At 71.7% G+C, this 54,429-nt stretch carries 58 protein-coding genes and 2 pseudogenes (1 of these 60 cut by a window edge); 27 read left to right on the top strand and 33 right to left on the bottom strand.

From position 1 onward, the window contains the following. Positions 1-113 precede the first annotated feature (113 nt). The 3 genes from SVTN_RS38725 to SVTN_RS38715 are packed head-to-tail and all read left to right on the top strand — an operon-like array spanning position 114 to position 3,323. The gene (locus tag SVTN_RS38725; RefSeq protein ID WP_041133244.1) at positions 114-995 is read left to right on the top strand and encodes an alkaline phosphatase family protein; all 882 of its coding nucleotides are present in this window, start codon (positions 114-116) and stop codon (positions 993-995) included. Position 996: 1 nt separating this feature from the next. Beyond that, the gene (locus tag SVTN_RS38720) at positions 997-2,301 is read left to right on the top strand and encodes an MFS transporter (protein WP_063782314.1); all 1,305 of its coding nucleotides are present in this window, start codon (positions 997-999) and stop codon (positions 2,299-2,301) included. Further along, on the top strand, positions 2,298-3,323 hold the full coding sequence (locus tag SVTN_RS38715; protein WP_041133243.1) for a TolB-like translocation protein: 1,026 nt from the start codon (positions 2,298-2,300) through the stop codon (positions 3,321-3,323). Before SVTN_RS38720 ends, SVTN_RS38715 begins: the two co-directional genes overlap by 4 nt. 93 nt (positions 3,324-3,416) lie before the next feature. On the opposite strand, the gene SVTN_RS38710 is transcribed toward SVTN_RS38715, so the two are convergent. Both SVTN_RS38710 and SVTN_RS38705 read right to left on the bottom strand, forming a co-directional pair. After that, the gene (locus tag SVTN_RS38710) at positions 3,417-3,845 is read right to left on the bottom strand and encodes a hypothetical protein (protein WP_218922737.1); all 429 of its coding nucleotides are present in this window, start codon (positions 3,843-3,845) and stop codon (positions 3,417-3,419) included. 140 nt (positions 3,846-3,985) lie between these two features. Continuing rightward, positions 3,986-5,215 carry a saccharopine dehydrogenase family protein gene (locus tag SVTN_RS38705; protein ID WP_041133242.1) on the bottom strand — a complete coding sequence of 410 codons (1,230 nt, stop codon included), beginning with the start codon at positions 5,213-5,215 and terminating at the stop codon, positions 3,986-3,988. A 127-nt stretch (positions 5,216-5,342) separates the two neighbouring features. Between SVTN_RS38705 and SVTN_RS38700 the strand changes: the two genes are divergently transcribed. After that, positions 5,343-6,050 carry a TetR/AcrR family transcriptional regulator gene (locus tag SVTN_RS38700; protein ID WP_041133241.1) on the top strand — a complete coding sequence of 236 codons (708 nt, stop codon included), beginning with the start codon at positions 5,343-5,345 and terminating at the stop codon, positions 6,048-6,050. A gap of 29 nt (positions 6,051-6,079) precedes the next feature. Here the strand turns inward: SVTN_RS38700 and SVTN_RS38695 are convergent, their stop codons facing one another. Further along, complete coding sequence (locus SVTN_RS38695) at positions 6,080-6,628, bottom strand: GNAT family N-acetyltransferase (RefSeq protein ID WP_041133240.1); 549 nt, start codon at positions 6,626-6,628, stop codon at positions 6,080-6,082. A 116-nt stretch (positions 6,629-6,744) separates the two neighbouring features. Then, positions 6,745-9,072: an LPXTG cell wall anchor domain-containing protein gene (locus tag SVTN_RS38690; protein WP_041133239.1), complete on the bottom strand. Its 2,328-nt coding sequence runs from the start codon at positions 9,070-9,072 to the stop codon at positions 6,745-6,747. Between the two features lie 201 nt (positions 9,073-9,273). On the opposite strand from SVTN_RS38690, the gene SVTN_RS38685 reads away from it, so the two are divergent. Further along, complete coding sequence (locus SVTN_RS38685) at positions 9,274-9,831, top strand: hypothetical protein (protein ID WP_245727816.1); 558 nt, start codon at positions 9,274-9,276, stop codon at positions 9,829-9,831. A 47-nt stretch (positions 9,832-9,878) separates the two neighbouring features. On the opposite strand, the gene SVTN_RS38680 is transcribed toward SVTN_RS38685, so the two are convergent. Genes SVTN_RS38680 through SVTN_RS38620 form a run of 13 tightly spaced genes read right to left on the bottom strand, consistent with a single transcriptional unit; the run spans position 9,879 to position 22,084 of the window. Then, a complete protein-coding gene (locus SVTN_RS38680) occupies positions 9,879-10,712 on the bottom strand; it encodes a hypothetical protein (protein ID WP_041133237.1) in 834 nt (277 codons plus the stop codon). A 50-nt stretch (positions 10,713-10,762) separates the two neighbouring features. Beyond that, positions 10,763-11,305, bottom strand: a complete 543-nt coding sequence (locus tag SVTN_RS38675; RefSeq protein WP_041133236.1) for a hypothetical protein — start codon at positions 11,303-11,305, stop codon at positions 10,763-10,765. 26 nt (positions 11,306-11,331) lie between these two features. Continuing rightward, complete coding sequence (locus tag SVTN_RS45975; RefSeq protein ID WP_041133235.1) at positions 11,332-12,084, bottom strand: hypothetical protein; 753 nt, start codon at positions 12,082-12,084, stop codon at positions 11,332-11,334. After that, positions 12,081-12,593 carry a hypothetical protein gene (locus tag SVTN_RS38665; RefSeq protein ID WP_041133234.1) on the bottom strand — a complete coding sequence of 171 codons (513 nt, stop codon included), beginning with the start codon at positions 12,591-12,593 and terminating at the stop codon, positions 12,081-12,083. The genes SVTN_RS45975 and SVTN_RS38665 overlap by 4 nt, the downstream gene beginning before the upstream one ends. Next, on the bottom strand, positions 12,590-13,864 hold the full coding sequence (locus SVTN_RS38660; RefSeq protein WP_041133233.1) for an MCE family protein: 1,275 nt from the start codon (positions 13,862-13,864) through the stop codon (positions 12,590-12,592). Before SVTN_RS38660 ends, SVTN_RS38665 begins: the two co-directional genes overlap by 4 nt. Then, complete coding sequence (locus SVTN_RS38655) at positions 13,861-15,090, bottom strand: MCE family protein (RefSeq protein WP_041133232.1); 1,230 nt, start codon at positions 15,088-15,090, stop codon at positions 13,861-13,863. The genes SVTN_RS38660 and SVTN_RS38655 overlap by 4 nt, the downstream gene beginning before the upstream one ends. After that, the gene (locus SVTN_RS38650) at positions 15,087-16,151 is read right to left on the bottom strand and encodes an MCE family protein (RefSeq protein ID WP_041133231.1); all 1,065 of its coding nucleotides are present in this window, start codon (positions 16,149-16,151) and stop codon (positions 15,087-15,089) included. The genes SVTN_RS38655 and SVTN_RS38650 overlap by 4 nt, the downstream gene beginning before the upstream one ends. Next, complete coding sequence (locus SVTN_RS38645) at positions 16,148-17,197, bottom strand: MCE family protein (protein ID WP_041133230.1); 1,050 nt, start codon at positions 17,195-17,197, stop codon at positions 16,148-16,150. Before SVTN_RS38645 ends, SVTN_RS38650 begins: the two co-directional genes overlap by 4 nt. Beyond that, positions 17,194-18,249 carry an MCE family protein gene (locus tag SVTN_RS38640; RefSeq protein WP_041133229.1) on the bottom strand — a complete coding sequence of 352 codons (1,056 nt, stop codon included), beginning with the start codon at positions 18,247-18,249 and terminating at the stop codon, positions 17,194-17,196. The genes SVTN_RS38645 and SVTN_RS38640 overlap by 4 nt, the downstream gene beginning before the upstream one ends. Next, on the bottom strand, positions 18,246-19,499 hold the full coding sequence (locus SVTN_RS38635) for an MCE family protein (protein WP_041133228.1): 1,254 nt from the start codon (positions 19,497-19,499) through the stop codon (positions 18,246-18,248). The genes SVTN_RS38640 and SVTN_RS38635 overlap by 4 nt, the downstream gene beginning before the upstream one ends. A gap of 1 nt (position 19,500) precedes the next feature. Further along, the gene (locus SVTN_RS38630; RefSeq protein WP_041133227.1) at positions 19,501-20,307 is read right to left on the bottom strand and encodes an MlaE family ABC transporter permease; all 807 of its coding nucleotides are present in this window, start codon (positions 20,305-20,307) and stop codon (positions 19,501-19,503) included. Positions 20,308-20,312: 5 nt separating this feature from the next. Beyond that, positions 20,313-21,077 (bottom strand): MlaE family ABC transporter permease, encoded by a 765-nt coding sequence (locus SVTN_RS38625; RefSeq protein ID WP_030212814.1) that lies wholly within the window; start codon positions 21,075-21,077, stop codon positions 20,313-20,315. Continuing rightward, entirely contained in the window at positions 21,074-22,084 is a 1,011-nt protein-coding gene (locus tag SVTN_RS38620; protein ID WP_041133226.1) for an ABC transporter ATP-binding protein, read from the bottom strand. Before SVTN_RS38620 ends, SVTN_RS38625 begins: the two co-directional genes overlap by 4 nt. 616 nt (positions 22,085-22,700) lie before the next feature. Between SVTN_RS38620 and SVTN_RS38615 the strand changes: the two genes are divergently transcribed. From SVTN_RS38615 to SVTN_RS38600, 4 genes are all read left to right on the top strand, one after another. Further along, on the top strand, positions 22,701-23,324 hold the full coding sequence (locus SVTN_RS38615; protein WP_041133225.1) for a hypothetical protein: 624 nt from the start codon (positions 22,701-22,703) through the stop codon (positions 23,322-23,324). Between the two features lie 159 nt (positions 23,325-23,483). Continuing rightward, a complete protein-coding gene (locus tag SVTN_RS38610) occupies positions 23,484-25,067 on the top strand; it encodes a DUF6801 domain-containing protein (RefSeq protein WP_342669702.1) in 1,584 nt (527 codons plus the stop codon). Between the two features lie 47 nt (positions 25,068-25,114). After that, the gene (locus SVTN_RS38605; RefSeq protein ID WP_041133223.1) at positions 25,115-26,056 is read left to right on the top strand and encodes a hypothetical protein; all 942 of its coding nucleotides are present in this window, start codon (positions 25,115-25,117) and stop codon (positions 26,054-26,056) included. A gap of 217 nt (positions 26,057-26,273) precedes the next feature. Continuing rightward, complete coding sequence (locus SVTN_RS38600) at positions 26,274-27,485, top strand: PucR-like N-terminal domain-containing protein (RefSeq protein ID WP_041133222.1); 1,212 nt, start codon at positions 26,274-26,276, stop codon at positions 27,483-27,485. A 59-nt stretch (positions 27,486-27,544) separates the two neighbouring features. Here SVTN_RS38600 and SVTN_RS38595 read toward each other — a convergent pair whose 3' ends face one another. Next, on the bottom strand, positions 27,545-28,027 hold the full coding sequence (locus SVTN_RS38595) for a winged helix-turn-helix transcriptional regulator (protein WP_041133221.1): 483 nt from the start codon (positions 28,025-28,027) through the stop codon (positions 27,545-27,547). Between the two features lie 99 nt (positions 28,028-28,126). On the opposite strand from SVTN_RS38595, the gene SVTN_RS38590 reads away from it, so the two are divergent. Further along, positions 28,127-28,552: a tautomerase family protein gene (locus SVTN_RS38590; protein ID WP_041133220.1), complete on the top strand. Its 426-nt coding sequence runs from the start codon at positions 28,127-28,129 to the stop codon at positions 28,550-28,552. Between the two features lie 48 nt (positions 28,553-28,600). Here SVTN_RS38590 and SVTN_RS38585 read toward each other — a convergent pair whose 3' ends face one another. Then, positions 28,601-30,088: a long-chain-fatty-acid--CoA ligase gene (locus tag SVTN_RS38585; RefSeq protein WP_041133219.1), complete on the bottom strand. Its 1,488-nt coding sequence runs from the start codon at positions 30,086-30,088 to the stop codon at positions 28,601-28,603. Positions 30,089-30,248: 160 nt separating this feature from the next. On the opposite strand from SVTN_RS38585, the gene SVTN_RS38580 reads away from it, so the two are divergent. Next, a complete protein-coding gene (locus SVTN_RS38580; RefSeq protein WP_099055347.1) occupies positions 30,249-31,400 on the top strand; it encodes a PucR family transcriptional regulator in 1,152 nt (383 codons plus the stop codon). 14 nt (positions 31,401-31,414) lie between these two features. Here SVTN_RS38580 and SVTN_RS38575 read toward each other — a convergent pair whose 3' ends face one another. The 4 genes from SVTN_RS38575 to SVTN_RS38565 all read right to left on the bottom strand — a co-directional run bounded on the left by SVTN_RS38575 (position 31,415) and on the right by SVTN_RS38565 (position 34,322). Next, a complete protein-coding gene (locus tag SVTN_RS38575) occupies positions 31,415-31,867 on the bottom strand; it encodes a DUF5709 domain-containing protein (protein WP_041133217.1) in 453 nt (150 codons plus the stop codon). Between the two features lie 67 nt (positions 31,868-31,934). Continuing rightward, positions 31,935-32,102: a hypothetical protein gene (locus SVTN_RS44920; RefSeq protein ID WP_167352228.1), complete on the bottom strand. Its 168-nt coding sequence runs from the start codon at positions 32,100-32,102 to the stop codon at positions 31,935-31,937. Between the two features lie 311 nt (positions 32,103-32,413). Next, positions 32,414-32,941, bottom strand: a complete 528-nt coding sequence (locus SVTN_RS38570; protein ID WP_041133216.1) for a hypothetical protein — start codon at positions 32,939-32,941, stop codon at positions 32,414-32,416. A gap of 112 nt (positions 32,942-33,053) precedes the next feature. Beyond that, positions 33,054-34,322 carry an NADH:flavin oxidoreductase/NADH oxidase family protein gene (locus tag SVTN_RS38565; RefSeq protein WP_041133215.1) on the bottom strand — a complete coding sequence of 423 codons (1,269 nt, stop codon included), beginning with the start codon at positions 34,320-34,322 and terminating at the stop codon, positions 33,054-33,056. A gap of 96 nt (positions 34,323-34,418) precedes the next feature. Between SVTN_RS38565 and SVTN_RS38560 the strand changes: the two genes are divergently transcribed. From SVTN_RS38560 to SVTN_RS38535, 6 genes are all read left to right on the top strand, one after another. Then, on the top strand, positions 34,419-35,027 hold the full coding sequence (locus SVTN_RS38560; protein WP_041133214.1) for a TetR/AcrR family transcriptional regulator: 609 nt from the start codon (positions 34,419-34,421) through the stop codon (positions 35,025-35,027). A gap of 40 nt (positions 35,028-35,067) precedes the next feature. Next, positions 35,068-36,180 carry an ABC transporter substrate-binding protein gene (locus tag SVTN_RS38555; protein WP_041134734.1) on the top strand — a complete coding sequence of 371 codons (1,113 nt, stop codon included), beginning with the start codon at positions 35,068-35,070 and terminating at the stop codon, positions 36,178-36,180. Between the two features lie 147 nt (positions 36,181-36,327). Further along, a complete protein-coding gene (locus SVTN_RS38550) occupies positions 36,328-37,200 on the top strand; it encodes a DUF2382 domain-containing protein (protein WP_041133213.1) in 873 nt (290 codons plus the stop codon). A 486-nt stretch (positions 37,201-37,686) separates the two neighbouring features. Further along, entirely contained in the window at positions 37,687-39,180 is a 1,494-nt protein-coding gene (locus tag SVTN_RS38545; protein ID WP_041133212.1) for an IMP dehydrogenase, read from the top strand. Positions 39,181-39,256: 76 nt separating this feature from the next. Beyond that, positions 39,257-39,832 (top strand): GNAT family N-acetyltransferase, encoded by a 576-nt coding sequence (locus tag SVTN_RS38540; protein ID WP_041134733.1) that lies wholly within the window; start codon positions 39,257-39,259, stop codon positions 39,830-39,832. A gap of 179 nt (positions 39,833-40,011) precedes the next feature. Then, positions 40,012-40,605 (top strand): hypothetical protein, encoded by a 594-nt coding sequence (locus tag SVTN_RS38535; protein WP_159026567.1) that lies wholly within the window; start codon positions 40,012-40,014, stop codon positions 40,603-40,605. Between the two features lie 67 nt (positions 40,606-40,672). On the opposite strand, the gene SVTN_RS38530 is transcribed toward SVTN_RS38535, so the two are convergent. Further along, a complete protein-coding gene (locus SVTN_RS38530) occupies positions 40,673-41,650 on the bottom strand; it encodes a quinone oxidoreductase family protein (protein ID WP_041133211.1) in 978 nt (325 codons plus the stop codon). Between the two features lie 104 nt (positions 41,651-41,754). On the opposite strand from SVTN_RS38530, the gene SVTN_RS38525 reads away from it, so the two are divergent. Then, positions 41,755-42,099: an ArsR/SmtB family transcription factor gene (locus tag SVTN_RS38525; protein WP_041133210.1), complete on the top strand. Its 345-nt coding sequence runs from the start codon at positions 41,755-41,757 to the stop codon at positions 42,097-42,099. Here SVTN_RS38525 and SVTN_RS46730 read toward each other — a convergent pair. Both SVTN_RS46730 and SVTN_RS38520 read right to left on the bottom strand, forming a co-directional pair. Beyond that, a pseudogene (locus tag SVTN_RS46730) lies at positions 42,071-42,184 on the bottom strand (GNAT family N-acetyltransferase); the annotation flags it as partial. The gene SVTN_RS38525 and the pseudogene SVTN_RS46730 sit on opposite strands and share 29 nt — an antisense overlap. A gap of 83 nt (positions 42,185-42,267) precedes the next feature. Beyond that, a complete protein-coding gene (locus tag SVTN_RS38520; RefSeq protein ID WP_041133209.1) occupies positions 42,268-42,996 on the bottom strand; it encodes a hypothetical protein in 729 nt (242 codons plus the stop codon). A 128-nt stretch (positions 42,997-43,124) separates the two neighbouring features. Here SVTN_RS38520 and SVTN_RS38515 point away from each other — a divergent pair, with 128 nt between their 5' ends. After that, a complete protein-coding gene (locus SVTN_RS38515) occupies positions 43,125-44,324 on the top strand; it encodes an MFS transporter (RefSeq protein WP_041133208.1) in 1,200 nt (399 codons plus the stop codon). Positions 44,325-44,334: 10 nt separating this feature from the next. Here SVTN_RS38515 and SVTN_RS38510 read toward each other — a convergent pair. Continuing rightward, positions 44,335-44,865: pseudogene (locus SVTN_RS38510) on the bottom strand (GNAT family N-acetyltransferase); the annotation flags it as partial. A gap of 112 nt (positions 44,866-44,977) precedes the next feature. Then, positions 44,978-45,550 (bottom strand): hypothetical protein, encoded by a 573-nt coding sequence (locus tag SVTN_RS38505; RefSeq protein ID WP_245727815.1) that lies wholly within the window; start codon positions 45,548-45,550, stop codon positions 44,978-44,980. A 163-nt stretch (positions 45,551-45,713) separates the two neighbouring features. Between SVTN_RS38505 and SVTN_RS38500 the strand changes: the two genes are divergently transcribed. From SVTN_RS38500 to SVTN_RS38485, 4 genes are all read left to right on the top strand, one after another. After that, positions 45,714-46,337, top strand: a complete 624-nt coding sequence (locus tag SVTN_RS38500) for a histidine phosphatase family protein (protein WP_041134730.1) — start codon at positions 45,714-45,716, stop codon at positions 46,335-46,337. Between the two features lie 377 nt (positions 46,338-46,714). Then, complete coding sequence (locus SVTN_RS38495; RefSeq protein ID WP_041133206.1) at positions 46,715-47,101, top strand: VOC family protein; 387 nt, start codon at positions 46,715-46,717, stop codon at positions 47,099-47,101. Positions 47,102-47,195: 94 nt separating this feature from the next. Continuing rightward, entirely contained in the window at positions 47,196-47,681 is a 486-nt protein-coding gene (locus SVTN_RS38490; protein ID WP_041133205.1) for an SRPBCC family protein, read from the top strand. 119 nt (positions 47,682-47,800) lie between these two features. Continuing rightward, a complete protein-coding gene (locus tag SVTN_RS38485) occupies positions 47,801-48,211 on the top strand; it encodes a hypothetical protein (RefSeq protein WP_063782367.1) in 411 nt (136 codons plus the stop codon). Here the strand turns inward: SVTN_RS38485 and SVTN_RS38480 are convergent. Continuing rightward, positions 48,204-48,758 carry a GNAT family N-acetyltransferase gene (locus SVTN_RS38480; RefSeq protein ID WP_041133204.1) on the bottom strand — a complete coding sequence of 185 codons (555 nt, stop codon included), beginning with the start codon at positions 48,756-48,758 and terminating at the stop codon, positions 48,204-48,206. The two genes, SVTN_RS38485 and SVTN_RS38480, sit on opposite strands and share 8 nt — an antisense overlap. A gap of 216 nt (positions 48,759-48,974) precedes the next feature. Between SVTN_RS38480 and SVTN_RS38475 the strand changes: the two genes are divergently transcribed. Then, positions 48,975-49,253 (top strand): PaaI family thioesterase, encoded by a 279-nt coding sequence (locus tag SVTN_RS38475; protein WP_041134728.1) that lies wholly within the window; start codon positions 48,975-48,977, stop codon positions 49,251-49,253. Between the two features lie 137 nt (positions 49,254-49,390). Then, complete coding sequence (locus SVTN_RS38470; protein WP_245727814.1) at positions 49,391-50,335, top strand: MBL fold metallo-hydrolase; 945 nt, start codon at positions 49,391-49,393, stop codon at positions 50,333-50,335. 18 nt (positions 50,336-50,353) lie between these two features. Here SVTN_RS38470 and SVTN_RS45970 read toward each other — a convergent pair whose 3' ends face one another. Together SVTN_RS45970 and SVTN_RS38460 are read right to left on the bottom strand one after the other, a co-directional pair. Beyond that, the gene (locus SVTN_RS45970) at positions 50,354-51,025 is read right to left on the bottom strand and encodes a hypothetical protein (protein WP_245727813.1); all 672 of its coding nucleotides are present in this window, start codon (positions 51,023-51,025) and stop codon (positions 50,354-50,356) included. A gap of 61 nt (positions 51,026-51,086) precedes the next feature. After that, the gene (locus tag SVTN_RS38460; protein WP_041133203.1) at positions 51,087-51,506 is read right to left on the bottom strand and encodes a hypothetical protein; all 420 of its coding nucleotides are present in this window, start codon (positions 51,504-51,506) and stop codon (positions 51,087-51,089) included. A gap of 179 nt (positions 51,507-51,685) precedes the next feature. On the opposite strand from SVTN_RS38460, the gene sigJ reads away from it, so the two are divergent. After that, a complete protein-coding gene (gene sigJ / locus SVTN_RS38455; protein ID WP_041133202.1) occupies positions 51,686-52,642 on the top strand; it encodes an RNA polymerase sigma factor SigJ in 957 nt (318 codons plus the stop codon). Positions 52,643-52,646: 4 nt separating this feature from the next. On the opposite strand, the gene SVTN_RS38450 is transcribed toward sigJ, so the two are convergent. Together SVTN_RS38450 and SVTN_RS38445 are read right to left on the bottom strand one after the other, a co-directional pair. Further along, entirely contained in the window at positions 52,647-53,084 is a 438-nt protein-coding gene (locus tag SVTN_RS38450; protein WP_041133201.1) for a glutaredoxin domain-containing protein, read from the bottom strand. A 60-nt stretch (positions 53,085-53,144) separates the two neighbouring features. Beyond that, on the bottom strand, positions 53,145-53,369 hold the full coding sequence (locus SVTN_RS38445; protein ID WP_041133200.1) for an ankyrin repeat domain-containing protein: 225 nt from the start codon (positions 53,367-53,369) through the stop codon (positions 53,145-53,147). 195 nt (positions 53,370-53,564) lie between these two features. Here SVTN_RS38445 and SVTN_RS38440 point away from each other — a divergent pair, with 195 nt between their 5' ends. After that, positions 53,565-54,429, top strand: partial view of a sensor histidine kinase gene (locus SVTN_RS38440; protein ID WP_041133199.1) — the 5' portion only. It continues 380 nt past the right edge of the window; the window shows 865 of its 1,245 coding nt (coding positions 1-865); it begins with the start codon at positions 53,565-53,567; its stop codon lies off the right edge, out of view.

The following is a 54,429-nucleotide window of genomic DNA, read 5'->3' as shown; positions in this document are numbered from 1 at the left end:
AACACGAGACGTTTCCCGTGTCTTCACGGGGAACACCTTCAAAGTTGACATGACCACTCCTAGCCTGCCGGTTGCACCGCTCCCGTAGCCATCACCCTCAACCGGAGGTAGTCGTGCCCGGCGCGCCCAGAAAACGCCGCACCGCCCTTCTGTCCACCCTCGGCCTCGCGGCCGCGTCGATCGGCCTGTGGGCCGGCGTCGGCGGCACGTCGCAGGCCCAGGCCGCGGCGACCGTCCCCACCCCCGACCACGTGGTCGTCGTGGTCTTCGAGAACCACGCCTACAGCCAGATCATCGGCAGCTCCAGCGCCCCGTACATCAACTCGCTGAAGGCCGGCGGCGCCAACCTCACCCAGTCGTACGGCGAGACCCACCCCAGCCAGCCCAACTACTTCGCGATGTTCTCGGGTTCCACCCAGGGCATCACGGACGACAGCTGCTACACGCCCGGCTTCTCGTCCGCGCCGAACCTGGCCTCCGAGCTGATCGCCGCGGGCAAGACCTGGAAGAGCTACAACGAGACGCTGCCCAGCCAGGGTTCGACCACGTGCAGCAGCGGCAAGTACGCGCGCAAGCACAACCCGTGGTTCGGCTTCTCGAACGTCCCGACCTCGTCGGCGTACACCATGGCGCAGTTCCCGACCGACTACACCACGCTGCCGCAGGTGTCCTTCGTGGTCCCGAACCTGTGCAGCGACATGCACGACTGTTCCGTCAGCACCGGTGACACCTGGCTGCAGAACAACCTGGGCGCCTACGCGACCTGGGCGAAGACCCACAACAGCCTGCTCGTCGTGACCTTCGACGAGGACAACCGCCTCGCCGGCAACAAGATCGCGACCGTCCTCTACGGCCAGCAGGTGGTCCCGGGCTCGACGTCCTCGACCACGTACAACCACTACAACTTGCTGCGCACGATCGAGGACATGTACGGCACCACGCACGCCGGCCAGGCCGCCAACGCCGCCCCGATCACCGGCATCTGGACGCCCTGACGTGTACGTAGCGGACAGTCGCAGCACTCCCGCGACGGCCGCGACGGCCGCCGCCCGGGACCTCGGTCCCGGGCGGCGCGCCGCCGTCGCGCCCACCGTGCTCGCGCTCGGCACGGTCAGCCTCGTCACGGACGTGTCCTCGGAGATGGTCACGGCCGTGCTGCCGCTCTACCTGGTCGCCGGGCTCGGCCTCTCGCCGCTCGGCTTCGGCCTGCTCGACGGCGTGTACAACGGCTTCAGCGCGCTCGTCCGGCTCGCCGGCGGCCATCTCGCCGACCGCGGCGGCCGGTACAAGACGGTGGCGGCGCTCGGCTACGGCCTCTCCGCGCTGTGCAAGCCCCTGCTCCTGGTGGCGGGTTCACTGCCGCTGATCGGCGCCGTGCTCGCCGCCGACCGCACCGGCAAAGGCCTGCGGACCGCGCCGCGCGACGCGCTGATCTCGCTCGCGTCGCCGGAGGAGTCGCGCGGCCGGGCCTTCGGCGTGCACCGGGCGATGGACACCGCGGGCGCCCTGATCGGCCCGCTCGTCGCCTTTCTGATCCTCCGCCAGGTGGCGGACGGCTACGACGCCGTGTTCACGGTCAGCTTCTGCGTGGCCGCGCTCGGCGTGCTCGTTCTGCTGCTGTTCGTACCCTCGCGCCCCAAGCCCCTGGCCGTGCCGTCGGAAGGCGCGCCGCGCGCTTCGCTCAAGGCCGCGCTCGCCCTGCTGCGGGTGTCCGACGTGCGCCGACTCGCCCTGTGCGCCTTCCTGTTGGGACTCGCGACGGTCAGCGACTCCTTCGTCTACCTGCTGCTGCAGCGGCGCCTCGGCGTCACCGACCGCTGGTTCGCGCTGCTGCCGATCGGCACCGCCGCCGCCTTCCTGCTGCTCGCCGTGCCGCTGGGCCGGCTCGCCGACCGGGTCGGCCGCTGGCGGGTGTTCCTCGGCGGCCACGCCGCCCTGCTGCTCGTGTACGGGGCGCTGCTCAGCGGCTGGCAGAGCCCCGCGCTCCCCTATCTGGTCCTGGCGCTGCACGGCGGTTTCTACGCGGCGACCGACGGCGTGCTGATGGCTGCGGCGGCCGGCTCCGTACCGGCCGAACTCCGGTCGTCCGGGCTCGCGTTGATCCAGACCGGGCAGGCGCTCGCCCGGTTCGGCTGCTCGATCGCGTTCGGCGCGGCCTGGACCGCGTGGGGCGACCGCTGGGCGGTCGGCGCGGCGACGGCCGTGCTCGCGGTGTGCGCGGCCGCGGCGTTCGCCCTGCGGCCCGCGGACCGGGACACCGCCTCGCCCACCCCCACCGTTCCGGAGGGAACGCCCGTATGACCCTGCGCAACAAACTGCTCGTCCTGCTCGCCGCGCTCGCCGTGCTCGGCGGTGTGGCCGCCGCGTCGCTGCTGCACGCGGCCGACCGGGCCGCCGAGAAGGACCGCCCGCAGGCGGGCGGCCCGGCGATCGGATCCGGGCGGGTCTCGCTCGCGGCCGGCGCCGACCGCCGGATCGTGTTCCGCAACATGGCCTGGGGTCCGCACCGCGACGAACTGGTCACCGTGCCGGCCGGTGCCCCTGCCGGTCCACGGACCGCTTCCGGAGTGAAGTGTCTGCGCTTCCATTCGGCCGGTGGCACCGGGATCTGCCTGCAGGCCGTGCGCGGCGCCGTGGACGACACCTACCGGGCGGTCGTCCTGGACTCGGCGCTCAAGGAGCGGGCCCACTACCCGCTGCCCGGCATCCCGACCCGTGCCCGGGTCTCGCCGTCGGGCCGGCTGGTGGCGTGGACGGTGTTCGTCGGCGGCGACTCGTACGCCAGCGCGAGCTTCTCCACCCGTACCGCCCTCCTGGACACCTCGACGGACCGGCTCACCACGTCCCTGGAGGAGTTCCGGGTGGTGAAGGACGGCAAGGAGTACCACGCCGCCGACACCAACTTCTGGGGCGTCACCTTCTCCCGCGACGACCGGCACTTCTACGCCACCATGGCGACCGCCGGCCAGACCTACCTGGTGCGCGGCGACCTGACGGCCCGTACGGTCACCACCCTCCACCGGAACGTCGAGTGCCCGTCCCTCTCCCCCGACGAGACCCGGATCGTCTACAAGAAGCGCGTCGCGGGCGCCCCCGTCGACGCGCCCTGGCACGAGTACGTCCTGGACCTGGCCACCCTGCGGGAGACCGCGCTCGCCGAGTCCCGCAGCGTCGACGACCAGGCCGTCTGGCTCGACGACCGCACGGTCTCCTACTCCCTGCCGGGCGACTACGGCGCCGACCTCTACAGCGTCCCGGCCGACGGTTCGGGCGCGCCGAAGCGCCTGCTGACGGCGGCACTGGCGCCGGCGTTCCTGAAGTGACGGGCCGGGGCCGGGACTCGCACGAGACGGTTCACGCCCCGGCCGCCGCTCTCGGCGACACCGCCTCGGTCGGCACTTCGGACAGCGCCGGTGTCAGTTGTCCCTTTCGAGGAGGCGGCCGGTGGGCTCGGTGAGGGTGCCGTGGTCGGCGATCTTCTCGCCGCGCAGCCAGGTGGAGGTGACGACGCCGTCGAGGGCGGCGAGGCGGGCGGCGGCGCCGTTGCGGGCGTGCCGGTTGGTGTAGTGGACGAGCGCCTCGTCGGGGAACCGGGCGGCGGCCCGGGCGACGATCTCCAGGAGTTCGGCGGGCGCGTCGACGTCGTCCTGGACGACGAGGTGGTGGCCGGCCCCCGGATCCGCGGCCGCCCACGCGAGCAGGGCGGTGCGGAGGGCGGAGGGCGGGCCGTCCGGGTCGGGGTCGACGACCAGGTGGTCGAGCCCCAGCCGGGCGACCAGCTCCTTCGCCTGAGCGAGGCGTACGGGGTGGGTCATGACGGCCGAACTCAGGTGTGTCGTGGTCACACTGTGCTCCGCTCCGCAGCAGGGGGTGGTCGCCGGTCATCGTCGCAGAGCAGGCCCCGACGGGCCTCGGTCCGAGGGGAGTTTGGCCGGATCAGTGGCCGTGTCGGCTCCACCTGATCCGGCGCGGGCCCTGCCCCGGGTCAGTGCCGCTGCTCCTCGCGCAGCCCCCAGGGGGAGCCGTACGCGCCCAGCAGGTCGAGGAACGGGCGGGGCGGCAGGGCCTCGGGGCCGAGGACGCCGCTCGCCTTCCACGTGCCGTCGGCGATCAGCTCCAGGGCGATCACCGGGTTGAGGGCGGTCTGCCAGACCACGGCCTGGGAACCGTACTCGCGCATCGTCCACTCGTTGTCGACGACGTGGTACAGGTACACCTCGCGCGGCGCGCCGTCCTTGGTTCCCTTGACCCAGGTGCCCGCGCAGGTCTTGCCCCTCATGCGGTCGCCCAGGGTGGCCGGGTCGGGCAGGCAGGCGGCGACCACGTCGCGCGGGGAGACCCGCACGGGCCCGTCCGCGCCGGGGACGGTGACCTTCGCCGTGGAGTCGAGGCCCAGGTCGCGGAGGGTCTTCAGCTTGGCGATGAAGTCGTCGCCGAGGCCGTACTTGAACGTCACCCGGCGCGCGTCCACCCAGCGGGGCATGAGGAGGACCTCCTCGTGCTCGACGTTCACGCACTCCACCGGGCCGATGCCCTCGGGGAAGTCGAAGACCTCCGGCTCGCTGAAGGGCGCCGTGGTGAACCAGCCGCGGTCCTTCTCGTAGACGACGGGCGGGTTGAGGCACTCCTCGATGGTGGTCCAGATGCTGAAGGAGGGCGCGAAGTCGTACCCCTCGACGGTGAGGTGCGCGCCGTCGCGGACGCCGAGCTCCTCGATCTCGTCGAAGAGTTCGTCGGCCGCGTACCGGGCGAACACGTCCGACAGGCCCGGCTCGACGCCCATGCCGACCAGGGCGAGGCGGTCGGCCTCCTCCCAGGCCTCGGCCAGGGCGAACTGCTCGTCGCCGAGCTTGACCCCGCACTGCTCGTAGGGGGCGGCCGGGTGGGGCACGGACAGTGACATCGCCATGTCGACGTAGTGCGCGCCGGCGGCGAGCGCCGCGTTGAACAGGGGCATCACGAACCTGGGGTCGGTCGCGTTGAGGAGCACGTCGCAGTTCTCCTCGGTGAGGAGACGGCGGACCGCGGCCTCGTCGGAGGCGTCCAGGCGGTGGGCGCTGAACCGGTTCTCCTGCTCGCCGAGCGCGGCGACGGCGGCCTCCGCGCGGGCCGGGTCGTAGTCGGCGACGACCATGTGGGTCAGGAAGTCACGGCGGGCCGCGATACGGGTGACGGCGGTTCCGACGCCGCCCGCACCCACGAGAAGTACACGCATGTCACACACCATTTCGTCGAGTCGGTCCGGGCGATCGCCCGGGGACGTCTCGATGGAACACGACCCCCGCGGTTAAGGTCTACGGTGTTGGCATAAGGGGCGCGAGGAGCGGCGAGGTGGTGGCGCGATGCCGAAGAAGGTGGTTCCGGAGGCGGAACGGCGCAGGCGGCGGCCGACCCGGCAGGGCACCGTGCTGTCGGAGAAGCTGATCGTGCGGACGGCGCTGCGGATGCTGCGCGAACACGGGAGCGCCGGACTGACCGCACGCCGGCTCGGTGCCGCTCTCGGCGCCGACCCGAGCACCGTGTACCGGTACTTCGCCGGCCTGGACGGCCTGACCCGGGCCATCGGCGAGGAGCTGATGGGGCGGGCCCTGGACAGCTGGACCGCCTCCGGTGAGTGGCGTGCCGACCTGCGGGCGCTGGGCCTGGCGATCCACGCCTCCTACCTCGCCCATCCCCAGGCCGCCCTGCTGACCGCCAGCCGCGTCACCGGCCGGCCCCGGGAGATCGAGGTGGACGAGACGATCCTCGGCATCCTGCGCGGCGCGGGCTTCGGCGACGCGGCCGCCGTCGGCGTGTACCACGCCTTCATCGACCTGGCCCTGGCCTTCGCCGCCCTGGACGCGGGCGCGCTGGCCGTCAAGGACGAGATCAGGGAGGCGGACGAGGAGATGTGGACCACCACCTACGCCCGGCTGCCGGCCGAGACCCATCCCCACATCGCCGCCACCGCGCACCTGCTCGCGGACCGGATGAACGACAGCGCCTATCCCGTCGTCCTGGACACGCTCCTGGTCAGGGCGGAGGCCCAGCTGGCCGCCTCGCGGCAGTAGCGCGTGGGGCGGAAGCGGCGCCGTGCGGCTCAGACCTCGGGGAGGGACGGATCGGGGGTCCAGGGGTGGGGTGCGGTGGCGGCCCAGCGTTCGTGGTCCCGCCAGTCGCCGTCGATGTAGAGGTAGGCGGGCGAGACCCCTTCGTAGCGGAAGCCGAGGCGTTGGACCAGGGCCAGGGACGCCTTGTTCCCCGGCTGGATGCTGGCCTCCAGTCGGTGGAGCCGCAGATCGGTGAAGGCGTACTGCAGGATGGCGGCGAGCCCTTCGGTCATGTACCCGTGCCCTGCGGACGGGGCGAAGGCCGCATAGCCGACGGAGGCGCCCTGGTAGCGGCCCCGGATGATCGAGTTGATGTTGACCGTGCCCGCGGCCTCGCCGGTCTCCCGGACGCGGATCAGGAAGCCCAGGTTGGTGCCGTCGTCGAAGCGGTGCATCCAGGCCTGGAAGTCCTCCGCTGTCGTGGGCAGTTGCATCCACGGCCGGTGCAGGGCGGAGCTGGCCCGCACGAGCGTGCAGAACTCCTCCTGGTCGGCGAGGGTGAGCGGGTGCAGTTCGACTCGTGACGGCATCGTGGGCATGGGCCAACGTTAGAGCAGGTCCTCCCCGCGTACGGGAAGGACCCCTCTCCTGCTCCACGGATGAGCTGTACCGGTTGAGCTGTACCGGTCGGCTCCGGGTGTTCGCCCGGCGGCGGTCAGCTCCGGGTGTTCGTCCGGCGGCGGCGCCACCAGACGAGTGCGCCGCCCGCGGCGATCGCGGCGGCCGCGATGCCGCCGATCAGGCCGACGGGGGTGCTGCTGCCGGTGTCGGCGAGGTCGCCGTCGGGGTCCTCAGGGGCGGGCGGGGTGGTGGCCCCGGGGGACTGACTCGCCGTCGGCGCCGGATCCGTCGGGGTCGGGGTCGGCGTCCCCGTGCCGGTCGGGGTCGGGGTCGGCTTCCCGGTACCGGTCGGCGTGGGGGTGGGGGTGCCGGCCTCGGAGCGTCCGGCGCTGTTGCCGCCGAACATCAGGTAGCCCTCCTTGTTCGGGTCGTCCGCGATCGTGTCGACCGCGAAGCCGACGGTGCGGGGCTTGTAGCGCTGCTCGGTGCGGAAGCGCACCGGGTTCATGTTGCGCTTGGGCTGCTTGGAGAAGTCGACCCCGCCCACGGTGTAGACGTAGACGTCCTCGCCGTTGTCCCACTTGTACTTGAAGGTGCCTTCGGTGAACGCCTTGTAGTAGCGGTCCCAGACCTGCTTGCCCGTCCAGTTCTGGTGCGGGGCGCGCAGCGGCCAGCGCTTCACGTCGTTGCTGTTGATGATCCTGCGGTACTCGGCGGGCATGTCGGCGGCGTTCTGGCGCACCCATTCGGCGGCGACGCGTGCGGTGTAGACGCGGCGCAGGTCGGCGTAGTAGTCGCCGTTGTTGACCTTCTCCGCGACCAGCGGCGTGATGTAGCGGTCGAGGACGCGGTCGGACTGCTGCGTCTCCGCCTCGGTGAGGTCGCAGCCCTTCCCGCCGGGCGGCTGCGTGTGGGTCTCCTGCGGCACCGTGGACAGCTTCAGCGGGGTGTCGAGGATGTGGATGCCGCCGTCCTGCTCCCGCACGACCGCGGTCTCCGGCTCGATCCAGTAGCGGAAGCCGGCCCAGCAGGGGAAGCCGTTGCGCTTCGGCAGGGCGTTCATGAAGTTGCGGCCGGCTTCCGTCTCCGGGTCCATGGCCTTGAAGATGTCGTGCTTCAGCTCCAGGTCCGCCTCCAGGAGCACCCGGCCGGCGTCGGTCCTGCCGAAGTCGGCGTCGATGATGCGGTTCGGCTCGTCGGGGTTGAGGTTCACCCAGAACGTGGACGGGTCCAGGGCGAGCCAGGTGAAGAACGCGTCGGAGATCAGGTTGCCCTTCTCCTGGCCGCCCCAGCCGGCCGCGTACTCGTCCTCCACGGACTTGGCGGAGAAGGCGTAGTCCAGGCCCTTGCCGCTCTTGCCCTTGCCGATGTACCGCAGGTCGAGGGTGGTGAAGTCGATGCCCCCGAGGCCGCGGTTCATCAGGGAACGCTGCCCGGTCTTCCCCAGCCGGTCGAGCTGTTCCTTGAGGGTCTGCGGGTTCGCCGGTGACTGGTTGATCACCTGGTTGCCGGAGCCGCGGGACCCGGTGGAGGTGCCGTTGCCCGGCGACATCGTCGTGCCGTTCGCGCGGTACGGGCCGTTCTCGGTGCCCTTGGGGGCCAGGCCCTTGTGGTGGGACTGGTAGTCGTAGGTCCGGACCCGGTCGCGGCCGAGCGCGTCCTTGCCCGCGGTGTCCTTCAGCTCCCGCATGAAGTTCTTGGCGTCGCGGGTCTGGTTCTCGGCGAAGACGTACGTGTACTTGTACGAGCGCCAGCCGCTGTTCTTGGCCCAGGCGCGGTCCGCGGGCTTCTCACGGCCGTCGGGGCTGCCGTTGGACTTGGCCTCCACGATCTCCCGGGTGCGCTTGTTGTACGCGTCGAGCCGGCGCTTGTGGCGGTCGCCGGTGTCGGGGTCCTTGAACCAGAACTCCTTCTCGCAGATCCAGTCCGGACCCGTCAGACCCATCTCGCGCACGACCTTGCCCATGAAGGCCTTGCCGCGGGCGTCGTAGCCCTGGTTCGGGATGTAGACCTTCGACAGGTAGTCCCGGAAGTCCTTCCACCGCTTCTGCGCGTTGAAGCGGGCGTAGATGCGGCGCGGGTCACTGTGGTCGTACTTCTTGTAGTCGGTGCCCGCGGCGTTCAGTTCGGCCTGGGTGGGGTTGAGGCCGTCGAACTGGAGGCCGGGGTTGGTGTACTCGTAGGTGTCCCAGCGGTCCACGGACCGAGAGGCGTCCCCCTGGGGCAGGCCGCCCGTGGGGACGTCCTTCACCCCGTACAGCTCGTCACAGCGCTTGCCGGGCTTCAGCTTCGGCGGCGCGGGCGCGGCTTCGGCGACGCCGGCGCCGGGCTGGCCGGTGACGGTGATGACGGTGGCGCAGGCGAGCGCGAGCAGGCTGTTCCTGAGCGCACGCCAGCGGCGTGCTATTCGTGCTGGCTTCACAGTGCTTTCCCCCGGGAGCCCCACGGGTCAGAGTCCGGCTGTGCGGCACCAGGGCCCCCGCTGCTCATGTGGGCGCCGCACAAGCGGTCCGATCCTAGGACGCCGGTTTGCCGTCGCAATGCGGTTTCGGAGGCGCGTCGTGTGTCAACTCCGTGCAGATTCCCGATGCTTACCGTCACAAGGGGTCTAGGCTTAGCTGCTGTGAGCGATGAAATCTGGGACCACGAGGACGAGGACGAGGGCGACGGCGGGGAAGAGGACGAGCACGCCGTCGCCGAGCGCATCGACAAGGAGCACGCGGACAACCCCCGCCTCACGGCCTGGCTGGACGAGCAGCGGGGCGGCTTCGAGGACTGGAGCCGTCGCCACGGCGGCGGATGGGACTTCGGCGAACGCTCCCTCGACCGCGTGGAAGCCCTCATCCGCGAGCACGTCACCTCCACCGAGAACCTGTTCGCCCACGAGCACACGCCGTTGGTCCAGGTCGCGTGCTGGTACGTCGGTGAAGTCCACAACCGCACCCGCGGCACGCAGTGGCGGATGGACCCCGACCCCTCCGACACCCACCCCTGGTCCGAACGCCCCTACGTGATCGTGCCCTTCACTCGCCTGTACGCGTACGAGGACCCCGAGGGCATCGACTACGACGCCCGCCCCCGACACCACCCCCTCAGCAGCTTCCTCACCCTCCTGCGAGGGGGCGCCACGGCCGGCCAGGGCTCGCTGCGGAGCGAACTGGACGACTACGGGCACGAGTAGGGGTGGCGCGTGCGCCGAGGGGCCCTCGGCGGAGGCGGGACCACCGCTCAGCGGCCGAAGGTGTCGATGTTCTCGACGAGCCAGCGGCCGTCGCGGTGCACGACGTCCAGGGCGAACATCGCGCCCGCGTAGACGCCCTGGTCCTGCGCCTGCTCCTTCGGCTTCTGCTTCTGCTTCCCGGAGCCCGTCTTGCCGGTGCCCGCCGTGCTGACGCTGCTCTGGTCGGCGTAGACCAGGACCCGGGCCCGGTCGCCGTCGATCCGCTCGACCGCGCTGTCGGTGACCGTCGTGGTGATCACCGTCTTCTGTCGGGCCGCCTGGGCGAGCACTCCGGCGAACAGCGTCCGGTGCTGGGCCACGGCCTTGCCGGTGAGGAGGGTCTTCCCGGCCCGTTCGAACGGGCCCGTGTCGGCGTGGTCGTACGAGAAGAGCGCGGCGACGGCCGCGGCGGTCTGGCCCTTGATCTCACTGGTACGGGCGAGGTCGGTGAGAGCCGTGTTGCCGCGCGCGGGGTCGTCCCGCAGTTCTCCGGCCCTGCTGTGCGCCCATCCGGCGAAGCCTCCGAGGAGGAGGGTCAGGAGGCAGAGGATCACCAGGGGGGCGAGGTGACGCGGCCGCGGCCCGTCCTTCGCCGTCCGGGCGGCGGCCGCCGTTCGCGGGGCGTCGGGGCGGCCGGCAGTGGCCTCTTCGCTCGGCGTTCCCGTCTTTCCTCGTGCGGGCTCCGGCGCCGGTCGCCGCCGGGGCCCCGGGTCGGACTCGGCGTCGGGCTCGGTCAGGAGGCCGACGGGCGTGTGGGACCTCGGCGCGGAGGTCGGCCGGCCGGCGAGGGCCTGGGCCTGGCGGCGGCGCCGGTGGTTGAGGTGGTGGCGGGGCGTCGGCATCGTGCGTGTCCTTTCGGGTGCTTGTGGCTCTCGCGTACGGGACGGTCCGGTCAACCGGTCGCCGTGCCGCCCACGGGGGCCTGCCCCAGTCCACTGAGCTTCCACCGGCCGTCGGCGCGGGTGAGTTCGCCCAGCATGCGGCTGTCCTTCTCCGAGCTCTTGCTGTCGGGCGTCGTGACGGTGATGCGCAGCGCGACGAGCAGTCGGGCCCGCCCCGCCCGGTCGTCGAGTTCGGTGACGGCGCCGGACAGCACCCGGGCCGTGGTCACCGTCTTCGCCGCCTTCACCTGACGGGTGAACTCCGGTCTTCCGTCGACCAGTTGCTTGTGCAGCTCGCCGGTCGTCGAGGTCTCCCAGAGGTCGAGCCCCTGGTCCACGCGCCGGTGGTCGAGCGTGTTGAGGTTCTGCACGGCCTGCTCCCCCGCCGCGAGCGCCCGGTCGCGCTGGGCGGCGTACGCTGCGGAGTCGTCGTGGGCCGCGGCGTACCAGCTCCGGCCTTCCCAGGCCGCGAAGCCCCCCGCGACCAGGGTGAGCACGAGGGCCACGGCCAGGGCCGGCCGGTTGCCCGCCGAGGCGCGGACCTGGCGTGTCATGGGGTTCTCCCGTCTCCCGCTCATCGTCAGCGGGCCTTGATGTCGATGATCAGCCACCGGTCTCCCTGGTACTTCGCGGTGACGGTGAGCTGGGCCGCGGCGGACGTGGCGGCGGCCTTGTCCCGCCGTGAGGTCTGGTCGAGGAAGACGAGGAGGCGCGCGCTGTCCCCGTCGAGTTCGATCACCCCGGTGCGGACGGCCTGGGTGGAGAGGGTGATGCGCTGCTTGTCCAGGCTCGCCCGGACCTGGGCGAGCAGCTCGCCGTACTGGCGGGCTGCGCGTCCCGCGAGGACGGTGCGGGCGGATCGTTCGGCGGCGTCGGTGTCGGCAGGTGTGTAGGAGAAGACCCGGGCGAGGCCTTCGGCGACATCGCCGCCGACGCGGGTGGTGGCCTCCGTGTCGGTGAGCGCGTGGTTGCTCGCCGACCGGGTCGAACGGAGCTGGTGGGCGGCGTGGAAGAACCCGCTCCCGCCGAGGAGGAGGACGGTGAGGGCGGCGGCGAGGGCACCCCTGCGCCACGCGGCGGCGGAACGGCGGCCGGACTTGGCCGTGGTTCCCTTGCCGTCTCCGTCCGTGGCCGTCGAGGCCTCCGCCTCCGCGAGCCCCTTGCCGTCTCCGTCCGTGGCCGTCGGCGTGCCTTCGTCCGTGGGCCCCTTGCCGTCCGTGGCCGTGACCGACGGCGCGTCCTCGTCCGTGGACTCCTCGGCCCCCTTGACGTCCTCCTCCGTCGCGCCCCGGGCCTCTCCCCCGTCGGTCGTCTCGCGCAGCAGTCGCGTCATCGGTCCCCGCCCTCCGCTCCGGCGACGGGCACCGCGCTCAGGGCCGCCACCCTCCACGTGTTCGCGCCGGTGCGGGTCAGGACGGCCTCCAGGCGTTTGCGGTCGGTGGTCGCGGTGGTGGCTCCGCGGGGGGTGACGTCGACGCGTACGGTCGCGATGAGTTTCGCCGTACCGGCTCTCGCGTCCAGTGCCGTGAGCGCCGCCTCGGTGACCGTGGCGCGTGCCGAGGCGCCCACCGTGGGCCGGGTGCGGCCCAGTTCGGTGCGGAGCGGTCCGGTGGCGGCGTCGCGCCAGGCCCGGATGCCCGCTTCGGCGTGTTCGCGGGTGGAGGCGTCGAGGGTGTTCAGGACGGTGATGCGGCTGCGGCCCTCGGCGAGCGCGGTGTCGCGTTCCCGGCCGAAGGCGAGCTCCTCGTCGGTGCGGGCCTGGGCGTAGGTCCAGGCGCCGGTCCCGCAGAAGCCGAGGGCGGCGACGAGGGCGGTGACGCCCAGGGCCTTCGCGCGCTTCATCGTGTGCTCCCGGTGTTCAGGCCGAGGAGGCCGGCCATGTCCGTCGGTCCGCCGGTCTGGCCGGGCAGCGCGAGCGCGCCGGGCAGGGGCGGCTGCGAGCCGGCCGTGGTGCGCGCGCTGCCGGAGGGCAGGGAGCCGGGCCGGGCGGGGGTGGGCACGCCGCCGCCCTCGGGGGCGTGGGCCGAGCCGCGTACGTTGACGCCGGTCGAGGCCGGGGAGGCGCAGGAGGCGCCGGTGTTGAGGGCGGGCGCGGTCCCCAGGTCGAGTCCGTTGCGGTAGCGCGTACCGCCGTATCCGGAGGTGCAGGGCAGCGGCTTGAAGAAGGTGACGGCCATGCCGACGTTCAGGTGTCCTCCGTCGACGGTGGTGGCTCCCGCCGAGACGGCCGCCGGGAACTTCACGAGGAGTTCCTCCGTGCCGCGCTGCCGGGTGACGGCGATCTCCGAGGTGGTGAGGAGGTTGGCGAGGACGACGCCGAGGCTCGGGTCGAGGTCGCGCAGGAGGCCGCTGACCTGGCCGGTCGCGTCGGGTGTGACGGCGAGGAGGCGGCGGAGGTCTGCGTCGGAGCCCTTGAGGGTGGCGGCGAGGTCGCGGGCGCCGGTGGCGAAGTCCCGGATGGCGCGGCTCTCGTCGGCCTGGGTGCGCAGGACGACCTCGCCGTCGTCGATGAGCCGGGTGGTGGCCGGCAGGGACCGGTCGGCGGCCCGGACGAACCGGCTGCCGTTGTCGAGGAGGACCTGGAGGTCGTCGCCGTGTCCCTCGAAGGCCTTGCCGAGTTCGTCGACGACCGTGCGCAGGGAGTCCAGGGGTACGGAGCGGGTGAGGTCGTTCATGCTCGCGAGGACGTCGGTGACGGGGGCCGGCACTTCGGTGTCGGACTGTTCGATGCGGGCGCCGTCGGCGAGGAAGGGGCCGCCGTCGCTCTCGGGGCGCAGGTCGATGTACTGCTCGCCGACGGCGGAGAGTCCGGCGACCACGGCGCGTGCGTCGGCGGGGATCCGGGGCGCCGACTTCTTGATGCGCAGTTCGGCGACGACTCCGTCGGCGGTGAGGTCGATGGCTCCGACGCGGCCCACGGAGACGCCCCGGTAGGTGACGTCGGAGTGGGTGAACAGGCCTCCCGTACGGGCGAGGTGGACGCGGACGGTGTAGTGGTCGGCGACGCCGGTGTAGCGGCCGAGGTCGGCGTAGCGGACGCCGACGAAGCCGAGGACGAGTACGGCGATGACGAGGAACGCGAGGTTCTTCAGCCGTACGGTGCGGGTGATCACCGGTTCTCGCCTCCGTCCTTGGGTGTGGTGGCGGACGCCGACGGGGTGCCGGTCGTGACCGGGGGCAGGGGCAGCGCCGATCGCGGGCTCTGCGCGGTGCCCTTCGTTCCCGTTCGCCGCCGGGTGGTCGGGTCCGGGGCCGGCGGGGAGGGGGTCGGGGTGGTGTCGGTCCTGGGGATCAGGGGCGGGATCACCTCGGTTCCGGGGGCGGCGGCGAGGTGCAGATAGGTGTTGAGGTAGTCGCCCTTGATGCCGCGCATCACCTCGTCGGTGAAGGGATACGTGAGGAGGACCTGGAGGGAGTCGGGCAGGTCGGCGCCGGCGTCCGCGAGTGCCGTCAGGGTCGGTGCGAGGGCCTTGAGGTCGGCGACCATGTCCTTCTTGCTCGCGTCGACGGTGGAGACGGCGACGCCGGAGAGGGTGTCCAGGGCGCGCAGCATGGTCAGGAGGGATCCTCGCTGGTTCTCCAGTGTCTTCAGGCCGGGCGAGAGGCCGGTGAGGACGGTGTCGACGTCCTTCTTGCGGCCGGCGAGGGTGGCGGAGAGCCGGTTGACGCCGTCGAGGGCGCGGGTGATGTCGCCGCGGTGCGCGTCCAGGTTCGTCACCAGGGTGTTGACGCGGTTCAGCATCGAGCGGACCTCGGGCTCGCGTCCGCCGAGCGCCGCGTCGAGTTCCCGGGTGATGGTCTTGAGCTGGTTGACGCCGCCGCCGTTGAGCAGCAGGGACAGCGCGCCGAAGACCTCCTCGACCTCCGTGTTGCGGCTGGTGCGCGCGAGCGGGATGACGCTGCCGTCGGTGAGGCGTGCGCCGCTGTCCTTCCGGGGGGCGACGAGCTGGATGTACTTCTCGCCCAGGAGGCTCGACTGTTCGAGGCGGGCGCTCGCGTCGGCGGGGAGCCGGACGTCGCCGTTGATCTTCAGGGTGACGCGGGCGGACCAGGTGCCGGTGCCCAGGTCGATGGCGGTGACGCGGCCGACGGCGACGTCGTTGACCTTGACCGCGGACTGCGGCACGAGGCTCAGTACGTCGTCGAGTTCGGCGGTGACCGTGTAGGGGTGGGAGCCGAGGTCGGCGCCGCCGGGCAGCGGGAGGTCCTCGATGCCGTCGAACCGGACGGGGTTCGCGGGGACCGCGCCGAGGACGAAGGCCAGCCCGAGGCCGAGGGCGACCGCTCCGACGGCTCCGGCCCCGACGGCCTTCCGGGAGGGCAGGCTGTCGCGGTTCACCGCTCCTCCTCTCCGGTGCTCGCCGTGGGGCCGCCGGTCCCCGGTGTTCCGGTGCCGGCCGAGGAGGAGGCGCCGGTGACCGGCAGCGGGAGCAGGGGGCCGCCCATGCTGATCTCGTTGAGGTCGGCGCGGCCGTCGAGGGTGCGGGTGTCCTTGTCGTAGGCGTTGACGACGTTGCCCGCGGCGAGCGGGGCGGCGTCGAGCGCCTCCGCGAGGGAGGCCCGCTGGTCGACGAGGGTCTGGGTGAGGGGCACGAGCCGGTCGACGTTCTTCTTCAGTTCGCCGCGGTTGTCCTTGATGAACGTCTTGACCTGGGCGAGGGCCGTGCCGAGTTCCTTGAGGGCGCCGGCGAGGTCGTTCTTGTTCTCGGCGAAGTAGCCGACGACCTCGTCGAGGCGTTCCTGTGCGGTGCGGACGTCGCCGTCCTTCTTCTTGAGCATGGTGGTGAAGGTCTGCAGCTGGCCGAGGGTGGTGAACAGGTCCTCGCTGCTGCCGTCGAGGGTCTTGGCGGCCTTGCCGAACTGTTCGATGGAGGTGCCGATGGCCGTGCCGTTGCCCTTGAGGTTCTTCGCTCCGGTGTCGAGGAGTTCGGAGAGGGCTCCGGTGGAGTTGGCGCCGTCGGGGCCGAGTGCCTTGCTCAGTTCGGTGATCGAGTCGTAGAGCTGGTCGATCTCGACGGGGGTGCGGTTGCGGGAGGCGGGCAGCTCGGCGCCGTCGGCGAGGGTGGGGCCGGTGCTGTAGGCGGGGGCGAGCTGGACGTACCGGTCGGCGACGATGCTCGGGGCGACGACGAGGGCCCGCGCGTCGGCGGGGATGCGTACGCCCTCGTCGAGGCGGAGTTCGACGCGTACGCGGGTGCCTTGCGGTTCCACGGATTCCACCTCTCCCACGCGTACGCCGAGGACGCGCAGGTCGGATCCGGCGTAGATGCCGACCGCCCGGTCGAACCAGGCGGTGACGCGGATGCCGTCGTCGTCGAGGGCGCGTACGGCGACGAGGCCGGTGGCGGCGAGCACGGCGAGGGCGAGCCCGGCGACGAGGGGCTTTCTTGGTCTGGTCATCGTTCACCGCTCCCCTTGGCCGTCGCCGTCTGCTTCGGCGGCAGGCATCCGGACGTGGGCTGCGAGGCCTCGGGCAGATAGGTGCGGGGCACCACGCCGCACAGGTAGGTGTCGAACCAGCGGCCGCTGCCGAGGGTGTTGCCGACGAGCCGGTAGTACGGGCCGACGAGGGCGAGGGTCTTGTCGAGCTGGCCGCTGTTCTTCTCCAGGACGCCGGTGACGCGGCTGAGGGCCTTCAGGGTGGGGCCGAGCTGCCGGTCGTTGTCGCCGACGAGGCCGCCGAGTTCGGTGCCCAGCTCCCGGCTTCCCTTGAGCAGGGCGCGGATGGCCTCGCGGCGCTTCTTGAGCTCCCCGAGCAGCGAGCCGCCGTCCTCGATGAGGATCTCGAAGCTGGACTTCTTGTCCTTCAGGGTCTTGGTGAACTTCTTGCTGTTCTCCAGGAGCCGGGCGAGCTCGGTGTCGCGTTTGGAGACGGACTTCGACAGTTCGGACAGGCCGGTGGCGGCGTTGCGTACGTGCGGCGGCGAGTTCTTGAAGGTGTCGGAGATCGTCCGGAAGCTCTCCGCGAGCTTCTCGGTGTCGATGGCGTCGACGGTGCCGCTGAGGTCCTGGAAGGCCTGCGTCACGTCGTACGGGGACGTGGTGCGGGACTGCGGGATGCGGGTGCCGGGGTCCTGCGGGGCGGAGCCCAGCGGGTCGAGCGCCAGGTACTTCTCGCCGAGGAGGGTCTTGATGGCGATGGCGGCGGTGGACCGGTCGCCGATCCAGGCGTCGCCGACCTCGAACGTCACCTTGACCCTGGGTCCGTCGAGGGCGACCTCGGTGACCTTGCCGACCTTGACGCCGGCGATGCGGACCTCGTCGCCGGCGTCGAGTCCGGCGGCCTCGGTGAAGTCGGCGCTGTAGGCGGTGTCGCCGCCGACGAGCGGGAGCCGTTCCACGTTGTACGCCAGGACGGCCGTCAGGGCGAGGATCAGCAGTCCGACGACGGCCACGGCGACCGGGCTGCGTTCCTTGACCGGCTTCGGCCGGGGGCGGGGGCTCATCCGCGGCACCTCGGTTCGGTGACGGTGATGCCGGTCGGCGGCTTGGAGCCGTCGGAGGTTCCCACGCCGCTCACGCGCGCCTCGCAGAGGTAGAGGTTGAACCACGATCCGTACGAGGAGAGCCGGGCCAGGGCCGTCATCTTGCCGGGGGTGTGGGCGAGGAAGGCCTCGATGGCGGGGGTGTGGTCGCCGAGGGTGCCCGAGAGGCGGCCGAGTTCGCGGATGTCCTTCTTGAGGGGGGCGCGCCCCTCCTGGAGGAGTCCGGCGGTGGTCGTGGTGAGGTCGCCGATGGCCTTGACCGCCTCGCCGAGGGGTTTGCGGTCGGTGTTGAAGCCGGTGACGAGCTTCTGGAGGGTGACGACGAGGTCCCCGAAGGCGGCCTCGCGGTTGTTGAGGGTGGTGAGGACGGTGTTGAGGTGGGTGACGACCTCGCCGATGACCTTGTCCTTGGCGGCGACGGTCCTGGTGAGGGAGCCGATGTGCCTCAGGAGGCTGTCGACGGTGCCGCTCTCGCCCTGGAGGACCTGCACGAGGGAGCCGGCGAGGTCGTTGACGTCGGCGGGCGAGAGGCCTTCGAAGAGTGGCTTGAACCCGTTGAACAGCAGGGTCAGGTCGAGTGCGGGGGTGGTGCGGTCGAGCGGGATGGTGTCTCCGGCGTTCAGGGTGCCGGTCAGGTCGCCGGTGCCGCGGCCGAGGGAGACGTACCGCTGCCCGACCATGTTGAGGTACTTCACGGCGGCGGTCGCCGACCTGGGCAGGGTGCGGTCCTCGCGGACCGTGAAGGTGACCTGGGCGGTGCGCCGCTCGACGACGCGCACGTCGGTCACCTCGCCCACCTTCACTCCGGAGATGCGCACGGAGTCGCCCTCGACGAGCCCGGTGACGTCGGTGAACAGCGCCTTGTACGAGCGGGTGGCGGAGCCGGTCCCGGTGTTGGCGATGCTGAAGCCGAGGACGGTGGTGGCGAGCGCCGTGACCAGGACGAACGCGAGGGACTTCAGCACGGTCCCGGTCAGGCCGCGGCGGCGCGTGTGGGAGGGTCTCGTCGTCATCGGAGGGTCACCTCCGCACCGCGGAACGCGGGGCCGACGAGGAGGCTGCTCCAGTCCGGCAGGTCGCCGGGTGCCTTCTTCGCGGCGGGGGCGAGGAGTTCGTTGACGAGGTCGTTCTCCTGCGGGGAGTTGGCGGGGCCGAGTTCCTGGTCGGCCGCGGCGGACGCGCGCGTGGCGGGCGCGACGGGGACGCCGAGGTAGGGCACGGGGTAGCAGTGCGGGCCGCCGCCGGAGCCGTACGAGGGCGTGTCGCGGCCGGGGACGTACGCGCCGCGCGAGGGGACGGTGGTCACCTCGACGTGCAGTCCCGGCCGGTTCGTGCCCTTGCCGAGCGCCTTGTCCATCGCGGGCACGAACTGGGCGAGGGTGCGCAGGGTGCAGGGGAAGGACGGGGAGTACTCGGCGAGGAGTTCCAGGGTGGGCCTGCCGGTGGCGCTGAGGCGGATGATGTTGTTCTTGTTCTGCCGCAGGAAGGCGGTCAGGTCCTGGGCCGTCCGGGTGGTGGCGCCGAGGGTACCGGCCAACTCGCCCTCCTTCTCGGCGAGGGTGCCGCTGGTGGTGGTGAAGTCGGTGAGCGCCGTGACGATGTCCGGGGCGGCGTCCGCGTAGAGGTGGCTGACCTTCACGAGTTCTTTCAGGTCGCGGGTGAGGGCGGGCAGGTGGGGGTTGAACTCGCGCAGGTGGGCGTCGAGTTCGGCGAGGGTCTCGCCGAGCTTGTCGCCGCGTCCTTCGAGGGCCTTGGAGACGGCGGACAGGGTCGCCGACAGCTTCTGCGGCTGGACGGCGGTGAGCAGGGGCAGGACGTTGTCGAGGACCTGCTGGAGTTCCACGGCGTTGCTCGACCGGTCCTCGGGGATGACGTCTCCGGGGCCGAGCGTCTTCGCGGAGGGGGTCGCGGGCGGTACGAGTGCCACGAACCGTTCGCCGAAGAGGGTCGTGGGCAGCATCTGCGCGCGGACGTCGGAGGGGACGTGGCGCAGGGTGCCGGGCCGCATGGCGAGGGTGAGCCGGGCTCCGCCGTCGACGGCGTCGATGGCGCGGACCTCGCCGATGACGACGCCGCGGAGCTTCACCTCGGCGCCGAGGTGCATCTCGTTGCCGACGCTGCCGGTCTCGACGGTGATCGGGTCGGAGTCGGTGAAGCGTTTGTCGTAGACGGCGACCGCGAGGGAGGCGAGGAGGGCGGGCACAAGCAGGAAGACGACGCCGGCGAACCGGCGGCGGAGGGTCTCGGCCGTTGAGTCGCTCATCTCACCCCGCCACCTTCACGGTCGTGGTCGCGCCCCAGAGGGCCAGCGACAGGAAGAAGTCGGTGACGCTGATCAGCACGATGGCGTTGCGCACGGAGCGGCCGACGGCGATGCCGACGCCGGCGGGGCCGCCGGAGGCGCGGAAGCCGTAGTAGCAGTGGGCGATGATCACCATCACGCTGAAGATCAGCACTTTCAGCACCGAGAGGATGACGTCCGTCGGTGACAGGAAGAGGTTGAAGTAGTGGTCGTAGGTGCCCTGGGACTGGCCGTTGAAGAGGACCGTGACGTAGCGGGAGGCCAGGTAGGAGGAGAGCAGGCCGATCGCGTAGAGCGGGACGATGGCGACGACGCCGGCGATGATGCGGGTGGTGACCAGGTACGGCATGGAGCGGATGCCCATGCCTTCGAGGGCGTCGACCTCTTCGTTGATGCGCATGGCGCCGAGCTGGGCGGTGAATCCGGCGCCGACGGTCGCGGAGAGGGCGAGTCCGGCGACGAGCGGGGCGATCTCGCGGGTGTTGAAGTAGGCGGACACGAATCCGGTGAACGCGGCGGTGCCGATCTGTTCGAGGGCCGCGTAGCCCTGGAGGCCGACGACGGTGCCGGTGAACAGCGTCATCGCGATCATGACGCCGATGGTGCCGCCGATGACGCCGAGGCCGCCGGAGCCGAAGGCGACCTCGGCGAGCAGCCGTTGCACCTCCTTGAGGTAGCGGCGCAGGGTACGCGGGATCCAGAGCAGGGCCCGGACGTAGAACAGGAGCTGGTCACCGGACCGGTCGAGCCAGACGAACGGGGAGGCCATCGGTCTCAGCCTCCCTTCGGCGGGACGATCTGCAGGTAGATGCCCGTCAGCACCATGTTCACGAAGAACAGCAGCATGAAGGTGATGACGACGGACTGGTTGACGGCGTCGCCGACCCCCTTGGGGCCGCCGCGGGGGTTGAGCCCCCGGTAGGCGGCGACGATGCCGGCGATGAACCCGAAGATCAGGGCCTTGAGTTCGCTGATGTAGAGGTCGGGCAGCTGGGCGAGGGCGGAGAAGCTGGAGAGGTACGCGCCGGGGGTGCCGCCCTGGAGGACGATGTTGAAGAAGTAGCCGCCCAGGGTGCCGACGACGGAGACCATGCCGTTGAGGAGGACGGCGACCGCCATGGTGGCGAGGACGCGCGGGACGACCAGTCGCTGGACGGGCGAGACGCCCATGACCTCCATCGCGTCGAGCTCCTCCCGGATCTTGCGGGAGCCGAGGTCGGCGCAGATGGCGGAGCCGCCGGCGCCGGCGATCAGGAGGGCCACGATGAGCGGGCTGGCCTGCTGGATGACGGCGAGGACGCTGGCTCCGCCGGTGAACGACTGGGCTCCCAGCTGCTGGGTGAGGGAGCCGACCTGGAGGGCGATGACGGCGCCGAACGGGATGGAGACGAGCGCGGCGGGCAGGATGGTGACGCTCGCGACGAACCAGAACTGCTCGATGAACTCCCGGAACTGGAAGGGCCGCCGGAAGACGGCCCGGCTCACCTCGGCGGCGAGGGCGAAGAGGCGGCCGGTCTGCCGCAGCGCACCGGTGATCACGAGCCGCTCCCGGGGGCCGGCATGGTCAGGGTGGGCGCGGCGGCGCTGCGCGCGTAGGTGTCGCGGATGGCGGCGCGGGCGGCGGGCGGCAGCTGGTCGAGCATGCCGAGGACGCGCTCCCGGCGCCGGGTGACGGCCGCGCGGGGCGGCAGACCGGGAGAGGGCTCCAGTTGCGGGACGATGACGCGGGGCGCCGTCGAGTGGCCGGCGGGGTCGACCGCCTCGGCGGCGAGGAGGGCGGCGTCCTTCTCCTCGGACATGCCGATGGGGCCTTCGCGGCGGCCGGCGAGGAACTGGGTCACGACCGGTTCCTCGCTGGTGAGGAGGACCTCGCGGGGCCCGAAGGTGACGAGCCTGCGCCGGAAGAACATCCCCATGTTGTCGGGGACGGTGGCGGCTATGTCGAGGTTGTGGGTGACGATCAGCATCGTCGCGTCGATCCGCGCGTTGAGGTCGATGAGGAGTTGCGACAGGTAGGCGGTGCGGACGGGGTCGAGCCCGGAGTCCGGTTCGTCGCACAGGACGATCTGCGGGTCGAGGACGAGGGCGCGGGCCAGTCCGGCGCGTTTGCGCATGCCGCCGCTGATCTCGCCCGGCAGCTTGTCCTCCGCGCCGAGCAGGCCGACGAGTTCGATCCGCTCCATGACGATGCGCCGGATCTCGGACTCGCGCTTGCGGGTGTGCTCGCGCAGCGGGAAGGCGATGTTGTCGAAGAGGCTCATGGAGCCGAACAGGGCGCCGTCCTGGAACATGAGGCCGAAGAGCTTCCGGGTCTCGTAGATGTCGCGTTCGGGGCTGCTGACCATGTCGACGCCGTTGATGAGGACACGGCCCTGCTGCGGTTTCAGCAGTCCGATGAGCGATTTCAGAAAGACCGTCTTCCCGGTGCCGGAAGGGCCGAGCATCACGCTCACCTCTCCGGCCGGCAGGGTCAGTGACACGTCCTGCCAGATGTTCTGCTTGCCGAAGGACATGGTGAGTCCCTCGACGGCTACTTCGATTCCCATCCCACCTCCAGCAGACGTGCGTGACGCGTGCGCCGCGGGCGCACGGTAGGCCGTTCTGGATCACCCGGACAATACCTGTGGCGCAAATTCATTGATCCGCTCCCGCGTTTGTCACCACGAAGACAAAGTCGGGGGATGTTTTTGTCACCGCCGCGACAGAGTGGTGCGCCGACCTGCGACTGAGCATCGACTCCGGGAACGCTACGGCCGAGTAACCTCGCGGGGCAATACCGGATCCGGAGTTTTCCCGGAACAGGGCCGGACAGCGGGTCGTTTATCAGCCGCGAGACAATTCGGCGCGAGGTTTTGTCACCGGCCGGAGGAAAGCCCGGAGTTGACCGGCCGAACCCCTTCCCGACCTCGCGTGATCGATCAGAATTGTCGACATTACGCACTCCGGAACCAAGCGGATTCCCGCCATCGCTCACCCTCTTGACAGGCAATCGGGCATCTTCAAAGAATCATGGTTCGCGGCATTGTTCGGCTAAGTTTCCCGCAAGTAACGTCAGGTTTCGCGAGGGGAGGACGGCCGGGCCGCCGGCCACGTCCGCACCCGTCGCAGCACCCCCACCGAAGCACCCTCTGCCGGTCAATCCCCAAGGAGAGTCCCAGAGCCATGAAGAAGTCGATCAGAAACCTGGCCGTCGCCGCGGGAGGCGCCTCCGCCGCCTTCGCCCTCGCCGTGAGCCCCGCCTCCGCGGTGCCCTCGACGGTCTGGACCGTCAGCCCGTCCCCGGCCAGCATCACCGCGGTCAACAGCGGGAACATCGTCCTCAGCGTCAACGGCATCGCCATGACGTGTACGAAGTCGAACGGTTCGGGCACGGGAGCGAGCACCACCGGCAACCCGGCGACCGTCGGCCAGATCACCTCCATCGCCTTCGGCGCCACCGGCGCGCCCTGCACCAGCGTGCTGGGCAACGTGACCACCGTCCCGACCACCCCGTGGACGATCGTGGCTCAGGACTACGCCGCCGGCGTCACCAAGGGCTACGTCGGCAACGTCGACGCCAAGGTGACCGTCGGCGCCTGCGTCTTCCGCGTCACGGGCAAGGCGTCCGCTTCGTACACCAACTCGACGGGCGCGCTCGCCGTCAACAGCGTCGCGGGCGAGCTCACCGTCGTCTCGTCGACCAACTGCGGTTCGGCCGTACCGGTCGGCGCCAAGCCGACCTTCAAGGGCACGTACCTCTTCAAGGCGGGCACCGCCATCCCGACGATCGTCGGCTCGAACCCGTAAGGGATCAGGAACCCGCGTCCGCCCGGCCGGCGACCCCGCCCGGGCGGACGCGGGCCTGTCCGCGTCCCCCGTACCTGCAAGGCCACCGCGTTCGCGCACGACCCGAGCGGAGCACCAATGAGAGGCCCCCGGCCCACCCCTCGATCCTCCCGAGCCCGCGTGCGCGGCGCGACGGTCGCCGCGTTCGTGGCGCTCGCCCCTCTCCTTCCGGCCGCGGCCGTCGCCGTCGGGACGCTGAAGGTCGACGCCGTGCTGCCCTACGTCTGCACCCTGCCCTCGGGACAGCAGCCCGCGACGGTACGGATCACGGCGGCCTTTCCCGAAAGGGCTGCAGTGGGCGAGGAGATCCGGCCCACCGACGTCACCACGACGGTGGAACTCCCGGCGGCGGCCGTCACCGACCTCACCGCGCTCCGGGCCGCCACCGTACGGGCCGAGACGCGGCTCACGGTCGGCGTGGCCCAGAACGGGCAGCGTACGGAGACCGCGTGGAGCGGCACGGCGCAGCCCGTCGGCGTGCCCGCCGAAGGATCCCTCGCGCTCGCCACCACCGGCGACGTGCCCTCCCTGACGACGGACACCGCCGGCGATCTGACCCTCACCGCCGGGGCGCTCGCCGTCGACCTCGCCCTGAGCACGGCCGACGGCGCCGCCACCGTCCCAGCCTCCCTCTCCGGCACGTGCGTCCCCGGTCAGGACGCGGAGGGGCGTACGGTGCTCGCCACGGTTCCGGTGGGCGCCGCCACCGGGGAGCCGAGTGCCCCGCCCACGAGGCCGAGCCGCCCTTCCCCGTCCTCCCCCGCCCCGCTCCCGCCGTCGTTCCCCGCGGACCGGACGGCCCCGGCGAAGCCGGGAACCGCGAACGGGACGGACGCGGCCCCGAAGACCCCGGACGCCGGGCAGCAGGCGGGCAGGGGCCTGACGGCGACCGACGAGGACGCGCCCGGCACCCCGGCGCCCCGGCCCGACGCGCCGCCCTGCCGGACCGAGAACCCGACCCCCATGTCGCTGTCGGCGTACATCACCGGCTACTCCAACGTACGGAAGCTGGGCGGCGCCAACCTCATCCCGCTGACCTGCACCCTGATCGAGCAGGGCCAGGCGGAGTTCGTCGTCAAGCCGGACGGCAGCATGCACGTCGTCACCCCGGCGGAAGGCAGGCTCTCCCACCAGGGGCGCAAGCAGACCCCGCCCTTCAAGGCCACCTTCCTGACGTTCGACTTCGTCCCGGTCACGGCGACCCTGGTCCTGGAGCAGACGGGACCCATGTCCATCGACTCGGACGTCCTCCTCATCTTCCCCACCAACATCCTGACGACGTACGTCCGGGTTCCCCTGACCCTGCGCGTCCTCGACGTCGAGGTGAACGGCACCCGGCTGGACGTCGGCCCCTCCTGCCGCACGCAGAAGCCGCTCTCCTCCCCGGAGCCCGATCCCGCCGCGCACCCCGGAGACCACCTGGTGCTCCTGGGCAAGGGGAGCCAGACCGTCCCCGATCCTCCCGTCGGCTACATCCTCACCGGCGGCGGTCCGCTCACCGGCGAGGTGACCATCCCCGCCTTCAAGGGATGCGGCGCCGGCGGCGAGAACCTCGACCGGCTCCTCACGGCCTCCATCTCCGGGCCCGGCAACCACGTCAGGCAGATCCAGGGCAGCACCTGCTCCGTGGGCGTCGAGGCTCCCCCCATGGATTTCTGCACCGAGGACCTCCAGCCCCGCCAGGTCCCCAAGCCCGAGCGCTGACCGGCCCCGCCCCACCCTTCACCCCGTCTCCCAGGAAGGCATCCGCCATGCCCCTCCTCTCCGCCCGTACGAAACTGGCCACCGTCTCCGCCCTCACCGCTCTGGGCGCCTTCGCCTCCATGGGCACGGCGACCGCGGCCACCCCCGTGCTGAACGGCGGCTGGGCGCCGTCCACCCGCTGCCCCGTCGACGCCACCGCGATGATCTCCTCGGACGGTCTCGACACCTCGCCGCAGTGCGTCGTCTCGTACTCCTTCAGCGGCTCCATCAAGCTGGGCAACACGACCGTGCCGACGGGGAAGACCAACCTCCAGATCGGCGTCGTGCAGAACGCCGACGGCACCAACTCGGTCGTCGCGCCCGCCGGCGGCGCGCTCATCGCCGACTCCGCCACCGTCCCCGGCGGTCTGCTGGGCCTGATGTGTCCGAGCGACATCCCGTTCGTCACCGACATCTGCCGGCAGCTGTCGGACGCCAGTCTCAACAAGATCACCGCCACCATGGAGTCGGTCGGCACCCCCTCGGCCTTCGACCAGATCGCGGGCGTCCTGACCGACCAGCCGATCGTGACCATCCCGGTCCGCATCCACCTGCAGAACCCGTTCCTCGGCGACAACTGCTACATCGGGACGAGGTCCAACCCGATCCTGCTGCGCCCGCGGAACCTGAACGCGCCCGAGTTCGGCGTCGACCGCTTCGACGGCGACGGCTCCGCGAACGAGGAGGGCGACCTGAGCCGCCTCGACCTCCTCGGCTCCACCCAGTACGACGACACCTTCGCCGTCCCGGGCGCCAGCGGCTGCGGCCTGGGGCTCGGCCTGGTCAACGGCGCCGTCAACCTCAAGACGGGGCTGCCCGCCGCCTCCGGGAAGAACAAGCTCGTCCTCAACGACACCCAGACCCACCTGACCGGCCTCTTCGCCCCCGGCCTCCTCGCCCCCGACGCCGGAAAGGTCTTCTCGCAGGACTGGCACTCCGCCGTCAACTAACGGCCACTCAGGGGTGATTACCGGCCGACTCGGCCGCGTACGCCCTTCCGGAGGACCTGACTCTTGCTCAAGTTGTGTACAGCACACAACAGTTGTCCTAGCTTTCAGCAGTCCACATCGGTACGTACCTGACGGCCACGGCGGCGCCCACCACTCCAGGTCGGGCGCCGCCGTGCCGCTCCCCCACCGGTCGCGTAGCAGAGCAAGGGATCGGTTCATGCCCTCCATCGCACAGTCACCGGCGCTCGGTGAGCCGCTCGATCCGCTGCCCAGAGAGTTCGCCGCGCTGATGAGACCGGAGATCCCGGGGCTCATCAAGGAGATCGGCGTCGAGATCGAGCGGGCCTACCCGGTCTACGCCCACCTCTTCAACGGCCCCCACTCCGACGCCATCCGCCAGGGCGTGGAGCACGCCCTGTCCGCCTTCGTGGACCGGGTCGACCACCCGGGGACGAAGTCCGCCCTCCGCGACGAACTCCTGCGCCAGTTCGGCCGGGTGGAGGCGTACGAGGGCCGGGACCTCGACACGTTACAAGGCGCCTACCGCCTCGGCGCGCGCATCGCCCTGCGCCGCGCCAAGAGCATCGGGCGCACCTACAACCTCTCCCCCACCCTCATCCTGGCCTTCGCGGACGCCCTCTTCGCGTACGTGGAGGAGCTGGAGGCCCTCTCCCGCGAGGGGTACGTCACCGTCCAGGCGCGGGCGGTCTCCGACGTGGCCGCGCTGCGCAGGAAGCTGCTCCACCTGGTCGTCGCCGGACCGCCGCTGCCCCGGGCGACCATCGCCGAGCTCTGCCGGGAGGCGTCCTGGCAGCTCCCCGCCGAGTGCACCGTCGTCGCCCTCCGGCCGCCCGCCACCGGCCTCGTCCCGTCACGGCTCGACCGGGACGTCCTCGCCGACCCCGGCCTTCCGCACCCGTATCTCCTGGTCCCCGGCCCGCTGACCGGCGAGCGCCTCGCGATGCTCGACGACGCCCTGTCCGGCACGCCCGCGATCCTCGGGCTGACCGTGCCGACCGCGCAGGCCGCCCACTCGCTGCGCTGGTCCCGGCGGATCCTCCAGCTGATCGACGACGGCATCGTGGCGGACGCGCCCGTCGTGCGCTGCGAGGAGCACCTCACGACCCTGTGGCTGCTGTCCGACCCGGCCCTCATGGACCAGCTCGCCCGGCGCGAACTGGCCCCGCTCGACGGCCTGTCCGGCACCCGGCGCGACCGCCTCGTCGAGACCCTGCGCGTCCACGTCTCCACCCGGGCCCCCGCCGAACAGGTCGGCGAGATGCTGGGGGTCCACGCCCAGACGGTCCGCTACCGGCTGCGGAACCTCGACAACCACTTCGGCGACCGGCTCCTGGACCCCGAGCACCGCTTCGCCCTGGAGGCGGCCCTGCGCTCGCTCCACCTCCACGGCAGGAAGCGCGCGGACTGAGCCTCGTACGCCTCCCGCCTCCCCGCCTCCCCGCCTCCCGCGTCACGGCGGCCCGTCGTTCAGTCGCGGCGCCAGGCGGGGTGCAGGCGGATCTCGATGTCGTCGGAGGACGGATCCGGTGCCGGGTCGGCGGTCACGCGGACGCTCAAGGGACGGCCGCTGTCGGCCTCGACGAAGGCCAGGGGCGGGTGGCCGTCCTGCAGGTACGTGTCCCCCCACCGGATCAACGAGAGGAAGACCGGCAGCAGGTCCTCGCCGGCCTCGGTCAGCCGGTACTCGTCGCGTGCGCGCTTGCCCGGCTCCTGGTAGGGGGTGCGGGTCACGACCCCGGCCGACTCCAGCTGCTTGAGCGCCCGGGAGACCGAGGGCGCGGAGGCGCCGATCCTCGCCACGAAGTCCTCGAACCTGGTCGTGCCGTAGAAGCACTCCCGTACGACCATGAAGACCGTCCGGGTGCTCAGCAGGTCCAGCACCCGGCCGGCCGAGCACCCGTCGCCGATCGACCACGCGTCCCGGTCGCCCAGTCGCTTCTCGAACCTCATCGCCACCGGCTCAGTATAACTAATGCTTGCGTTACTCAGCCCTGGCGTGCTTGCATCTGACTAACGAGATCGTTAGTCAGGAAGGAGCGATGAACCGCCATGCCCCTGTGGACCGTTCACCACACACCGGGAATCTTCTCCGACGACGAGAAGCACCGGCTCGCCGCGTCGGTCGCGGACCACTACGAGAAGGTCGGCCTGCCCCGCTTCTACGTGGTCACCCTCTTCCGGGAGACCCGGCCCGAGGACTTCTACGTCGGCGGGGAGCCCACCCCGGTCGGGGTCCGCATCACCATCGACCACATCGCCCGGCGCAACCCCGACGAGGACAGCAGGCGACGGACCGCCCTCTGGATCAGGGAGATGCTGCGCCCCCACCTCGAACGGCACGCCGGACTCCACTGGGAGTTCCATGTCGACGAGACCAGCGATGAGCTCTGGATGATCAACGGTCTCGTCCCTCCGCCGGGCGGCTCCGACGCCGAACGGCACTGGGCCGAACAGAACGCGGCCACCCCCTACTGACCCGGCCGGCGGTCGGAAGGGGGCGGGGCACACCGCGTTCCGAGGCCCTCACTCCACGGGCGCGGTGATCTCCCTCTTGAGGATCTTGCCGCTCGGTCCCAGCGGCAGCGCGTCCACGAGCCACACCCTGCGCGGGTACTTGTAGGCCGCCACGCGCTCCTTGACGTACTCCCGCAGTTCGTCGGGGGTGGCCTCCCCGGCGGGGCGGAGCACGATCGCGGCCGCGACCTCCTCGCCCAGTTCGGGGTGCGGGAGGCCCACCACCGCGGCGAGGGCGACGGCCGGGTGCTCGTGGAGGACCTCCTCGATCTCGCGCGGGTAGACGTTGTAGCCGCCGCGGATGATCATGTCCTTCTTGCGGTCGACGATGTAGAGGTAGCCGTCCTCGTCGGCGCGGGCCAGGTCGCCGCTGCGCAGCCAGCCGTCGGGGATGGCCGCCTCGGTCTCCTCGGGGCGGTTCCAGTAGCCCTTCATCAGGTTCGGCCCCCGGACGGCCAGTTCGCCGATCTCTCCCCGGGCCACGTCCTGGCCCTTGTCGTCGAGGAGCCGCACCTCGACGTCCCGGATGGGGGTGCCGATGGAGCCGGCCTTGCGGGGCCGGTCGGGGTGGTTGAAGGTGACCACCGGGCTGGTCTCGGACATGCCGAAGCCTTCGAGCACGGGACAGCCGAACCGTCGCTCGAAGCCGTGCAGGATCTCCACCGGCAGCGAGGCGCCGCCGGAGATGCACATCCGCAGCGTCGACACGTCCGCGTCCGACGGGTGCTGGAGCAGCGCCGCGTACATGGTCGGCACGCCCTCGAAGACGGTGGCCCGCTCGCGGGCGATGGCGGCGAGGACGGCCCCCGGCTCGAAGCGCGGGATCAGGACGAGCGAGGCGCCGCTGCGGACGGCCGCGCTCATGGTGCAGATCTGCCCGAAGATGTGGAACAGCGGCAGGCAGCCCACCACCACGTCCTCCGGCGTCATCTCCTGGATGTGGACGCTGTTGACCTCGGTGTTGTGCCGCAGCCCGGCATGAGAGAGCACGGCTCCCTTGGGGCGACCGGTGGTCCCGGAGGTGTAGAGCAGGACGGCCATGTCCTCGTCGTCCGTGTCGGCGACCTCGGGCAGCGGCTCGTACCGGCCCAGCGCCTCGGCGAACGCGGTGGGTTCGACGGCGGTGTGCCGCACGCCTGCGGCGGCCGCTCCCTGGGCACCCTCGCCGGGCGCCTGGTGCCACTCGAAGAGCCGCACCGCGCCGGAGTCGGCGAGGTGGAACTCGGTCTCCCGGGTCTTCAGGAGCGGGTTCATCGGCACGACGACCGCTCCGGCGCGCAGGATGCCGTAGTACAGCACGACGAACTCGGGGACGTTGGGCAGCATCAGGGCGACCCGGTCGCCGGGCCGCACGCCCTCGGAGCTGAGCAGGGCGGCGGCGCGGGCACTGCGCTCGTCCAGCTCCGCGTACGTGATGACCTGCTCCCCCAGCCGCAGCGCGGGGCGCTCGGGCTGCCGCCCGGCCGTCTCCACGAGGAACCCTGCCAGATTGGCCATGACCCGCCTCCGTTACACGGAATCGCCGAATGTTTACACCGTCGGCATCTTGCAGTCATGTGCGGCCGCGGCCTATGGCCGACGGGACAACGCGCGGCCTTCCGGATTGTCCTTGGGGACAATCCGACGGCGTTAAGCTGCGGGGATGATCCTTTCGGGTGTGGCGGAGGCGCTTCAGGCGAGGCTTCCGGAGCTGGGCGAGCGCATGGCACTGCGCATCCGCGCGCATGTCGAGGCGTACGAGGAGGAGTCGCTGATCCCCCTGGACTCGCTGCGCCACTCCTGCACCGCCAACGCGGACCTCATCCTCAGCCACCTCCGCCTCGGAGGCACTCCGGACGCGAGTTCGGCCCGTGAGACCGGGCGGCTCCGCGCGGAGCAGGGAGTTCCGCTGGCGGACACCTTGCACGCGTACCGGATCGGTTCGCAATTCCTGTGGACGGAGATCCTCGCCGAGGCCCGCACGCGTCCCGAGGTCTCCGGCGATCTCCTGCTGTCGGAGTCGACGGAGTTCTGGGCCCTGTCCGGTCTGTACTCCGAGGCCGTGGCGGTGGCCTACCGGGAGGCGGCCGCCGAACTCACCGCACAGGGACAGGCGCGGCGTTCCGCCCTGGTGGAGGCGCTGTTCACCGGCATCGTCACCGACCGCACCCTGTGGGAGACCGCCCACGAACTGGAACTGCCCGAACACGGGCCCTACGCGGTCGCCGCGGCGAAGGCGGGCGCTCCCGGCGAGGAGCCGCTCACCGGGGCGGAGGCCGCACTGCGCCAGGCGAACCTCCCCTCCGCCTGGAGGCTTCTGCCGGACCAGCAACTCGCCCTGATCGCCCTGCCCACGGCGTCGGCGGAGACCGCCTGCCTGCGCATCCTCCGCCGGACGCGCGCCCGTGTGGGCTTCAGTCCGCGCTTCCACTCGCTGCGGGACACGCCGCAGGCCCTGCGCTTCGCCCGTCTCGCCCTAGCCGGTCTGGAGGGCACCGGCCCCGGCGTGGCCCGCTTCGACGACAACCCGCTGGCCATGGTCGTCGCCGCGGCTCCGGCCGAGGCCACGCACCTGATGGAGGTGGTGCTCCGTCCGGTGCTCGATCTTCCGGCCGCGGAGCGGTCCCGTCTCCTTCGCACCCTGGAGCACTGGTTCGCCGCCGCCGGCTCGGCCGGCGCCGCGGCCCGGAGCCTGTTCGTCCACCCCAACACCGTCCGCTACCGCCTGCGCCGCGTGGAGGAACTGACCGGCCGGTCCCTCTCCGATCCACGGGCGACGGCGGACATCGGCGCGGCACTCCTGGCGGTCCGCAATCCGGGGGCGAGCTGACACCCCTCAGGGGGTCACTCCTCGTCGATGATGTGCATCGCGGCCTCCTCGGCGGAGGCGGCGCCGCCGTCGATGCCGAGGTCCCGGGCGTTCAGTTCCGCCCTGATGGGGGCCGTGCCCTCGTCCTCGGCCATCAGACGGCCCGCGCGCCGGCCGCCGACCTGGTCGTCCAGCAACTCCCCGTCGGTGTCCGTCGTGTCGCCGAGGCCGTCGCCTTCGAGGAGGGGAAGCTCGGGCTCCTCCTCCGCCAGGCGCTCGTCGAGGGACTCGCCCCGTTGCCGTTCGGCCGCGGTCACTCCTGTGTGCTCGGCTCCGAGGGGCCGTTCCGGCGGCGAGTACCCCGTGTCGAGCGGGTTGCCGACCGGTCCCTCCAGGGTGTCCTCGTAGTCCAGGAGACCCACGTCGTCCTGGACCTCGCTGCCGTCGGGCTGGTAGACGTCATCGCCCCACGCTTGCGCCTCGGTCATGTGGAACTCCGTTCCTGCGGCAGGGGCCACCAGCTGTTCCCAGGTCCACGACGGCTCTCGCCCGGGTTCACTCCTCTCGCTCGAAATCGGCCTCTGCCCGCTCGTCGTCGAGGTCTGACTGGGCCTTCGCGTACAGGTCGTGCACGAATTTCCGGGCGTCGTCCGGCGAGATGCCGACGCCGAGCCGGAGCAACCGACCCGTCCATGCGCCGAGTGGATCGTCGGGTACGGTCATGGCGCCTCCTGAGGGGGAGTGCGGTCGATGCCGGCCGATGCTGATGCGTGGCGGAGCACGACGTGGACCGGCGGCCCGAGCCGTCGTTTCGGACCGGCCGGGAGACGACTGCCGGCCCGCACGCGGACGGGTCCGCACATCCCTGGTGCGGGGCGCCTTCGACAGGCGTCGATTCCCTGTTCTCCATTCCATGATCCCCGCCTCCGGTACAAGCGCAACCCGGTGTTTCCACCGGCCGTGACCCGGCGCGGAGGGGCGGGCGGGCCCCAGGGGCCGCCCGGCGGATCAGGGTCGGACGGGCCGGGCGGGCCCTAGCCCACCCACCGCCGCAGCAGCTCCTCCCGCTGTGCCCCGCGAGGGGTTCCGCCCTCCCATGTGCGGCCCCACTCGGACATGGCCGCCAGCGTCGTGGCCATCGTCGCGGCGCCCTCCGTGAGGCGGGACAGGAGGGCCCGGGAGAGGTCGACCTCCGTCGGGGAGTAGCCGACGGCCGCGGCCACGTAGGCCTTCATCTCGTACTCGCCGTCGTGCGCTTCCATGCCCAGCGTCATCAGCGGCGGGGCCTCGCCGCCCACGCCCGGACCCAGGGTCATGGCCAGGTTCATCACGATGTCGAGGGCCACGTCCGTGACCACGCCGACCTGCCGCTTCAGGGACTTCACGGGGACGTCCGACACCGTCAGGGCGCGCACGTCCTCCCACAGGTGGAGGCCGGACTGTCCGTCGCCGAGGGCCAGCACGCCGTCGGGGGTCAGGCGTACCCCGGGAGCCGGACCGGACGGCTTCGCGCCCACGTACACGTCGCCCTCGGCGATCCAGAACAGACCCACCATGGCCATGGCTTGCTCACTTCCCCCGACGGCGGCGCGCCGCCGCCGTGTCACACGTCAAAACGATCAGGTCGCCCTCCGGAACGTACGGGAAGGCCGAGAGGTTCCTGCTTCCCGGCCCTCATCCCCTGGCGGCAGTTCCCCGGCCGTCGCCGGTCCCCGATGCGGCCAGCCAGGCGCGGTAGCCGCGCAGGGCCGCCCGCTGCTTCCGGGACTCGGAGAGGAGGGCGATCGCCGGGTGGGTGCCGGGCCTGGGGTTCCTTCCGCGGGCGATGCGGCGCATCTGGTGGCGGACCGCCGCCATGCCGGCGGCCGAGGCGAGGGTCTTGTCCGACCAGGTCACCGGCTTCAGCTGCCGCTCGGCCTCGCGGTCGCGCTTCCAGCGGTCGGGCAGATCGGGGGTGACGGCGAGGGCGGTGCCCATCCCGACGACCGCCACGCCGCTGTCGAGGACCGTCTCGGCCGTGGCGCGCCGGGTGATGCCGCCGGTCAGCATCAGCGGGACGGGGCTGGTCCTCACGAGGTCCTCGGCCAGGTCCAGGAAGTAGGCCTCGCGGGCCCGGGTGCGGTCGTCGGCGGGACGGCCGGTCATCGCCGGGCTCTCGTAGCTGCCGCCGGACAGTTCGACCAGGTCCACGCCGAGCGGTTCGAGCATCCCGATCACCTGCCGCGCGTCGTCGGCGTCGAAGCCTCCGCGCTGGAAGTCGGCGGAGTTGAGCTTCACCGCGACCGCGAAGGACGGCGAGACGGCGGCGCGGATCGCGCGGACCACGTCGAGCAGCATCCGGGCCCGGTTCTCCAGCGACCCGCCCCACCGGTCGGTGCGCTTGTTGACCAGCGGGGACAGGAACTGCGACAGCAGGTAGCCGTGCGCCGCGTGGACCTCGACCCCGTCGAACCCCGCCTCCTCCGCACGGCGGGCCGTGACGGCGAAGCGGGCGACGGTGTCCTCGATCTGCTGCTCGGTCATGGCGGTCGGGCGGCCGAAGCGGCCGCTGTGCTTGCCCAGGTCGACGCCGACGTCGGACGGGCCCCACACGACACCGGGCATGTCGGACGCCACCTGGCGGCCGGGGTGGTTGATCTGCATCCAGATCGCCGCACCGCCGGACTTGCCGGCCGCGGCCCACTCGGCGAACGGCTCCAGCGGCGCGTGCTCGTCGAGTACGACTCCGCCGGGGCCGGTCAGCGCCTCGGCGTGCACCATCACGTTGCCGGTGATCAGCAGGCCGGTGCCGCCGGCGGCCCAGCGCCGGTAGAGCGTCAGCAGCCGCCGGTCGGGAAGCTGGCCGTCGCCGGCCATGTTCTCCTCCATGGCCGCCTTCGCGATCCGGTTGTTCAGTGTCCGCCCGGAGCGCAGGGGCAGCGGCGAGAACAGCTCGCTGGTCATCTCCCGATTCCTTCTTCCATGTCGATCGCCTACGATGTATGCACCACTCACATTAGGGCAACATGTAAGCGGCGCAAACATAAGGGAAGGTGACCTATGTCTCAAACAGGTACGTATCACCACGGCGATCTGCGGGCCGCCTGCCTGCGCGCCGCGCGGGAACTCCTGGAGGAGGACGGCAGCGCCGGGCTCTCGCTGCGCGCGGTCGCCCGCCGGGCGGGCGTGTCGGCCACGGCCCCCTACCGCCACTACGAGGACCGTGACGCGCTCGTCTCCGCGGTCGCCGCGGAGGGGTACCGCGAGCTCGCCCAGCACCTGGCCGCGGCCCACCCCTCACCGTCGACGCCCGACGACCTCGCCGCGGTCTCCGTCGCCTACGTCCGGTTCGCGCTCGACCACCCCGCCCTGTTCCGGGCGATGTTCGCCGAACCGTGCGACCCCACCAACGAGGAACGCGTCGCCGCGACCGCCGTCATCACGGAGTACGTCCGCGGCCTCGTCCGCGAGGCCTTCCCCGGCGCGGACGAGACGGGCGCCCTCCCCACCACCGTGTGGGCCCTCGTCCACGGCCTGGCGTTCCTGCACCTCGACGGGAAGCTGGACTCCTCCTCCCCCGAGGTGGTCGCCGACCAGGTCCGCGCCGCCGTCAACGCGTTGTTCACCGCCTCCCCGGCGCTGGGGCCCGGCGGCACGACGGACGAATAATCGGTTGCCACGGGCGACGGCAGTGGTTCCAATGACCGGCATGATCACGCCACCCTCGCCGTCCGCAGCGGAACACGCCGACGGGTCGTCCGTCCGCCTGGGCGCTCTCGTCCCGCTGACACGGCCCGGCTGGGTCGAGGCGGGCCGACACCTGCTCGCGGGGCTCGACCTGGCCGTGCACGAGGTCAACGAGGCCGGCGGGATCGACGGCAGGCCCCTGGAGCTGCTGGTCCGGGACACCGCGGCAGATCCGGAGCGGGCCGCGGCGGCCGTGGACGAACTGGCCGGCCTCGGCGTGGCCGCCGTGGTGGGCGAGTACCACAGCGTCGTCGCCCGCGCCGCCGCCGCCCGGGCCGACGCCCTCGGCGTGCCGTTCCTCTGCTCGTCCGCGGTGCTCGACGGCCTCACCGAGGAGCCCACGGAGTGGGTCGCGCGCCTGGCCCCGGCCCAGTCCCGCGGCTGGCGGATCTTCGCGGACTTCCTCCTCTCCGAGGGTCGGCACCGGATCGCCGTGGCGACCCAGCCGAGCGTCTACTGGGCTTCCGGGACCCGTGTCCTGCGGGACCACCTCGCTCCCCACGGCGGCACCGTCGTCGAACTAGACGCGAACGCCCTCGCCCCCGAGGCCCTGTGCGACGCGCTCGTCGAGCACAACGCGGCGGCGCTCCTCCTGCTGGTCGGCACTCCGGAGCCGGCGGTGCCGATCGTCAGGGCCGTCCGGGGCGACCGGCGGCTCGCGGAGCTGCTGATCGGCGCTCCGGCCGGGCAGCCGGAGTTCGCCGCATGGGCCTCGGCGCTGGGCGAGGACGGTGCCGGGATCCCGTTCCTGCGCTACCTGCCCGAGCACCTCGGTCCGCTCGGCGAGCGCGTCGCGAAGGAGCTCCGCGAACGGCTGGGCGGAGCACCCTCGTTCGTCGCCTTCGAGGGCTGGGACACCGTCACCGTCCTCGCCTCGGTGCTGCGTTCCCGGGGCACGGACCGGCCGGGCATCGCCGGGTCCTGGCCGCGCGTGGCGGTCGAGGGCACCCGCGGGCCGATCCGGTTCTCCCGTACGCCGGGCATCGGCGTGTGGCAATGGACGTGGGCGCCCCTCCACGTCGCGGATCGGGACCCGGCGGCACCCGATCGCTTCCGCGTCCGCCACACGGGCTGAGAGCGCCCTGAGCGGCGAAACGAGCAACTCCCTTCATTTCAAGGATCAACTAGAGATCAATCAATCAAATCAACTGCGGTTCACGGGGTTACGGCTCCTTTCCCCGGTTAGTCGCAGGGCGACCACGACGACGCCAGGAGGGTGAACATGATCGCCAAGGAGCAGATCCCCACCGTGCTGGATCATCCCGTGTACGACACCGAGGGCAAGAAGGTCGGCGAAGCCCGCCACGTGTTCGTCGACGACGCCACGGGTCGCCCCGCATGGGTCACCGTCAAGACGGGACTGTTCGGGACCAGCGAATCCTTCGTCCCGATCAAGGACGCATCCATGGTCGACGACCATCTGAAGGTTCCCTACCCCAAGGACAGGATCAAGGACGCTCCGCGCGTCGACGTCGACCGCGGAGGCCATCTCGACGCCGGCGAGGAGCAGCGCCTCTACGCGTACTACGGCATCGCCTGGGACGACGCCTGGCAGCGGGCGAACCGGCCCGGCGAGGGAGGCTGGGCACACGGCACCGCCGGCGCGGCCGGCAGGACGGGCACCGAAGGCAGGGCGGGCGCCGAGAACACGACGGACCGGGGGACGGCGCGTACGGGCCGTCCGACCGGCGACGACGCGATGACCCGGTCCGAGGAACAGATGCACGTGGGCACCGAGCGGGTCGAGACCGGGCACGTCCGGCTGCGGAAGTACGTCGTCACCGAGGAGGTCCAGGAGACCGTACCGGTACGCCACGAGGAAGTTCACCTGGAACGCGAGCCGATCACGGACGCCAACCGGGAACAGGCCCTGTCCGGGCCCGAGATCACCGAGGCCGAGCATGAGGTGACCCTCCACGAGGAGCGTCCCGTGATCGAGACGCGGGCCGTCCCGGTCGAGCGCGTCAGTCTGCGTACGGACGAGGTCACCGAGGAGGAGACGGTCACCGGCCAGGTGCGCAAGGAGCGCATCGACGTCGAGACCGACGACATCGCCGACATGCCTCGGGACCGCGACGAGGGACGCGACAAGTAGCCCACGCACCTCCCCCGTTTCCCACACATCCTCAACCGTGCCCGTCCGGCCCGCCCCCGGGCCGGACGGGCACGGTCGAGGATCGGTCCATGAGTCGTGCCCGCTCCGGCGGGCTCGTTCGACCCGGCCTTGATGTCCCGCGTGATCCCTCGTTCGAACGCTGCGACGTGGCCGTGTTCGTCCGCTCGTGAGCGTCGTGTGCCGGGTCCGGCTCCCGAACGGGCGTACACGAGCGGTGCGCTAAGATCACGTATGGCGTCATGGAAGTCAACGCCTGTGCAGCACCGCCGGATTCGGATCTGTCGCGCCTTCGCTGTCGATGCGGCCGCGCGTGCGAGCACTGCCTCCGCCGGGCGCGCCCGCTCTCCACATGTACAGAGCGCCTCCTTCCGACAGTGCGCAACCGGCCGGCATCGATCCGCACCGACCGTTCGAGCCTCGCCGATCCGCCGCGACCCGGCGCGCGGGCTCCTCGCTGGAGACGATGTGAAAATCCTTCCCGAGATCTCTCGTACGCTGAGTGAGTACCTCCTCATCCCCGGCCTGACCACAGAAGACTGCACACCGGACAATGTGGATGTCGGAGCGCCGCTGGTGCGTCACCGGGTCGGCGAGGAGCCGGGAATCCGGGTCGCCACCCCCATGGTGAGCGCCATCATGCAGGCGGTGTCGTCACCGACGCTGGCGGTGGCCCTGGCTCAGGTCGGCGGCCTTTCGTTCATCCATCAGAACCAGCGGGTCGAGGACCAGGCCGCGGACGTGCTGTCCGTGAAGCGGCACAAGGCCGGTTTCCGGACCAGCGAGGTCACCGTGGCGCCGACGACGCCTCTCGGTGAGGTCTCCCGGCAGCTGGCCGACACCGAGCAGGGCGTGGCCGTGGTCACACGGAGCGGGGAGGCCGACGGCGCGTTCCTCGGGATCATCAGCCTCGACGACTTCCACCTGGAGCGTCACGGGGCCTCCGAGACCGCCGGCAACCGGATGCGGGGCCGCGACGGCCTGGTCACCGCGCCGGCCACGGTCTCGCTGTCCGAGGCGAACGAACTGATCTGGAAGCACCATCTGGACGTTCTTCCGGTGATCGAGGACGACCGGGTCGTCTCCCTGGTCCTCAAGAGGGACTACCAGGCCCACAAGACGTACCACCGGGCGACCGTGGACGGCGAGAAGCGGCTGCGGGTCGGCGCCGGCATCAACTCCCGTGACTTCAAGGACCGTATTCCCGCCCTGGTGGAGGCCGGTGCGGACGTGCTGTGCCTGGACTCCTCCGACGGCTATTCCGTGTACCAGGCGAGGACGGTCGAGTTCGCCCGGGAGACGTACGGGGACGACGTCCACGTGGGCGCGGGGAACGTCGTGGACGGACGGGCCTTCCGTTATCTGGCCGATGCGGGCGCGGCGTTCGTGAAGGTCGGGATCGGCGGCGGGGCCATCTGCACCACCCGGGCCCAGAAGGGCATCGGCCGCGGGCAGGCCTCCGCGCTGCTCGACGTGGTCGAGGCGCGCGACGCCTACGCGCAGGAGACCGGGGTGTACGTGCCGCTGTGCTGCGACGGCGGTCTGCTCAACGACTCGCACATGGCGATGGCGCTGGCGATGGGGGCGGACTTCATCATGCTGGGCCGCTACTTCGCCCGGCTCGACGAGAGCCCGTCGCGGAAGCTGCAGATCGGTGGCCAGTGGTACAAGGAGTACTGGGGTGAGGGCTCGCGGCGCGCGCAGAACGCGGCCCGGTACGGCCAGCGCGGCCAGATGGTCTTCGAGGAGGGCGTCGACGGCTATGTGCCCTACGCGGGCAGCCTGTACGACAACGTGGAGCGGACCCGGGCGAAGCTGACCTCGACGATGATCAGCTGCGGGTCGACGAACCTGCGGGACTTCCACCGCGACGCGGTGCTCGTTCCGGTGTCGGCGGAGTCCTTCAAGCAGACCGGCGCCGAGGTGCAGCTGCGCCAGCCCACCATCGACTCCGGCGAGTGATCCGGCCGGGTCGCCGCCGCGGGCCTGACCGCGGCGGCGGCCCGGCCCGGTCCTCGGGGTGGCTAGGCTATTGATCATGACGCCGCCCCCGCCCCATGACGCGACCGCCGAGACCACCGTCCTCGACGCCCTGGCGCTCACTTCCGATCCGGATCTGGAGGGACGGTTCGCGGAGTCGGCCCACCGGATCCTCGCGGACCTGGTGCGTGGAGGCGCCGCGCTGGGCTGGGTCGAGCCGCCCTCGCGGGACGAGGTGGCGGAGCTTCTGGACCATGTCCTCTCCGCCGTACGCGCCGGGGACGCGGCCCTCCGCGTGGCCCACCTCGACGGCCGGATCGTCGGCTTGGGGTACTGGCTCCGCTACGCCCGGCCGACCCATCGGCCACACGCCGATCTCGAGAAGCTCGCGGTGGACGCCGCCGCCCAAGGGCGCGGAGTCGGCCGGGCGCTGACCGCCGCCCTGATCGCCGACGCCCGGGAGGCGGGGATCGAGGTCCTCACCCTGGACGCCCGCGGCGACAACGCCGACGCCCTGCACCTCTACCGTTCGCTGGGCTTCACCGAGTACGGCCGGCTGCCCGACTTCGTCGCCGTCGGCGAACGCCGCTACGACAAGGTCTTCTGCATGCTCGACCTCCGCCGCCAGGACTGACCGCGGGTCGCGCACCGGGTGTTCGGACGGATGGCCCGGTCCTTCCGCCGCCCGCCTCCCACCCCCCTACTCGGGTACGGGGCCGGCTTGGCACCGTGGTGTGACGTGGTCGACGGCGCCTCCTCCCTACCCTTCCGTGCGTCGGCAGCAGCCGACGATCATGAGAACGGGGACAGGTCATGTCATTCCTTGTGTCGCGGCGCACCCGCAACGAGCAGCAGCCCTCGGGACCCGGTTCCCGTGTCGTCCTCGCGCGAGCCGCGAGCCGGATCGGATACACCGCAGCGCTGCTGCCGGCCTCCGTGGCGACGCTCGGGGCGGTTGCGGCAGGGCGTGCGGACCGGGCGCGCGCCTGGTGGGCCCGGGCCGCCGGGCAGCAGCCGGCAGCGCTGTCGTCGGCCCGGCAACCCGGCACGTGGCGCCTGCTGGCGCACGCGCTGTTGTGCGTGCCGCTCGGGCTGCTCGCCCTCATCCCGGTGGGCATCGAGGTCCTGTTCGTCCTGCGCGGCGTGTTCTACGGCCTCGTCGACCAGGGTCCCTACGACCACTCCTGGGGCGGCCCGAGTCTCGCCGGGGCGTGGATCGTGCACTTCCTCGTCGCCCTGCCGTTCGCGGCCGCCGCTCTGGGAGCCCTCTGGCTGCTGGGCGGTCTGCACGCCCGCCTGGCGGGCGGGATGTGGGGCCGCAGGGTGGGATGGGGCCCCGTGCTCGCGTTGCTGCTCTCGTCCGCCGCCGGCATCGTGCTGGTCATCGCCTGGATCCACCAGCTGTGAATCCGTCATGCCGGGCGGCATCGCCGATCCGGAGGCCGCCTCGCGGTGGCCTTCGGCGGGGGGGCGGTCAGTCCTTCACGCGCAGCAGGAGCTTGCCCGTGGAGCCGCGTCCGCCCAGGAGCCGGTGGGCTTCGGCCGTTTCGGACAGGGGGAACTCGGCGGTGACGGGGAGGGTCACCGTCCCCTCGGAGACCGCGCGCAGGGCGCGTTCGGTCAGGGCGCGCGCGGCGGCGGGTGCCGTCTGGGCGAGCGTCAGGACGGAGAAGCCCGCGACGGAGTGGCCCTGGCCGTACAGTTCGGGCTGGCCGACCTGCCACGGCGCGCCGCCGCCGGCGTTGCCGAAGGAGACCAGGCGCCCGAAGGCGGCCAGGGCGTCCAGGCCGCGGCGCAGGGTGTCGCCGCCGATCGGGTCGAGGACGAGGTCGACTCCCCTGCCGCCGGTGGCCCGCCGGACGTCCTCGGTGAAGGTGTCGGGCCGGAAGACCTCGTCGTAGCCGTACTTCAGGGCGTACGCGGCCTTCGCCTCGGTGGAGGCGACGCCGTACACCGCCCCCGCACCCGCCGCCCGGGCCAGTTGGCCGACGGCCGTGCCGATGCCTCCCGCCGCGCCGTGCACCAGCACGCTCTCCCCCGCCCGCAGCCGCCCCACCTCGTGGATCAGGGCGTGCGCGGTCGGCAGGACCGTGGGGAGGGTGGCCGCGGTCCGCAGGTCGAGGCCCTCGGGGAGGGCGAAGACGGTCGAGGCCTCGGCGAGGACCACCTCGGCGTATCCGCCGCCGCCGACGAGGGCGGCGACCTCCTGGCCCACTTCGAGGCCGTCGACGCCCTCGCCGAGGGCGCGGACGTGGCCGGAGACCTCGAGGCCGGGCCGGTAGGGCAGTTCGGCGACCCGGTATCCCTCCGTGCGTGCCTTGACGTCGGCGAAGTTCACTCCGGCCCAGGCGACGTCGATGGCCACCTGGCCCGGGCCCGGCCGGGGTGTCGCGGCTTCGACGAGCCGCAGGACCTCGGGACCGCCGTACTCGTGGAACTCGATCGCGCGCATGGACGAACCACCCTCCAAGGAGTATTCAACGGGAAGCGAACACTCGCACTGTATGATGGTCATCGAACATTGAGCAAGCACATATCGGCGGAGGAGTGAGCGGAATGCCGGAGCAGGCTGGGGGCACGGGCCACCGTGCGGCGCCCGTGCACACGCACCCCGACGACGTCGCCCTCCTCACCGCGCTCTCCGCGCTCGCGGACCCCGTGCGCATCCAGCTGATCCGCGAACTGGCCGCCCAGCCCGACTGGACGCTCAGCTGCAGCAACTTCGACGTGCCCGTCGGCAGGGCGGCGAAGAGCCACCACTTCACCGTCCTGCGCGGCGCCGGCCTCGTCGAACAGCGCGATCAGGGGCCCAAGCGGCTCAACCGACTGCGCCGCGAGGAGTTCGACGCCCGCTTCCCCGGCCTCCTCGCACTCACCCTGCGTGCCGACGAGCTGGACTGAGCGCCCCACACGCGACGGTCCGCCGTGCGTACACCTCGATCTCGATCTTCATACGGGGGTCGGCGAGCCCGCACATGAGCATCGTGAGCGACCGCACGAGCGTGGCGCGTCCCGTGCGCAGGAGCCCCTCCGTACCCGGTCGCCGCGATCCGCGTCGTCCGGTCCGCATCAGCCGACCCTGTCGGTCGCCGTGACCCGGTGGGCCTCAAGGCCGGGCGTGGCGAGCAGGTCGGCGATCAGTTCCTCGGATCCGCAGACGTACGTGCTCACCAGGTCGACGTCGCCGCCCACGCACCAGGCGCGGTCCTGCGGCCACCACAGGTCGGGGAGCTCGGCGAACTCGTCCAGGAGTTCGGGGGACACGGCGTCGGCCAGCGTCCCGGACAGCAGGATCTCGTCCCTCTCGGGCGTCGGGAAGGTGGGTACCCCGTGCCAGTCCCGGCGCCCGTACCCCTCCCACAGCCCGAACCAGCACCGCTCCGGTGTGCTCGTGTGCCGCGCGAGGACGGGGATCATGGCGCGCGCGACGCCGCCGGGCGTGGGGCCTTCGCCGGGGTGCTCGTCCCATACGCCGGGCAGGCCGTACTCCCCCAGGTTCTGGTAGAACCGCTCCGCGCCGATCACCTCGTGCCAGTCCGTCAGCGCCTCGACCCGCCGTCCGTAGGCGGCGGCGACGGTGTCCCAGCGGACCGGGACCTCGTCGAGGCTCGCGGGGTGCAGTACGCGCGCGTACGCCGGGAAGCCGGGGGCGGCGACACCGGCGACGGTGCCGAAGTCGCCGTGGCCGGGGTGGCGTTCGTCGAGCCAGCGCGCCGGTGCGAGGTCATCGGTCTCGACGCGCAGGCGTCCGTACAGGGCGGGGCCGGGTTCCGTGCCCGATCGGGTCCATCCGTGCATGCGCACAGTCTGCCCCGGCGGGCGGCGAACGCCTCCTGCGGGAGGCCCCTTGGGCCACACGGTCGATGCCCCGCCGGCGGGCGTCGCGTCGCCGGGCGGAGACGGGCGGCGGGGATACGGTCGGCGGCATGGTGGGTGATCGTCAAGGGTGGCTCCGGTGTCTGCTCGCCGGGGCCGTGTTCGTCGTGGGGATGACCGGCACCACGCTGCCGACGCCGCTCTACCCCCTCTACCAGGAGAAGTTCGGGTTCTCCGAGCTGACGGTGACCGTCGTGTACGCCGTGTACGCGTTCGGGGTCATCGGCGTCCTGCTCCTCGCGGGCAACGCCTCGGACACGGTCGGCAGACGGCCGACGCTGCTGTGGGGACTCGGGTTCGCGGCGGCGAGCGCGATCTGCTTCCTGTCCGCCGACGCACTGGGATGGCTGTACGCGGGCCGGCTGCTCTCGGGCCTGTCGGCCGGCCTGTTCACGGGGGCCGCCACCGCGTACGTCATGGACCTCGCCCCGCCCGGCGGCCAGTCCCGGGCGACGCTCGTGGCGACGGCCGCCAACATGGGCGGGCTCGGCTGCGGTCCCCTGCTCGCGGGCCTGCTCGCGGAGTACGCCCCCGAGCCGCTGCTGCTCCCGTTCGCCGTGCACCTCGCCCTGGTGATCGTGTCCGCCGTCGTCCTCCTGCGGCTGCCGGAGACCGTGCGGGAGCCGCGGCCCCTGACCGCCGTACGGCCGCAACGGCCGGCCCTGCCCGCGCAGGTCCGTCCGGTGTTCGTGCCGGCGGCGACCGCCTCCTTCGCGGGGTTCGCCCTGTTCGGGGTGTTCACCTCGGTCAGTCCCGCCTTCCTGGCCCGCTACCTGCACGTGGACAACCACGCGGTGAGCGGTCTGATCGTCGCGCTGGCCTTCTTCGCCTCCACCGCCGGACAACTCGCCGTCGACCGCTTCGGAGTGTCCCGGTCCCTGCCGCTGGGCTGCGCCGTGCTCCTCGCCGGCCTGGCCTTCCTGGCGGGGGCGCTCTCCGCGGAACTCCTGGTCCTCGTGGTCCTCGCCGCCGTCGTCGGCGGAGCCGGCCAGGGCCTCTCCTTCCGCGCGGCCCTGTCCGCCATCGCCGCGGCCGCGCCGGTGGAACGGCGCGCGGCGGTGATCTCGACCCTGTTCGTGGTCGCCTACACGGGCATCTCGATCCCGGTCATCGGAGTCGGCCTCCTGTCCGGACCGCTCGGCCTGGAACAGGCGGGCCTGGTGTTCACCGGCTGCATGCTGCTCCTGGTCGCCTCGGCCGCCACGTATGTGCTGCGCCGACCGGTGAGAACGGGGGTCCATGAGGGCTGAGTGGCGATCGCATGGGGAGCGAGAGCAGGCGGACCTCTCCCGGCGGCCAGCTCGTGTCCTCGCGCAGCGGCGTCCACATCGTCCGCAGCGGCATGATCACGGGCCCCTCGGGTTGTTCGACGTGGACCTCCTGCTCGACGGTTCGCCAGCCGAGTCGCCGGTAGAGCGGGACGAGCGGTGGGCGGCAGAAGAGAAGCCCGTACCGTGGTCCCATCTCCCGCGCGTGGTCCAGGGCCGCCGACACGACCGCCCGCGCCAGTCCGTGCCCCCGCAGGTCGGGAGCGACGGCCACGCCGCCGACACCCACCACCTGCGTCCCGACACCGTCGATCGACAGGGGGAGTTGCAGCAGACCGGCGTGCGCGACGAGGCGGCCGTTCCGCCTGATGCCGAAATGCTCCTTCTTGGGCAGCCATGTCAGTCCGACGTCCGCCACGCCGAAGGGATCAGCACTGTCGCCGAGGATCTCGATCTGGTCGCTCTTCGTATAGTCCGTGAGCCGCAGCACGGTCGGCGAAGCGGGAGGGTGATGGTCTGTCATCGTGGCCTGGTCCCTTCGTGTCGGCCCCGGGGCAGTGCTGCGCAACGGCCCGGGGCCTTTCTGCTCTCGTCGTCGACGGTCGAGGAGAAGCGCGCCGGCGGGCGCGCTCACGTCAGATGCGAGGATCGACCAGTTGCGTGGGGAGGCGCACCGACGCGTCGTCACTCGCAGAGGCCACCCCGAGGTCTCGGCGCATCAAGGTCCTCAGGATCTTCAGCAGTTCCCAGACCTCCGCTTGGGCGCCGAAGGCGGTGGCGATCGTCTCCCCGGGTTTGGGCTCTTCCCGGTCGAGGCGTTTGACCTGGCCGTACACCCTGTTCAGGGCTTTGTTGACCGCACCCGCGCAGGCGAGCACGTCGTCGGGGACGATCAGCTGTGCTTGGGAGTACGTGTCGCGGTGGGTTCTTTTCGCCTCGTCGAGCTCCGCGCGATCGGCCTCTTCGACCCTCCGTTCCTGCATGACGTGCAGGAACTGGCTGAGCGCCGTGGTGAACTGACGTGCGTCCCGGTTGAGCTCCACGTAACTGGTGCGTCGGAGAGCCAGGTTCTCGCTGACCTCCTCCTGCTCCCGGACCAGCTCTATCTCCCGGCGTTTCGCCCGTTCGGAGGCGCGTTGGGTGAGCAACGAGCCGCCCAATGTTCCTGCCACACCTGCCACCGCGATGAACACAGAGCCGAGATCCACAGCACCCCTCGAAGCCGCTTGCAGTCCACTGATCATTATCTGATCACGTTTCACTCCGGACGTTAAGCGACGAGCCGACGGAGGATCCAGGGGGAACCGAACGGTGTCGAACCACGTCCCTCCGGACGTTCGCAAGATCACGAACCTGTCGAAGGAGCCGAGCATGACGGGAACCGCTGCCCGCTACCTGTACCTGGCGCGCCACGGTGAAGCGTCCGAGGACGAGAGCACGTTGACGGACCGCGGCCGCCGCCAGGCCGTTCTGCTCGGAGAGCGGCTCCGGAAGGCGCCGCTCACGGCGATCCACCACGGCCCGCTCGCGCGCGCGGAGCAGACGGCTCGAATCGTCCACGAACAGCTCGACGGGGTTCCCCTGCACATGTCCCCGGCGGCCGGCGACTACGTCCCGTACGTGCCGCGCCGCGAGGAGCTGCCGGCGGAGTCGGCCGACGCCATGCTCGGGTTCCTGGCCCAGTTCCCGGCGGAGGAGCGCGAACAGGGCCCCGGGCTTGCCGCGGAGGCCGTCGCCCGCTTCACCGGGCCCGTCGACGGTGACCAGCCGCGCCACGAGCTCGTCATCACGCACAACTTCCTGATCGCCTGGCTCGTCCGGGAGGCCCTCGACGCGCCGAAGGGGCGCTGGATGGGCATCAACCAGGCCAACGCCGCACTGACCGTCCTGCGCTACGCGCCCGGCCGGGCCCCGGCCGTCCTCTTCTTCAACGACACGGGCCACCTCCCCGCCGAGCTGCGCTGGACCGGGTTCCCTTCCGAGCTGCACATCTGACGTGGCGTCGGGCGTCCCCTGGGGGGCACTTCTTCTCCGCGCACCACCAGTTCGTTGAGATCCACACCTCTGTCATCGGCTCCTGGGCAGCGCGATGACCACGACGCCGCCCCACACGCCATCACCTGGACCAACCAGTAGCGGCCGCCGACGGCATCGCCCGCCCGTGCCCCCTCTGTCACTGCGCCCCCGTTCAGTGAGACCATGCGTGAGCGAGCATGGGAGCACTGTTGCCCCACACGAGGCGGGCGGCCCGGGAAGCGGGCGCCGGAGCCGTTCCGTCCGGATCAGGGTCGGCCGGGGCTCTTGATCAGGGCCTTCTCGGTGACCATGATCATCAAGTCGAGACCCGACCCCGGAAAGGTGAGGTACCCATCATGCGAGTCAAAGCCTTCGACCACCTCGTACTCAATGTGACCGACGTCGACAAGTCCCTCGAGTTCTACACCGGCGCCCTGGGCCTCGCGCCCGAGCGGGTCGAGGAGTGGCGGGCCGGCAAGGTGTCGTTCCCGTCCGTGCGGATAAACGAGAACACCGTCATCGACCTCTTCTCCCGCCCCCGGGGCGAGTCCAACGTCGACCACATCTGCCTGGTCGTGGACCCCCTCGACTGGCAGGAGGTCATCGACTCCGGCACGTTCGACGTCCTGGAGGGCCCCGTCCCCCGCTGGGGCGCACGCGGCTCGGCCCAGTCGGTCTACGTGAAGGACCCCGACGGCAACACGGTCGAACTGCGCTGGTACCCGCAGGACGTCGAGGACTGAGCCCCGGCCCCGGAGACAGGCGGCCCACGCGCCCGCTAACGTACCCGCGAGTAGGAAGTGGGGGCAGTCCCACACGGTGCGAGGGGAGCGGGCCATGGATCGGCAGTGGAGCCTGGAGGAGAGCACGGTCGTCGACGCGCCGCCGGCGGCCGTCTACCGGCTGGTGTCGGACCTCCGGAACATGGGGCGCTGGAGTCCGGAGTGCCGGTCCGTATGGGTGCTTCGGCCTCCGGCGCGGGCCGGAAGCCGGTTCATCGGGTTCAACCGGCGCGGTCCGTTCCTCTGGCCGACCCAGGGACGGGTGACCCGGATGAGTCCGGACAGCGAGTTCGTCTTCGACATCAGCGTCTTCGGGCTGCCGATCGCCCGCTGGGGCTACCGGTTCGAACCGGAGGGCTCGGGCACCCGTCTCACCGAGTTCTGGGAGGACCTGCGGACCGACGGGTACCGGGCCAAGGCCGCCGACCTGTTGGGAACGGTCTTCGCCGGGACCAACCCCGAGCGCCGGATCGCCCTCAACCGGGCCGGCATGCGCACCACCCTCGAACGCATCGCGCGGACCGCGACCGCCGGAACCTGAGGGGCGGCGGCACCACCGGCTCCGGAGGCCCTGTGGACCCGGCCCGGCTCTCCCGGGAGACTGGGCCGCGCCGGCCGGCCGCCGGGCGGCGGTTCAGCGACGACACCTCGGGAGACGACATGCGTACGAAGGCCATCGCCACGCTCGGCGCCGCGAGTCTGACGGCCGGACTGCTCTTCGCCCTGCCGGCAACCCCCGCCGCCGCTTCCACCTACCCCACCAGCTACTTCAACGTCCCCTACGGGCAGACCTACACCACGGGCACCATCACCTGGTACAACCGGGCGGTGGGCATCGAGGGGGAGCAGAAGTCCGTGAGCTCGACCTCCTGCCGGAGGACCCTCGTCGACACGTTCACCGCGAACGGGGTCTACCTCGACACCAGGAGCAGCAGCCCGGTGTGCGGCCAGTCCGCCAAGATCTCGTTCTCCGTCCCCGCGGACGTGGCGGGCGGCGCGGGAAGGGTCAACGTCTACCTCGTCTGGGAGGAGACCCAGGAGGTCCTCGCCGGGCAGAGCGTCGTCAAGTGACCCGGTAGGCCTCGCGCATCGCCGCCGGGGTCCGGTACAGCACGCACCGGCGCAACGGTCCTTCGGGGACGCTCGGGTCCTCGAAGTCGTCCGCCGGATCGCGGGTCATGCCGATCCTGCGCATCACCGCCTGGGAACGGAGGTTGCCGACGGTCGTCGACGCCAGGATCTCCGGCAGTCCGAGGACCTCGAAACCGAAGGCCAGGCAGGCCAGGGCGGCCTCGGTGGCGTAGCCGTGCCCCCACGCCGAACGCGTCAACCGCCACCCGACGTCCACCCCGGTGAAGGGCATCGTCCCGTCCACCACGTCCAGGCCGGCACGGCCGACGAACTCGCCGGTCGCCCGCTTCTCGAGCGCCCACCATCCGAAGCCCCGCTCGTCGAACTCGGCCTGCATGAGGGCCGCGACGGCATCGCTCTGCTCCCGCGTCTGCAGGTCCCCGAGGTACTCCCTGACTTCGGGGTCGGCGTTCATGGCCGCCCACGGTTCGAGGTCGGACTCCCGCCAGCGGCGGAGCAGAAGACGATCGGTTCGCAGTTCCGGCATGTCTCCCAGACAACCCGATCGGAATCAGGGGTGTCGACCGATTATGCGGCGCCCGCTCGCGCGGGCCGACCGTCGCCCGGGCCGTGGCCCGCGTCCCCGGTGCCATGATGATCGTCATCGGCGGGTTCCTGCCGGCGGAACGCCCGATGGTCCGAGGCGGCCGCGGGCCGGCGCCGCGCCGTGACCGTGATGTCCGTCGAAGTCGAAGGGGAGCACGTGGAAGACCCGACACACCAGGAACAGGCGAGCCCCGAGGTGCGCCGGCGCGTCCAGGCGAGTTTCGACCGCCAGGGGCTGATGACCCACCTCGGTGCACGGACAGCGCACATCGGCCCCGGCCGCGTGCACATCGTGCTGCCGGCCCGGCCCGAAGTCACCCAGCAGCACGGCTACTTCCACGCCGGCGGCACCAGCGCCGTCGCGGACAGCGGCGAGCGGAAGCTCGTCGCGGCCGGGCAGCAGACGCTGATCCGCGTGAACGGAGCGGAGCAGTGAGCCCCCGGGCCGGAGCAGACCGGTCGCAGGCCCGCCCGGCGAGTCCCCGCACCGGAGCCGCCCGCCCCGTGAGCCGCCGGCCCTCTGCCTCTTCCGCCCCCTCCTCCCCCACCGCCCCGCCGTCACTGCCGTCCTGGGTGACCTGGTGGCAGAGGCCGTTCCCCGATGCCAACACGCTCCTGCTCCACGGGAGGCAACCGGCCCTGGTCGACTCCGGGTTCGTCGGCCACGCCGAGCAGACCGCCGACTGGGCCCGCGCCCGGGCCGGAACGATCGGCCTGGTCGTGAACACGCACTGGCACTCCGACCACGTCGGCGGCAACGCCCTGCTCCAGGCGGCCGGCGCGGGCATCGCCGCCGGGGCTCCGGAAGCCGAGGCGATCTCCCGCCGGGACCCCGGCTGCTGCTCGGCCGAGTACCTGGACCAGCCCGTCGCCCCGTACACCGTCGACGTGCCGCTCGACGACGGGCAGGTACTTCGCCTCGGCGACACGGACTGGGAGGTCGTCCGCACACCCGGTCACACGCCCGGCCACCTGGCCCTGTGGCAGCCGGAGGAGCGGCTGCTCGTGGTCGGTGACGCGCTGTCGGACTACGACGTCGGCTGGGTCGACCTCGCCCTCGACGGGCCCGACGCGGCCACCACCGCGCTCGCCTCCCTCCAGCGGATGGCCGATCTCGACCCGCGGGTGATCCTCCCCTCCCACGGTCCGATCCCCGCCGACACCGAGGCCGCCTTCGGCGCCGCCCTGCGCCGGGGGCGACGGCTCGTCGACGATCCCGACGGGGCCGTCTGGTACGGCGCCCGCCGGATCTTCGCCTTCGCCCTCATGATCCGCGACGGCATTCCGACCGAGGAGGTCGAGCCGTACCTGCACGCGCGCGCGTGGCTGGCCGACGCCGCGCGCCTCCTGCGTCTCACCCCCGAGGCGCTGGCCGCCGAACTGGTGACGTCCATGCTCGCCGGCGGCATCGTCCTGCGCGACGGGCGGCTGCACGCAGCGGCCGGCCACACCCCCGTGGCGGCCGAGTCGCTGCGTGTGCCCTACCCGCGCGCGTGGCCGGCCGTGGAGCCGCGCTGAGCCGCGCGGACCGTCGGGTCACCAGTCGATGTGCGCGGCGATCCATGCGGCCAGGCCGTCCTCGTCCTCGGCGGGCGGAAGTCCGGGACCGCAGTCGAGGGGCGTGCAGGACAGCTGCAGGTGGGTGAGGTAGCCGTACGGGCCGTTGTCGGCCGCCGGTCCGAGCACCAGGGCGTGCGTGGCGGTGCGCCAGATCCGGTGCGTCAGGGGCGGCCCGGTGACGAGGCTTTCGGCGGACAGGACCGTCCGCTCGGGCGGTGTGCCGAGGTGGTCGGTCACCGCCCGCGCGGCCCGCGCGAGGACGGCCTCGCACGCCTCGACGGTGCTCGGCCTGCTGCCGCTCCAGCCGGGCTGCTCCTGCCAGCGGTCCACGAGGCCGTACAGCCACGAGGCGTTGGCCATGTCCTCGTCGTGCGGGTCGACGGGGTACACCTCCCCGAAGACCAGGAAGGTCCGGGCCTCGGGGCATCCGAACGGGCTGACCACATCCGTACAGAGCACGTGGCCGTGCGCGGTGCGGAAGGACTCGCAGACGAGCGCGTCCTCCCAGTGCCAGCCCCGGAGTCGTACTTCCGCTTCGACGGCGTCGACGTCGTCCGGGACGGGCGGCACGGCCGGCAACGCCACGAGCTCGGCGACGGCCTCGGTCGTCAACGGCCGGTGGGCGAGGGCGTGAACGGGAACGGACATGTGGATCACAGTAGAACGGCTCCGCGATCACGCCAGCCACCGGGGGTCGGCCCGGTGGTCACTACCGCCGTCCCGTGCCGGAGCGTTCCTTCCGCTGGGCGGTGAGGATCTGGCCGAGGGCCAGCACGCTGAGGGCGAACATCAGGACTCCCAGGGGGACATGGAGGGCCGGCTTGTGCGCGATCCCCAGCACCACCTGTGTCGAGGAGAGGACGAGGAAGCCGGTCGAGTAGACGATGGGGCGGGGCGAGCCACCGCCCGGCTTCCAGGCCAGGATCGCGGCCAGCACGTACAGCATGGTCGCGCCGTACGTCACGCGCGCGCCGACGCTGTGCAGCACCTCGGTGTGGGGCGAGGCCAGCAGCAGGCCGGCGGTGGTCGCCTGGAAGAAGAGGGTGAGGGTCTGCAGGGCGATCGAGACCTGCAGGAAGGTGCGGCTGCCGGCGCCCCGAACTGCCGTGGTCCGTGTGGTGGTGGCCATGACGTGATCCTTTTCTTCTGCCTCGCGGCAGTGGCTCGATAGTGTCTCGTCTGTCCGACGACGCAGGCCCGTGAAATGTGAGGCGGGGGCCGACTTTCCCTTCCGGAGGGGTGCTTCGTCGAGCGGACGCAGGGCCGAGAGCGTCATCGCACGAGACGAACCAGGGAGCAGTCGCGATCATGAGCACCCCCACCATCGAGCCGGGGCACGACCTGTCCGAGCCGGACCTGAGCGTGGTCGTCGGTGAGCGGCGTCGGCTGATCAACCTCGGCTACCGGCTGCTGGGTTCGCTGTCCGAGGCCGAGGACGCCGTGCAGGAGACGTACGCCCGCTGGTACGCGATGTCGCCCCGGCAGCGGGGGGCCGTCGACTCGCCCGGGGCCTGGCTGACGACGGTGGCCGGCCGGGTCTGCCTGGACATGCTCGGCTCGGCGCGGGTCCGGCGCGAGCGCTACGTCGGACCGTGGATACCCGAACCGCTGCCCGACCGCGCGGAGTGGGCCGTTGTGCACACGGACGGCGACCGGTCCGAGACCGTCGACCCGGCCGACCGGGTCACCCTGGACGAGTCGGTGAACATGGCGTTCCTGGTCGTGCTGGAGTCGATGACGCCGGCCGAACGCGTGGCGTTCATCCTGCACGACGTCTTCCGGTACCCCTTCGCCGAGGTCGCCGAGATCGTCGGCCGGTCCCCCGCGGCCTGCCGGCAGCTGGCGTCCTCGGCCCGTCGCCGCATCGGCTCCTCCCGGGCTCCGGCCGCGCCGGTGGCCGGACAGGCCGCTCTGGTACGGGACTTCAAGGAGGCGTGGGAGGCCAAGGACATCAAGGCCCTGGTCGACCTGCTCGACCCCGAGGCCACGATGACGGCCGACGGCGGCGGCCTGGTCGGCACCGTGCTCCGTCCGGTCGAGGGCAGCAGGCTCATCGCCCAGTACCTCATCCACATCGCCGACAAGGCCCCCGGGCTCACGCTCCTGGAGCGGACGGTCAACGGTCGGCCCGGCCTCGTGGCGCAGGACGCCGGTGTCACCGCGACCGTGGCGGCGTTCGACCTCGCCGACGGCCGCATCACCCGCATCTGGGCGGTCCGCAACCCGGAGAAGCTCCGCCCGTGGACGGAGGACGGAGCGAGCTGACCCGTCAGGCGGGAGGCGAGAGCTGCTCGCGCACCCACGCGGGATCGGGGTTGGTGAACGGCCGGCCCGCCACGACGACCGTCGGCACGGTCTCGTTGCCGTCGTTCGCCGCCCGCACGACCGCCGCTCCGTCCGGGTCGCGCCAGATGTTCACCCAGTGCGCCTGGCGGGCGCGGCGGCCCAGCCGGATGCGCAGCCGTATGCAGAACTTGCATCCCGGCCGCCAGTAGACGATCGGCCGGCCGTCGACCGTGCTGCGGCGCTGCGCCTCCACCGCGCCGGTCGGCCTCGGGAAGATCAGCGGCGAGTTCACCCCAGCGAGCAGCAGGAACACCAGGAGGAGCACTGCGCCTTGGCCGGGGCTGCCCCTGGTGATCAGCCCGATCGCGACGAGCGAGCCGCTGATGACCATCAATGTCGGCAGGATCCAGGCGCGTATCACGAGAGCACAGCCTACCGAGGAGCCACCGAGGAGAACGTGCCGTACGCGGACCGCCGCGGATCACCGCCGGTCAACACCTTCACGGTGGGTTTCCGCGCCGGCTTTCAGCAGGGCCGCGACCCTGTCGAAGCCGCGCCGTTCCGCGTGCCGCAGGGGCGTGACGCCGTCCACGTCCGCGAGGTTCGGGGCGGCGCCGGCGGCGAGGAGGACCCGGGCGGCCTCCACGTGGTTGCCGAGCGAGGCGAACAGCAGCGGGGAGCGCAGTTCCTCGTCACGGGCCTCCACCCCGGCGCCCGCTTCCAGCGGTGGCCCGAACCGCGTCGGCGTCGCCTCGGCGGGCGGCTGCGAGGAGTCGGCTGTTGCGGTCCTCCATGCACCCGGTGGAGGACACGGGGGCAGCCGATCGGTCGATTCGGAACGGGCTCGTCCGGATAGCCTGGGCTCGGGGGAACGGTCGGCGACGAGGAACGGACGGTGCGGATGGACAGGCGGTCGCCGATCGACACGGAGGCGGCCGATCCGGACGCCGGCTGGCTCGCGACCGTGATGCACGTGGCGTTCTTCGTCCTGCTGTGCTCCTCGCTCACCCGGTACCTGATCGTCCACCCCGGCGCCCCGGCCACCCCCTGGGTGATCGCCCTCGCCATCGTGCTGGCACTGCTTTACGTGCTCGGTCCGGTCCTCGGCCCCCGCGAGGCCGACGGGCGCGGCGGCAGGGCCGACGGGCGCCGCACCACCCCCACCACGGCGCACGGACTGTGGCTGGCGGCCGTCATCGGGGCCTGGCTCACCCTCGTGGCCCTGGCGCCGAGCTTCGGCTGGTGCGCGGTGCCGCTCTTCTACACGGGCCTGCGCTCCCTGCGTACCCGGTCCGCGATCATCCTCGTCGTCCTGCTCACCGTGTTCGTCGTGGGCGCGCAGGTGAAGCTGCGGCTGCGCTTCGGCTTCGACCCGAACCTGATGTTCGCGCCGCCCGCCGTCGCCGCCGTCGCCACCGCCGTCTTCATCTACTCCCAGCGTCAGGCCGACCGGCTGCGGACCGTCATCATCGACCTCGTCCGCACCCGCCGGGAGCTGGCCGCGACCGAGCGCCGCGAGGGCGCCCTCGCCGAACGGCAACGCCTGTCCATGGAGATCCACGACACCCTCGCGCAGGGCCTGTCCAGCCAGCAGATGCTGCTCCAGGCCGCCGACCGGCTCTGGGACACCGACCCGGCCGCCGCCCGCCGCCACATCCGTACCGCCGGGTCCATCGCCGAACGGAACCTCGCCGAGGCCCGCCGCTTCGTCCACGACCTCGCGCCCGCCGACCTCGCCGGGGGCGGCGGCCTCGACGACGCGCTGC

It is taken from the genome of Streptomyces vietnamensis (genome assembly GCF_000830005.1).
GTDB lineage: Bacteria > Actinomycetota > Actinomycetes > Streptomycetales > Streptomycetaceae > Streptomyces > Streptomyces vietnamensis.
The sequence above is the reverse complement of the archived record's forward strand: the minus strand, read 5'-3'. Positions and strand labels throughout refer to the sequence as shown.

Excerpts from the sequence above, each read along its gene's own strand:
- SVTN_RS38650 (WP_041133231.1), bottom strand. The coding sequence starts at position 16,151 with ATGACCAGACCAAGAAAGCCCCTCGTCGCCGGGCTCGCCCTCGCCGTG.
- SVTN_RS38585 (WP_041133219.1), bottom strand. The coding sequence starts at position 30,088 with ATGGCCAATCTGGCAGGGTTCCTCGTGGAGACGGCCGGGCGGCAGCCC.
- SVTN_RS38615 (WP_041133225.1), top strand. The coding sequence starts at position 22,701 with ATGAAGAAGTCGATCAGAAACCTGGCCGTCGCCGCGGGAGGCGCCTCC.
- SVTN_RS38635 (WP_041133228.1), bottom strand. The coding sequence starts at position 19,499 with ATGAGCGACTCAACGGCCGAGACCCTCCGCCGCCGGTTCGCCGGCGTC.
- SVTN_RS38665 (WP_041133234.1), bottom strand. The coding sequence starts at position 12,593 with ATGAAGCGCGCGAAGGCCCTGGGCGTCACCGCCCTCGTCGCCGCCCTC.
- SVTN_RS38600 (WP_041133222.1), top strand. The coding sequence starts at position 26,274 with ATGCCCTCCATCGCACAGTCACCGGCGCTCGGTGAGCCGCTCGATCCG.
- SVTN_RS38550 (WP_041133213.1), top strand. The coding sequence starts at position 36,328 with ATGATCGCCAAGGAGCAGATCCCCACCGTGCTGGATCATCCCGTGTAC.
- SVTN_RS38495 (WP_041133206.1), top strand. The coding sequence starts at position 46,715 with ATGCGAGTCAAAGCCTTCGACCACCTCGTACTCAATGTGACCGACGTC.
- SVTN_RS38565 (WP_041133215.1), bottom strand. The coding sequence starts at position 34,322 with ATGACCAGCGAGCTGTTCTCGCCGCTGCCCCTGCGCTCCGGGCGGACA.
- SVTN_RS38695 (WP_041133240.1), bottom strand. The coding sequence starts at position 6,628 with ATGCCCACGATGCCGTCACGAGTCGAACTGCACCCGCTCACCCTCGCC.
- SVTN_RS38640 (WP_041133229.1), bottom strand. The coding sequence starts at position 18,249 with ATGACGACGAGACCCTCCCACACGCGCCGCCGCGGCCTGACCGGGACC.
- SVTN_RS38490 (WP_041133205.1), top strand. The coding sequence starts at position 47,196 with ATGGATCGGCAGTGGAGCCTGGAGGAGAGCACGGTCGTCGACGCGCCG.
- SVTN_RS44920 (WP_167352228.1), bottom strand. The coding sequence starts at position 32,102 with ATGACCGTACCCGACGATCCACTCGGCGCATGGACGGGTCGGTTGCTC.
- SVTN_RS38500 (WP_041134730.1), top strand. The coding sequence starts at position 45,714 with ATGACGGGAACCGCTGCCCGCTACCTGTACCTGGCGCGCCACGGTGAA.
- SVTN_RS38595 (WP_041133221.1), bottom strand. The coding sequence starts at position 28,027 with ATGAGGTTCGAGAAGCGACTGGGCGACCGGGACGCGTGGTCGATCGGC.
- SVTN_RS38460 (WP_041133203.1), bottom strand. The coding sequence starts at position 51,506 with ATGGCCACCACCACACGGACCACGGCAGTTCGGGGCGCCGGCAGCCGC.
- SVTN_RS38715 (WP_041133243.1), top strand. The coding sequence starts at position 2,298 with ATGACCCTGCGCAACAAACTGCTCGTCCTGCTCGCCGCGCTCGCCGTG.
- SVTN_RS38575 (WP_041133217.1), bottom strand. The coding sequence starts at position 31,867 with ATGACCGAGGCGCAAGCGTGGGGCGATGACGTCTACCAGCCCGACGGC.
- SVTN_RS38590 (WP_041133220.1), top strand. The coding sequence starts at position 28,127 with ATGCCCCTGTGGACCGTTCACCACACACCGGGAATCTTCTCCGACGAC.
- SVTN_RS38570 (WP_041133216.1), bottom strand. The coding sequence starts at position 32,941 with ATGGCCATGGTGGGTCTGTTCTGGATCGCCGAGGGCGACGTGTACGTG.
- SVTN_RS38515 (WP_041133208.1), top strand. The coding sequence starts at position 43,125 with ATGGTGGGTGATCGTCAAGGGTGGCTCCGGTGTCTGCTCGCCGGGGCC.
- SVTN_RS38535 (WP_159026567.1), top strand. The coding sequence starts at position 40,012 with ATGTCATTCCTTGTGTCGCGGCGCACCCGCAACGAGCAGCAGCCCTCG.
- SVTN_RS38520 (WP_041133209.1), bottom strand. The coding sequence starts at position 42,996 with ATGCACGGATGGACCCGATCGGGCACGGAACCCGGCCCCGCCCTGTAC.
- SVTN_RS38525 (WP_041133210.1), top strand. The coding sequence starts at position 41,755 with ATGCCGGAGCAGGCTGGGGGCACGGGCCACCGTGCGGCGCCCGTGCAC.
- SVTN_RS38605 (WP_041133223.1), top strand. The coding sequence starts at position 25,115 with ATGCCCCTCCTCTCCGCCCGTACGAAACTGGCCACCGTCTCCGCCCTC.
- SVTN_RS38700 (WP_041133241.1), top strand. The coding sequence starts at position 5,343 with ATGCCGAAGAAGGTGGTTCCGGAGGCGGAACGGCGCAGGCGGCGGCCG.
- SVTN_RS38645 (WP_041133230.1), bottom strand. The coding sequence starts at position 17,197 with ATGAGCCCCCGCCCCCGGCCGAAGCCGGTCAAGGAACGCAGCCCGGTC.
- SVTN_RS45970 (WP_245727813.1), bottom strand. The coding sequence starts at position 51,025 with ATGTCCGTTCCCGTTCACGCCCTCGCCCACCGGCCGTTGACGACCGAG.
- SVTN_RS38620 (WP_041133226.1), bottom strand. The coding sequence starts at position 22,084 with ATGGGAATCGAAGTAGCCGTCGAGGGACTCACCATGTCCTTCGGCAAG.
- SVTN_RS38540 (WP_041134733.1), top strand. The coding sequence starts at position 39,257 with ATGACGCCGCCCCCGCCCCATGACGCGACCGCCGAGACCACCGTCCTC.
- SVTN_RS38705 (WP_041133242.1), bottom strand. The coding sequence starts at position 5,215 with ATGCGTGTACTTCTCGTGGGTGCGGGCGGCGTCGGAACCGCCGTCACC.
- SVTN_RS38530 (WP_041133211.1), bottom strand. The coding sequence starts at position 41,650 with ATGCGCGCGATCGAGTTCCACGAGTACGGCGGTCCCGAGGTCCTGCGG.
- SVTN_RS38630 (WP_041133227.1), bottom strand. The coding sequence starts at position 20,307 with ATGGCCTCCCCGTTCGTCTGGCTCGACCGGTCCGGTGACCAGCTCCTG.
- SVTN_RS38560 (WP_041133214.1), top strand. The coding sequence starts at position 34,419 with ATGTCTCAAACAGGTACGTATCACCACGGCGATCTGCGGGCCGCCTGC.
- sigJ (WP_041133202.1), top strand. The coding sequence starts at position 51,686 with ATGAGCACCCCCACCATCGAGCCGGGGCACGACCTGTCCGAGCCGGAC.
- SVTN_RS38480 (WP_041133204.1), bottom strand. The coding sequence starts at position 48,758 with ATGCCGGAACTGCGAACCGATCGTCTTCTGCTCCGCCGCTGGCGGGAG.
- SVTN_RS38485 (WP_063782367.1), top strand. The coding sequence starts at position 47,801 with ATGCGTACGAAGGCCATCGCCACGCTCGGCGCCGCGAGTCTGACGGCC.
- SVTN_RS38675 (WP_041133236.1), bottom strand. The coding sequence starts at position 11,305 with ATGACACGCCAGGTCCGCGCCTCGGCGGGCAACCGGCCGGCCCTGGCC.
- SVTN_RS45975 (WP_041133235.1), bottom strand. The coding sequence starts at position 12,084 with ATGACGCGACTGCTGCGCGAGACGACCGACGGGGGAGAGGCCCGGGGC.
- SVTN_RS38555 (WP_041134734.1), top strand. The coding sequence starts at position 35,068 with ATGATCACGCCACCCTCGCCGTCCGCAGCGGAACACGCCGACGGGTCG.
- SVTN_RS38680 (WP_041133237.1), bottom strand. The coding sequence starts at position 10,712 with ATGCCGACGCCCCGCCACCACCTCAACCACCGGCGCCGCCGCCAGGCC.